At 64.7% G+C, this 57671-nt stretch carries 56 protein-coding genes and 5 pseudogenes (1 of these 61 only partly in view); 46 read left to right on the top strand and 15 right to left on the bottom strand.

Going from position 1 to position 57671, the window contains the following annotated elements; genetic code table 11:
• From OHB12_RS05935 to OHB12_RS05910, 6 genes and pseudogenes are all read left to right on the top strand, one after another.
• Positions 1–441 carry the end of a tyrosine-type recombinase/integrase gene (locus OHB12_RS05935; protein WP_327115784.1) on the top strand. Its footprint begins 624 nt before the window's first position, so 441 of the gene's 1065 nt are visible here — the last part of the coding sequence; its start codon lies off the left edge, out of view; its stop codon occupies positions 439–441.
• Positions 438–2750, top strand: coding sequence for a tyrosine-type recombinase/integrase (locus tag OHB12_RS05930; RefSeq protein ID WP_327116426.1), 2313 nt, complete (start codon positions 438–440; stop codon positions 2748–2750). The genes OHB12_RS05935 and OHB12_RS05930 overlap by 4 nt, the downstream gene beginning before the upstream one ends.
• A 43-nt stretch (positions 2751–2793) precedes the next feature.
• Positions 2794–2964 (top strand): annotated as a pseudogene (locus tag OHB12_RS05925) (DDE-type integrase/transposase/recombinase); the annotation flags it as partial.
• Between the two features lie 68 nt (positions 2965–3032).
• Positions 3033–4409 (top strand): IS30 family transposase, encoded by a 1377-nt coding sequence (locus OHB12_RS05920; RefSeq protein WP_327120928.1) that lies wholly within the window; start codon positions 3033–3035, stop codon positions 4407–4409.
• Complete coding sequence (locus OHB12_RS05915; protein WP_327116883.1) at positions 4390–4740, top strand: integrase core domain-containing protein; 351 nt, start codon at positions 4390–4392, stop codon at positions 4738–4740. Before OHB12_RS05920 ends, OHB12_RS05915 begins: the two co-directional genes overlap by 20 nt.
• Positions 4737–5330, top strand: a complete 594-nt coding sequence (locus OHB12_RS05910; protein ID WP_327116881.1) for an acyltransferase family protein — start codon at positions 4737–4739, stop codon at positions 5328–5330. Before OHB12_RS05915 ends, OHB12_RS05910 begins: the two co-directional genes overlap by 4 nt.
• 420 nt (positions 5331–5750) lie before the next feature.
• Here OHB12_RS05910 and OHB12_RS05905 read toward each other — a convergent pair whose 3' ends face one another.
• Complete coding sequence (locus OHB12_RS05905; RefSeq protein ID WP_327116879.1) at positions 5751–6467, bottom strand: enoyl-CoA hydratase/isomerase family protein; 717 nt, start codon at positions 6465–6467, stop codon at positions 5751–5753.
• A 163-nt stretch (positions 6468–6630) separates the two neighbouring features.
• On the opposite strand from OHB12_RS05905, the gene OHB12_RS05900 reads away from it, so the two are divergent.
• The 6 genes from OHB12_RS05900 (at position 6631) to OHB12_RS05875 (ending at position 12807) form a co-directional block, all read left to right on the top strand.
• Positions 6631–8175, top strand: a complete 1545-nt coding sequence (locus OHB12_RS05900) for an AMP-binding protein (RefSeq protein WP_327116877.1) — start codon at positions 6631–6633, stop codon at positions 8173–8175.
• Between the two features lie 104 nt (positions 8176–8279).
• The gene (locus OHB12_RS05895) at positions 8280–9461 is read left to right on the top strand and encodes an amidohydrolase family protein (RefSeq protein ID WP_327116875.1); all 1182 of its coding nucleotides are present in this window, start codon (positions 8280–8282) and stop codon (positions 9459–9461) included.
• Positions 9458–10906, top strand: coding sequence for a FadD3 family acyl-CoA ligase (locus OHB12_RS05890; protein ID WP_327116873.1), 1449 nt, complete (start codon positions 9458–9460; stop codon positions 10904–10906). Before OHB12_RS05895 ends, OHB12_RS05890 begins: the two co-directional genes overlap by 4 nt.
• Positions 10903–11355 (top strand): MaoC family dehydratase, encoded by a 453-nt coding sequence (locus OHB12_RS05885; protein ID WP_327116871.1) that lies wholly within the window; start codon positions 10903–10905, stop codon positions 11353–11355. The genes OHB12_RS05890 and OHB12_RS05885 overlap by 4 nt, the downstream gene beginning before the upstream one ends.
• A 269-nt stretch (positions 11356–11624) precedes the next feature.
• Complete coding sequence (locus OHB12_RS05880; RefSeq protein ID WP_327120926.1) at positions 11625–12344, top strand: hypothetical protein; 720 nt, start codon at positions 11625–11627, stop codon at positions 12342–12344.
• Positions 12345–12462: 118 nt separating this feature from the next.
• Positions 12463–12807 (top strand): zinc-binding dehydrogenase, encoded by a 345-nt coding sequence (locus OHB12_RS05875; RefSeq protein WP_442799974.1) that lies wholly within the window; start codon positions 12463–12465, stop codon positions 12805–12807.
• A 9-nt stretch (positions 12808–12816) separates the two neighbouring features.
• On the opposite strand, the gene OHB12_RS05870 is transcribed toward OHB12_RS05875, so the two are convergent.
• Together OHB12_RS05870 and OHB12_RS05865 are read right to left on the bottom strand one after the other, a co-directional pair.
• Positions 12817–14022, bottom strand: a complete 1206-nt coding sequence (locus OHB12_RS05870) for a CaiB/BaiF CoA transferase family protein (protein ID WP_327116867.1) — start codon at positions 14020–14022, stop codon at positions 12817–12819.
• The gene (locus tag OHB12_RS05865; protein ID WP_327120924.1) at positions 14019–15467 is read right to left on the bottom strand and encodes an aldehyde dehydrogenase family protein; all 1449 of its coding nucleotides are present in this window, start codon (positions 15465–15467) and stop codon (positions 14019–14021) included. The genes OHB12_RS05870 and OHB12_RS05865 overlap by 4 nt, the downstream gene beginning before the upstream one ends.
• A gap of 292 nt (positions 15468–15759) precedes the next feature.
• Here OHB12_RS05865 and OHB12_RS05860 point away from each other — a divergent pair, with 292 nt between their 5' ends.
• From OHB12_RS05860 to OHB12_RS05825, 8 genes are all read left to right on the top strand, one after another.
• Positions 15760–16566 carry a TauD/TfdA dioxygenase family protein gene (locus OHB12_RS05860; protein ID WP_327116865.1) on the top strand — a complete coding sequence of 269 codons (807 nt, stop codon included), beginning with the start codon at positions 15760–15762 and terminating at the stop codon, positions 16564–16566.
• A complete protein-coding gene (locus OHB12_RS05855) occupies positions 16563–17267 on the top strand; it encodes an SDR family NAD(P)-dependent oxidoreductase (RefSeq protein ID WP_327116863.1) in 705 nt (234 codons plus the stop codon). The genes OHB12_RS05860 and OHB12_RS05855 overlap by 4 nt, the downstream gene beginning before the upstream one ends.
• A gap of 55 nt (positions 17268–17322) precedes the next feature.
• A complete protein-coding gene (locus tag OHB12_RS05850; protein ID WP_327116861.1) occupies positions 17323–17514 on the top strand; it encodes a ferredoxin in 192 nt (63 codons plus the stop codon).
• Between the two features lie 48 nt (positions 17515–17562).
• Positions 17563–18930 carry a cytochrome P450 gene (locus tag OHB12_RS05845; protein WP_327116859.1) on the top strand — a complete coding sequence of 456 codons (1368 nt, stop codon included), beginning with the start codon at positions 17563–17565 and terminating at the stop codon, positions 18928–18930.
• A gap of 96 nt (positions 18931–19026) precedes the next feature.
• The gene (locus tag OHB12_RS05840) at positions 19027–20694 is read left to right on the top strand and encodes a thiolase C-terminal domain-containing protein (RefSeq protein ID WP_327116857.1); all 1668 of its coding nucleotides are present in this window, start codon (positions 19027–19029) and stop codon (positions 20692–20694) included.
• Entirely contained in the window at positions 20691–21599 is a 909-nt protein-coding gene (locus tag OHB12_RS05835) for an alpha/beta hydrolase (RefSeq protein WP_327116855.1), read from the top strand. The genes OHB12_RS05840 and OHB12_RS05835 overlap by 4 nt, the downstream gene beginning before the upstream one ends.
• A gap of 169 nt (positions 21600–21768) precedes the next feature.
• On the top strand, positions 21769–22026 hold the full coding sequence (locus tag OHB12_RS05830; protein WP_327116853.1) for a glycoside hydrolase family 3 C-terminal domain-containing protein: 258 nt from the start codon (positions 21769–21771) through the stop codon (positions 22024–22026).
• Entirely contained in the window at positions 21933–22304 is a 372-nt protein-coding gene (locus OHB12_RS05825; protein WP_327116851.1) for a fibronectin type III-like domain-contianing protein, read from the top strand. The genes OHB12_RS05830 and OHB12_RS05825 overlap by 94 nt, the downstream gene beginning before the upstream one ends.
• A gap of 187 nt (positions 22305–22491) precedes the next feature.
• On the opposite strand, the pseudogene OHB12_RS05820 reads toward OHB12_RS05825, so the two are convergent.
• A pseudogene (locus tag OHB12_RS05820) lies at positions 22492–23089 on the bottom strand (TetR/AcrR family transcriptional regulator).
• 255 nt (positions 23090–23344) lie between these two features.
• Here OHB12_RS05820 and OHB12_RS05815 point away from each other — a divergent pair.
• From OHB12_RS05815 to OHB12_RS36135, 10 genes are all read left to right on the top strand, one after another.
• A complete protein-coding gene (locus OHB12_RS05815; RefSeq protein WP_327116849.1) occupies positions 23345–23761 on the top strand; it encodes a Zn-ribbon domain-containing OB-fold protein in 417 nt (138 codons plus the stop codon).
• A gap of 33 nt (positions 23762–23794) precedes the next feature.
• The gene (locus OHB12_RS05810) at positions 23795–24940 is read left to right on the top strand and encodes a thiolase family protein (RefSeq protein ID WP_327116847.1); all 1146 of its coding nucleotides are present in this window, start codon (positions 23795–23797) and stop codon (positions 24938–24940) included.
• Between the two features lie 166 nt (positions 24941–25106).
• A complete protein-coding gene (locus OHB12_RS05805) occupies positions 25107–25631 on the top strand; it encodes a carboxymuconolactone decarboxylase family protein (RefSeq protein WP_327116845.1) in 525 nt (174 codons plus the stop codon).
• A gap of 12 nt (positions 25632–25643) precedes the next feature.
• A complete protein-coding gene (locus tag OHB12_RS05800) occupies positions 25644–26915 on the top strand; it encodes an aromatic ring-hydroxylating oxygenase subunit alpha (protein ID WP_327116748.1) in 1272 nt (423 codons plus the stop codon).
• The gene (locus OHB12_RS05795) at positions 26896–27222 is read left to right on the top strand and encodes a hypothetical protein (protein ID WP_327116747.1); all 327 of its coding nucleotides are present in this window, start codon (positions 26896–26898) and stop codon (positions 27220–27222) included. The genes OHB12_RS05800 and OHB12_RS05795 overlap by 20 nt, the downstream gene beginning before the upstream one ends.
• 285 nt (positions 27223–27507) lie before the next feature.
• A complete protein-coding gene (locus OHB12_RS05790) occupies positions 27508–29046 on the top strand; it encodes an ABC transporter substrate-binding protein (protein WP_327116843.1) in 1539 nt (512 codons plus the stop codon).
• 11 nt (positions 29047–29057) lie between these two features.
• The gene (locus OHB12_RS05785; RefSeq protein WP_327116841.1) at positions 29058–29999 is read left to right on the top strand and encodes an ABC transporter permease; all 942 of its coding nucleotides are present in this window, start codon (positions 29058–29060) and stop codon (positions 29997–29999) included.
• Positions 29996–31810, top strand: coding sequence for a dipeptide/oligopeptide/nickel ABC transporter permease/ATP-binding protein (locus OHB12_RS05780; RefSeq protein ID WP_327116839.1), 1815 nt, complete (start codon positions 29996–29998; stop codon positions 31808–31810). The genes OHB12_RS05785 and OHB12_RS05780 overlap by 4 nt, the downstream gene beginning before the upstream one ends.
• Complete coding sequence (locus OHB12_RS05775; protein WP_327116837.1) at positions 31807–32643, top strand: ATP-binding cassette domain-containing protein; 837 nt, start codon at positions 31807–31809, stop codon at positions 32641–32643. The genes OHB12_RS05780 and OHB12_RS05775 overlap by 4 nt, the downstream gene beginning before the upstream one ends.
• Before the next feature lie 29 nt (positions 32644–32672).
• Complete coding sequence (locus OHB12_RS36135) at positions 32673–33068, top strand: hypothetical protein (protein WP_442799972.1); 396 nt, start codon at positions 32673–32675, stop codon at positions 33066–33068.
• Here OHB12_RS36135 and OHB12_RS05765 read toward each other — a convergent pair.
• The 6 genes and pseudogenes from OHB12_RS05765 to OHB12_RS05740 form a co-directional block, all read right to left on the bottom strand.
• Positions 33016–33685, bottom strand: a pseudogene (locus OHB12_RS05765) (SDR family NAD(P)-dependent oxidoreductase). The gene OHB12_RS36135 and the pseudogene OHB12_RS05765 sit on opposite strands and share 53 nt — an antisense overlap.
• Positions 33682–34446: an SDR family NAD(P)-dependent oxidoreductase gene (locus tag OHB12_RS05760; RefSeq protein WP_327116835.1), complete on the bottom strand. Its 765-nt coding sequence runs from the start codon at positions 34444–34446 to the stop codon at positions 33682–33684. Before OHB12_RS05760 ends, OHB12_RS05765 begins: the two are co-directional and overlap by 4 nt.
• An 81-nt stretch (positions 34447–34527) precedes the next feature.
• Positions 34528–35295: an enoyl-CoA hydratase/isomerase family protein gene (locus OHB12_RS05755; protein WP_327116833.1), complete on the bottom strand. Its 768-nt coding sequence runs from the start codon at positions 35293–35295 to the stop codon at positions 34528–34530.
• Entirely contained in the window at positions 35270–36385 is a 1116-nt protein-coding gene (locus OHB12_RS05750; RefSeq protein ID WP_327116831.1) for an acyl-CoA dehydrogenase family protein, read from the bottom strand. The genes OHB12_RS05755 and OHB12_RS05750 overlap by 26 nt, the downstream gene beginning before the upstream one ends.
• Complete coding sequence (locus OHB12_RS05745; RefSeq protein WP_327116829.1) at positions 36372–37277, bottom strand: acyl-CoA dehydrogenase family protein; 906 nt, start codon at positions 37275–37277, stop codon at positions 36372–36374. Before OHB12_RS05745 ends, OHB12_RS05750 begins: the two co-directional genes overlap by 14 nt.
• Positions 37255–38700 carry a class I adenylate-forming enzyme family protein gene (locus OHB12_RS05740; protein ID WP_327116827.1) on the bottom strand — a complete coding sequence of 482 codons (1446 nt, stop codon included), beginning with the start codon at positions 38698–38700 and terminating at the stop codon, positions 37255–37257. The genes OHB12_RS05745 and OHB12_RS05740 overlap by 23 nt, the downstream gene beginning before the upstream one ends.
• A 492-nt stretch (positions 38701–39192) precedes the next feature.
• On the opposite strand from OHB12_RS05740, the gene OHB12_RS05735 reads away from it, so the two are divergent.
• From OHB12_RS05735 to OHB12_RS05660, 16 genes and pseudogenes are all read left to right on the top strand, one after another.
• Positions 39193–40023 carry an SDR family oxidoreductase gene (locus OHB12_RS05735; RefSeq protein ID WP_327120922.1) on the top strand — a complete coding sequence of 277 codons (831 nt, stop codon included), beginning with the start codon at positions 39193–39195 and terminating at the stop codon, positions 40021–40023.
• Positions 40024–40085: 62 nt separating this feature from the next.
• Positions 40086–40919 carry an SDR family oxidoreductase gene (locus OHB12_RS05730; protein WP_327116825.1) on the top strand — a complete coding sequence of 278 codons (834 nt, stop codon included), beginning with the start codon at positions 40086–40088 and terminating at the stop codon, positions 40917–40919.
• A 14-nt stretch (positions 40920–40933) separates the two neighbouring features.
• Positions 40934–41470, top strand: a complete 537-nt coding sequence (locus OHB12_RS05725; protein WP_327116824.1) for an alcohol dehydrogenase catalytic domain-containing protein — start codon at positions 40934–40936, stop codon at positions 41468–41470.
• 28 nt (positions 41471–41498) lie between these two features.
• The gene (locus OHB12_RS05720) at positions 41499–42335 is read left to right on the top strand and encodes an SDR family NAD(P)-dependent oxidoreductase (protein WP_327116823.1); all 837 of its coding nucleotides are present in this window, start codon (positions 41499–41501) and stop codon (positions 42333–42335) included.
• Between the two features lie 275 nt (positions 42336–42610).
• Positions 42611–44125, top strand: coding sequence for a nitrate- and nitrite sensing domain-containing protein (locus OHB12_RS05715; protein ID WP_327116821.1), 1515 nt, complete (start codon positions 42611–42613; stop codon positions 44123–44125).
• Complete coding sequence (locus OHB12_RS05710; protein ID WP_327120920.1) at positions 44065–44829, top strand: hypothetical protein; 765 nt, start codon at positions 44065–44067, stop codon at positions 44827–44829. Before OHB12_RS05715 ends, OHB12_RS05710 begins: the two co-directional genes overlap by 61 nt.
• Complete coding sequence (locus OHB12_RS05705) at positions 44807–45229, top strand: roadblock/LC7 domain-containing protein (protein WP_327116819.1); 423 nt, start codon at positions 44807–44809, stop codon at positions 45227–45229. The genes OHB12_RS05710 and OHB12_RS05705 overlap by 23 nt, the downstream gene beginning before the upstream one ends.
• A 47-nt stretch (positions 45230–45276) precedes the next feature.
• A pseudogene (locus tag OHB12_RS05700) lies at positions 45277–45391 on the top strand (ATP-binding protein); the annotation flags it as partial.
• A gap of 267 nt (positions 45392–45658) precedes the next feature.
• On the top strand, positions 45659–46915 hold the full coding sequence (locus OHB12_RS05695) for an amidohydrolase family protein (RefSeq protein WP_327116817.1): 1257 nt from the start codon (positions 45659–45661) through the stop codon (positions 46913–46915).
• Positions 46916–46978: 63 nt separating this feature from the next.
• The gene (locus tag OHB12_RS05690) at positions 46979–47245 is read left to right on the top strand and encodes a hypothetical protein (protein WP_327116815.1); all 267 of its coding nucleotides are present in this window, start codon (positions 46979–46981) and stop codon (positions 47243–47245) included.
• 374 nt (positions 47246–47619) lie between these two features.
• Positions 47620–48480, top strand: a complete 861-nt coding sequence (locus OHB12_RS05685; RefSeq protein ID WP_327116813.1) for a mycofactocin-coupled SDR family oxidoreductase — start codon at positions 47620–47622, stop codon at positions 48478–48480.
• A 14-nt stretch (positions 48481–48494) separates the two neighbouring features.
• The gene (locus OHB12_RS05680; protein WP_327116811.1) at positions 48495–48686 is read left to right on the top strand and encodes a ferredoxin; all 192 of its coding nucleotides are present in this window, start codon (positions 48495–48497) and stop codon (positions 48684–48686) included.
• A 12-nt stretch (positions 48687–48698) separates the two neighbouring features.
• Complete coding sequence (locus OHB12_RS05675) at positions 48699–50063, top strand: cytochrome P450 (RefSeq protein WP_327116809.1); 1365 nt, start codon at positions 48699–48701, stop codon at positions 50061–50063.
• Between the two features lie 92 nt (positions 50064–50155).
• On the top strand, positions 50156–50659 hold the full coding sequence (locus OHB12_RS05670; protein WP_327116808.1) for a DoxX family protein: 504 nt from the start codon (positions 50156–50158) through the stop codon (positions 50657–50659).
• 28 nt (positions 50660–50687) lie between these two features.
• Positions 50688–51500: an NAD(P)-dependent oxidoreductase gene (locus OHB12_RS05665; RefSeq protein ID WP_327116807.1), complete on the top strand. Its 813-nt coding sequence runs from the start codon at positions 50688–50690 to the stop codon at positions 51498–51500.
• A gap of 47 nt (positions 51501–51547) precedes the next feature.
• Positions 51548–52307 (top strand): annotated as a pseudogene (locus tag OHB12_RS05660) (NAD(P)-dependent oxidoreductase).
• A gap of 78 nt (positions 52308–52385) precedes the next feature.
• Here OHB12_RS05660 and OHB12_RS05655 read toward each other — a convergent pair.
• From OHB12_RS05655 to OHB12_RS05635, 5 genes are read right to left on the bottom strand one after another with little or no spacing between them, the layout of a single operon-like run.
• Entirely contained in the window at positions 52386–52757 is a 372-nt protein-coding gene (locus tag OHB12_RS05655) for a hypothetical protein (RefSeq protein WP_327116806.1), read from the bottom strand.
• A complete protein-coding gene (locus OHB12_RS05650) occupies positions 52757–53461 on the bottom strand; it encodes an ABC transporter ATP-binding protein (RefSeq protein WP_327116804.1) in 705 nt (234 codons plus the stop codon). Before OHB12_RS05650 ends, OHB12_RS05655 begins: the two co-directional genes overlap by 1 nt.
• The gene (locus OHB12_RS05645) at positions 53458–54171 is read right to left on the bottom strand and encodes an ABC transporter ATP-binding protein (RefSeq protein WP_327116802.1); all 714 of its coding nucleotides are present in this window, start codon (positions 54169–54171) and stop codon (positions 53458–53460) included. The genes OHB12_RS05650 and OHB12_RS05645 overlap by 4 nt, the downstream gene beginning before the upstream one ends.
• Positions 54149–56269 carry a branched-chain amino acid ABC transporter permease gene (locus OHB12_RS05640; protein WP_327116800.1) on the bottom strand — a complete coding sequence of 707 codons (2121 nt, stop codon included), beginning with the start codon at positions 56267–56269 and terminating at the stop codon, positions 54149–54151. Before OHB12_RS05640 ends, OHB12_RS05645 begins: the two co-directional genes overlap by 23 nt.
• Positions 56269–57654: an ABC transporter substrate-binding protein gene (locus tag OHB12_RS05635; RefSeq protein WP_327116798.1), complete on the bottom strand. Its 1386-nt coding sequence runs from the start codon at positions 57652–57654 to the stop codon at positions 56269–56271. Before OHB12_RS05635 ends, OHB12_RS05640 begins: the two co-directional genes overlap by 1 nt.
• Between the last annotated feature and the right edge of the window lie 17 nt (positions 57655–57671).

The raw sequence follows: 57671 nt of genomic DNA, 5'->3' as shown, positions 1-57671 counted from the left end.
CGCCGGGAGCGTGTGGTTCCCTATTCGGCGTCCACCGGGGTGCTGTTGGCGCAGTATCTGCAGCATCGGGCGACGATGAGCCGAGCTCGGGGTGGGTTATTTCTGTCCGAATCGCGCCGCAATCACTCTGAGCCGCTGACGTTGTGGACATGGTCGAAAGTGGTGCGGCGCATCGCATTAGCTGCCGGAGTGCCGAACTTCTCGACCCATACCACCCGGCACCTGTGCCTGACCGACCTGGCGAGAATGGGCTGGGAGCTGCATACGATCGCCACATTCGCCGGGCATCGCAGCACCGACTCGACTCTGGCCTACATCCACCTGTCAGGCCGGGACCTGTCGGAGAAACTGAATTCCTCCATGGCACAGATCCACGCCTGGCGCCTCGAAATGCTCACCGGCGCTGGGCGCACCGGAGGCGGACAGGACATGCCGGTATGAACGCAGCCCCTCATCGGGCGCGGGTCGGCACCGACGCCGATCGGTGGCCGTCCGGCTCGAAGCGGTGGGATCGCCGGATCTCGTTGAGCGACACCGAGATCGCTGCGCTGGCCGCGCTCGGGCCGCAGCAGCTGCGGCGCAACAAGGCCGTGGGCATTCCGCGGCGGACCGCGGTGCACTGGCGGGCACTGACGCGGCTGGTTGAGCCGCTGGACGCGACCGTGGCCGAGTTGCATCATGACGGCGACGTCCGGTTCCGTCGTGCCGGCAGGCAGGCGGTAGCGATCGTGCTGGCGCGCTGCGCCGAAACCGGCCGAAGTTGGTGGGGCTGGACTCCGTGGGAGTGGGCTGCGCTCTGCGGCGGCAGCGCACGCGAGTTCGCCACCGCGCAGCCGTTGCCGACCGAGTCGACAGTGCGGCCCTTCCTGGTGGCCTTGGCTTATCTGCTCGGCGGGTTCACCGGCTTCCATCGTCTGGGCATGTTCAACCGACTTCACTTGGCCTGTTTGATATTCGGCAAGCCCGCAGTCGCCGAGGCGATGGGTGACGCCGAGCAGGTGCTCGATCGGTGGGGATATCGCATCAGCGGCGGCGCCCGAACCCGGATGCACGGCGTGTTCAGCCAGGCCTTGCTGCTCAACCACAGTCCTGGGCTCGCCGACCTGTCCACGTCGGCGTTCGACGCGCTGCGAGCCCATCCGGCGACCGACGGCCACCAGGGTTCGATGCTCTATGCGCTGCAACGGGCCGTCGCCGAGTTGGGGCACTGCGACCCGCCAGTTCGCACCGGCTACAACCACTCTCCTGGCATCGTTGGCACCGTCCCGGGATGGGCCGACTGGATCGAGCGCTGGCACGCCACCTCGACGCTGACACCCCACGTCCGCAGAATCATCCGCTCCATCATGGCCAAGGCCGGTCGCTGGCTGGCCGTCGAGCACCCCGAGATCACCGAACCCGGGCAGTGGACACGAGCGATCTGCGCGCAGTGGGTCGCCGCGGTCGACCGGATGACCGTCGGCGATTGGGTCCAACGCCGTGACATGCTCGGCAGTCGCACCGGTGAACCTGTCTCCCCTCGCACCAAGGCCCACAATCTGATGGCCACCCGCACCTTTTTCCGCGACTGCCAGGAATGGGAGTGGATCCCACGCCGGTTCGACCCGAACCGGGCGCTGACGCTCCCGCGCAGCGTCGCCGCGCTGATCGGCACCAATCCCCGCGTCATCGCCGACGACGTGTGGGCCAAACTGCTGTGGGCCGGGCTCAACCTGGAACCTGCCGACCTGCCCGGCAACTCCGCCGACACCTTCTACCCGATGGAGCTGATCCGCGCGGTCACCGTGACCTGGCTGTTCTCCGGGCTGCGCAGCGATGAGATCACTCGGCTGCGCGTCGGCTGCATCCGCTGGCAGCACGACGGCGCTCCCATCCCCGGCGACTCCCGCGACATCCTCGCCGAAGATGCGATCTGCTTGCTCGACGTTCCCGTCCACAAGACCGGCACCGCGTTCACCAAACCCGTCGACCCGCTCGTCGGCCAAGCCATCCAGGCTTGGCAGACACTGCGGCCCGACCAGCCGAAACGGTTGGACCGCAAGACCAGCGAGCGCGTCGACATGTTGTTCGCGGTCCGCGCGCAGCCCGTCGCCAAGGCCTATATCAACCACACCATCATCCCCGCGCTCTGCGGCAAGGCCGGCGTCCCCACCACCGATGTCCGCGGCACTATCACCAGCCACCGCGCCCGATCCACCATCGCGAGCCAGCTCTACAACGCCAAGGAACCGATGACCTTGTTCGAGCTGCAGGCATGGCTCGGGCACCGCACCCCGAACACCACCCAGCACTACGCCAAGATCACCCCGAACACCTTGTCCAAGGCCTACTCCGAGGCCGGATACTTCGCCCGCAACGTCCGCACCATCGAAGTCCTCGTCGACCGCGACGCCGTCACCAGCGGAGCCGCCGCGAACGGGCAACCATGGCAGTACTACGACCTCGGTCACGGATGGTGCACCTACAGCTTCTTCGAGCAATGTCCACACCGAATGGCTTGCGCCCGTTGCGATTTCTACACACCGAAGGCATCCAGCAAGGCCCAGATTCTGGAAGCCAAGGACAACCTGCAACGGATGCTTTCATCCATTCCGCTCACCGACGACGAACGCGCCGCGGTCGACGACGGACAATCCGCCCTCGACCGGCTCCTCGAGCGACTGGCCGACGTCACCACGCCGACAGGCCAAACGCCACGCGAAATAGGAATCCCACCCACGGCAACGCTCCTCCCGATCACACCCCTCTAACCAGGACAATTGGGCACATACAGGACAAATCAGATTCCACAGAATCGCGTTCGTGATCGACTGTTTCTCCCGTTCGATCGTGGGCTGGCAGGCGGCCACGATCAAGGACACCGCGATGGTCATCTCCGCGCTGAAGATGGCGTTGTGGCGACGCGACCACGACGGCCACGCCGTCGAGGATGGATTGATTCATCACAGCGACGCTGGATCGCAACTCAGGTTCAACCGGTGGACGCAACACCCGAGGTCACGGAGGGTGTTATTGGAAGACCGTCGGACTGGATGCGGGAGGTCACCGGACGGGCGCCGATGCGGTCGCCGGGCGCTCCTGGGACGCAGCGTTCAGTGGAGCGCCTGTTCTGGGACAAGATCGCCGAGGGCCTGCTGCCGGCGGAAGCCGGTGTCGCAGTGGGGGTATCGCCGGTCAAGGGCAGTCGATGGTTCCGCGATGCTGGCGGGATGTCACCGTATTCCTGGAGCCGGCCGGGCGGCCGTTACCTGTCGTTCGCCGAGCGGGAGGAGATCGCGCTGCTCAGGGTGCAGGGCAAGGGAGTGCGGCAGATCGCGCAGGCGTTGAGCCGCAGCCCGTCGACCATCTCGCGGGAGTTGCGGCGGAACGCGGCGACACGCGGAGGCAAGCTCGACTACCGCGCCTCGGTGGCCCAGTGGAAGGCCGAACTGTTCGCCAGACGGCCGAAAACGGCGAAACTCGTTGATAACCAACAGCTTCGGGAATACGTCCAGCATCGACTGTCGGGGCGGATCGCCGACGCGAACGGCAGGATCGCCGCCGGCCCGGCGACTGGAACATGGACCGGCCGGAACAAGCCGCACCGCTCGGACCGGCAATGGGTGCAGGCGTGGAGCCCAGAACAGATCTCACGGCGGCTGCGGATCGACTTCCCCGACGACACGTCGATGCGGATCAGCCACGAAGCCATCTATCAGGCACTGTATATCGAAGGGCGGGGAGCCCTGGACCGGGAACTGATCTTGAATCTGCGGACCGGCCGGTCGCTGCGGATGCCGCGGGCCCGCGCCAAGCGTGTGGCCTGGGCCCACGTCACCCCCGACGTGCTGATCAGTGAACGCCCGGCCGAGGCCGAGGATCGCGCGAATCCGGGCCACTGGGAAGGTGACCTCATCATCGGCACCGACCGCTCCGCGATCGGCACCCTTGTCGATCGGTCCACCCGGTTCACCGTGCTTGTCCACCTGCCGCGCGAGCGCGGATGGGGGAAGTCGGCGCCGGTCAAGAACGGCCCTGCGCTCAGCGGGTACGGGGCGGAATCGATGAACAAGGCTCTGTCGGTGGCGTTGAAAAGACTCCCGGCCCAGATGCTGAAGTCCCTGACCTGGGATCGGGGAAAAGAGATGTCGGCACACGCGGCGTTGACATCGAGCGCCGGTGTCCCGGTCTTCTTCGCCGACCCGCACAGCCCTTGGCAGCGCGGAACCAACGAGAACACGAATGGGCTTCTGCGACAGTACGTCCCGAAAGGAACTGACCTATCACGTTGGACCGTAAAGGATCTCGCGGCAGTCGCGTACACCCTCAATACGCGACCGCGGAAGGCACTCGGATGGCGCACTCCGGTCGAAGCGGTGGAGCATCACCTACAATCGCTCCAGCAGAGAAATGTTGCGACGACCAGTTGAATCCGCCCAATACACCTCGATCAGATTCGCGGAAACCCTTGTCGCCGAAGGGATCGCAGCCTCGATCGGCAGCATCGGCGATGCCTATGACAACGCCCTGGCCGAATCGACGATCGGGCTGTTCAAGACCGAAGCCCTCGCCCGCGACAGCCCGTTTCTCACCGGGCCGTTGCGGTCGCTCGACGATGTCGAGTACGCGACGATGGAATGGGTCGACTGGTACAACAATCGGCGGTTGCACAGCCTGCTCGGACACGTCTCACCCGCCGAGTACGAGACCGCCTATTACGCTCAACAACAGCCATCCCAGCCGGTGATGACTCAACCATGAAGCCGGCCGGAAAGTGGGGACGGTTCAAACAGCGGGGTTCGGGGTTCAAGTCCCTGATGGCGCACCTTTTCCCTACCTACACACGGGATTCCTGTGTCCCGTGCTCTAACACACTAGAGCACGCTTCGGACATCTCTTCTACCAGCGGTTTTGCCGCATCGCCCAAGGTCGGTGCCGTTCCGTCGATCGCACCCGCCACCGGACCGAATTCGGATGCGGCTTTCGGGCTCCGCGGTGGCCGACTGGAGCCAGTCAACTACAAGATGTCAGTGCTGTTGCTCGCGCCGATGACGGCGGTGGTGGCCACGCTCGCCGCGCGGGATCTGCACGGTCTTCACGGTCTCCACGCGCATCCGTGCATGGTGTGGCTCGGCAACATCTCCTTCGCCTTCTACCTGATCCAGTTTCCGGTGATGGTGTTGATCACCCGAACCCTCATCGGCGGTAGACAATTCGGCATTATCGGCTGGGCTGGATTCGCACTGCTCAGCCTGATCGTCTCGACCGCCATCGCCGCGGTGCTGTACCACTGGGTGGATCTGCCGATCATGCGTCGCTTCGCTCGCCCAAGGCGACCACCCCAACCGTAAGCGCCACTGCTCCACCTGTGGTCATCAGCGGCCTCCGGAAAGAAATTGAACTTCTTGCCGGTGCCCTCGAAGTGACCCGTGACCTTGTGCATGGGGACCGGGCTGGTCAAGTCCTGCTCTCTGTCGATCACGGGTTTGCCGTAGTCCGGATCGCCGCAATCCGCTGTCACCCACATCGGCCCGCCGGCAGTTGCCGGGACACATGGACCCGCCTCGGCGTGGGCGGTGGTACCGGAGATCAGCGACCCTGCCAGCACGAAGAAGGCACCTGCTATCAAGCTCGGCACAAGCCGTCGCTGACGTTTCCGTTTGCATCGGCTTGCGGGGTCCAGCAAGTGAGAACATAGTGCTCATTACAGAGTCAAGCTCTCTGCATAATTCACGATCAATATAGGGCAACTCGGCATTTGGTTGCCAAGGCTACTTGGCTCGATTGAGCACTCGATCTGCCGCGGCCCAGTGCTCTTCTGCAACCCAGAGCCGCGCAAACGCCGTGATCGCATCATCGGCACTCACGCCGGCGACGACGCGCTTGATTTCCGTAGCCGGGGCGTTCGCCAGCGACCGGGCCAGCGATCGCCAGCCAGCCGCGAAGGTGGCCCGTGACAACACCTGATCGACCAGACCAACTCGTTCGGCTGCCACCGCGTCGAGCTTGACCCCCGATCCCGCGAGCATCAGCGCGCGGCCGCGCCCTACCAGTGCCGCGAGACGTTCGGCGCCGCCCCAGGCCGGCATGATTGCCAAGGTCACCTGGTTGAAGCCGATCAGAATGTCGGCGGCTGCCACCCGGATGTCCGCGGCAACGGCGACCTCCGCACCGCCGCCTAGGGCATGACCGTTCAGCGCGGCGATCACTGGCGCCGGAAACGCCGCGAGCTGATCACAGATCGACCGCATCCGCCGTGCCATCGCTGCCGCATCGGCTTCGCTGCGTAGCGCGCTCAGTTCTTTGAGGTCTCCGCCCGAGACAAACGCGCGGTCCCCGGCTCCCGTGACGACCAGCGCCCGCGCTCCGGCGGAGCCATCTATTGCCTTCTCCAACTGGTCCATCGTGGCGGGCGCGATCGCGTTGCGGGCCTCAGGGCGGTTGATGGTGATGACCGCCAGCCCGTCTTCTAGCTCCAACTCAACCATGGATCGGCTCCGTTCTTGTCCTCCATACGGAGAGATTGACATTCTCTCCAACTGAGAAGACTATATCCATCGCCCCTAGACTTGTTGCCATCCGTCCCCCGACAGAACCGCGGCGCACGGCCGACGGTCGGCCGCATCCTGCATCGGGAATTGGAGCTCCACCATGCGAAAGATCCCTGCCGATCTGACACGACGATATGAAGCGGAAGGGTGGTGGACACAAGACACCATCGGAGAATTGCTGACCCGCTCCCTCAATGCGGCTCCGGACACCGAGTTCCGCATCCATTCCGATACCCGTCCGTGGTCCGGAACGTTTCGCGAGGTCGAGCTCGTGGCCCGTCGGCTCGCCGCAGGACTGCGCAGGCGCGGCGTAGGCCCTGGCGACACAGTAGCGTTTCAACTGCCGAACTGGATGGAAGCCGCGGCCGTGTTCTGGGCAGCGTCGTTCCTCGGAGCGGCCGTGGTGCCGATCGTTCACTTCTATGGCCGCAAGGAACTCGCCTACATCCTGGACACGGTGCAACCCAGTGTTTTCGTTGTCGCGGAACGGTTCGGCCGCACCGAATTCCACGCCGACCTATGCGCCAACGTTCCGATCGTCGGCGTGGTCGATCGCGATTTCGATGATCTGCTCGACGCCGAGCCGATGTGGGAGACCCTGGCCGCCGACCCGGCCGGCCCGGCACTGATCGCCTTCACCTCCGGCACCACTCGCGACCCCAAGGGAGTCATCCATAGTCACCAGACGCTCAGCCACGAGACTCGCCAGCTCGCTGGTCTCTACCCGCCCGGCTTCGGCCGCCGTCAGCTCATCGCAGCCCCGGTAGGCCATTTCATCGGAATGGTAAACGCCTTTCTTATCCCGGTCCTGGATGGCAATCCGGTTCATCTCACGGATATCTGGAATCCGGCACAGGCGCTGTCCCTGATGCGCGACGACCGCCTGACCATCGGCGGTGGTGCGACGTACTTCGTCACCAGCCTGCTCGACCATCCCGATTTCACGCCCGACCATCTGCGGTACATGAGATATGCCGGCCTCGGCGGGTCGTCGGTCCCCGCAGCGGTCACCCAGCGGCTCGCGGAATTCGGTATCACGGTCTTCCGTTCCTACGGCAGCACCGAGCATCCGTCCATCACCGGTTCTCGCTATACGGCGCCGGCGGAGAAGCGGCTGTTCACCGATGGAAACGCGATGTTGGGCGTGGAGATTCGGCTCGCACCCGACGGCGAGATCCTCAGCCGAGGGCCGGATCTGTGCGTCGGATACACCGATGCAGAGCTGACGGCGCAGTCCTTCGACGCGGACGGCTGGTACCACACCGGCGATGTCGGCACGCTCGATCCCGACGGCTATCTCACCATCACCGACCGCAAGTCCGACGTCATCATCCGTGGCGGCGAGAATATCAGCGCGCTCGAAGTCGAGTCGGTGCTGATGACCATGCCTGCGATCGCCGAGGCGATCGTGGTGTCCGCGCCGGACCCGCGGCTCGGCGAGCATGCCGCCGCGGTCGTCCGTATCAAGCCCGGCCACGTCATGCCGACGCTCGACGAGACACGCGCCCATTTCGATCAGGCGGGTCTAGCCAAACAGAAGTGGCCCGAGGAACTGCACGAGGTGGCCGACTTCCCTCGAACCGCCAGTGGCAAAGTGCAGAAATTCCAGGTCCGGCAGGACATCGCCGCCGCTGCCGCACGGTGAGCATGACCCTGCGCTGACTCCTGATTCGATCCCGGCCCAGTCAGGAGCATTGCGGCACTCCCGTGAAGAGAATAGGATTCTCATAAACCGACAAGGAGAATTTCATGACACCTCGTATGTTGCCGTACCCGCTGTTCGACTCGGACAACCACCTCTACGAGACCGAGGAATCGCTGACCAAGTTCCTGCCTGCGGAGTACCGGAACGCGATCCAGTACGTTCAGGTCAACGGGCGCACCAAGATCGCCGTCCGCGGCCAGATCAGCGACTACATCCCCAATCCCACCTTCGAACGGGTCGCGCGTCCGGGCGCGATGGAGGATTACTTCAAGAACGGGAATCCCGAGGGGAAGAGCAAGCGGGAGATCTTCGGCGACGCGATGGACTCGATCCCCGCGTTCCGCGAGCCGGGTGCCCGGCTGAAGCTCCTCGATGAGCTGGGCGTGCAGCGCTCGCTCATGTTCCCGACGCTGGCCAGTCTCGTCGAGGAGCGGATGCGCGACGATCCGCAGCTGATCCACGTTGTGGTGCACGCGCTCAACGAGTGGCTGTACGACGTGTGGAAGTTCAACTACGAGGACCGCATCTTCACCACCCCGGTGATCAGCCTGCCGATCTTGGATAAGGCGATCGAAGAACTCGACTGGGTGGTCGAGCGCGGCGCCAAGGCGATTCTGGTACGACCTGCCCCAGTGCCCGGGTATGGCGGCTCCCGCTCCTTCGCGTTGCCGGAGTTCGACCCGTTCTGGCAGCGAGTGGTCGAGCACGACATCCTGGTCGCGATGCACTCCTCCGACAGCGGTTACGCCCGGCACGACGCCGAGTGGGAGGGCAGCCGCTCGGAGATGCTTCCGTTCCAGACCAACACCTTCCGGATGATCAACGAATGGCGTCCCGTCCAGGACACCGTGGCGTCGTGGGTATGCCACGGTGCGCTGTTCCGGTTCCCAGAGCTCAAGATCGCGGTCATCGAAAACGGCTCCAGCTGGCTGGCGCCGCTACTGAGCAACCTGGCCGACGCCTACAAGAAGGCGCCGGAGGGCTTCGGCATGCAGGATCCGGTCGAAGCGATCAAGAAGAGCATCCACGTAGCCCCATTCTACGAGGAAGGCGTGAACGACCTGATCGAGCTCATCGGTGTCGATCGCGTGCTGTTCGGATCGGACTACCCGCATCCGGAAGGCCTCGCGCAGCCCACGCACTTCGCCGACATGCTCGACCATCTCGACGAGAAGGACCAGGCCAAGATTATGGGCGGCAACCTCGCCAGGTTGATGAACGTATGACGTGGGAGACCATCCCCCAGATGGTCTCGAGTTCGGCCGACCGCTTCGGTGATGCCGAAGCGGTCGTCGACGGGCGACAGCGGCTCTCCTTCAACCAGCTTGCCGATAGAATCCGCTGCGCCGCAGGCGCTTTCGCCAACGCCGGGACCCAGAAGGGTGACCGGGTAGCGATCTGGGCGCCCAACTCGATCGAATGGATCATCGCGGCATTCGGGGTGCTCACCGCGGGCGGCGTACTGGTGCCGGTGAACACCCGTTTCAAGACCGAAGAGGCGTGCGACGTCATCGAACGCAGTGGCGCGCGGCTCGTTCTGGTTCAGCAGGGATTCCTCGGTCAGGACTACGTGGGTCCACCCGGCGTCTCGGTGATCGACCTGAAGTCCGATTTCCTGACCAGCGGAACACCTTTCGAGCGCGAGATACACGGCGATGATATCGCCGACATAATCTTCACCTCAGGAACAACTGGAAGACCCAAGGGCGTCATGATGAGTCACGCCCAGACTTTGAGGCTGTACGCCGAGTGGTGCGATCTTGCCGACCTGCGCGAAGGCGATCGGTACCTGATGGTCAATCCGTTCTTCCACACCTTCGGCCTGAAGGCGGGTCTGGTCGCGGCGTTCCTCCGTGGGGCGACCATGTTGCCGGTACCGGTCTTCGAGGTGGATCGGGTGCTCGAACTGGTCGAACGCGAGCGAGTGACTATGCTGCCCGGCCCGCCGACGCTGTATCACGCGCTGCTGGAGACGCGCGGATCACACGATCTGTCGTCGTTGCGGGCCGCGGTCACCGGGGCCGCCGATATTCCGGTCGAGTTGATCCGGCGCATCAGGGCCGAGCTACCGTTCCGCTCGATCATGACCGGCTACGGCCTGACCGAGGCCGGCACGGTCACCGCATCGCGCCCAGGCGACTCGTTCGAACAGATCGCCGGCACCGTCGGCGTCCCCTGTGCCGGGATCGAGGTGCGGATTGCCGTCGACGGCGAAGTGCTGGTGCGCGGTTACAGCGTCATGCAGGGCTATCTCGACGACCCGGCGGCCACCGCAGAAACCATTGACGCCGAAGGCTGGTTGCACACCGGCGACCTCGGCGACCTCGACGAAGGAGGCAGATTGCGGATTGTCGGCCGAAAGAAGGACATGTTCATCGCCGGAGGGTTCAACGTCTATCCGGCCGAGATCGAGGGCTACCTGCTGGAGCACCCGGCGATCGCTCAGGCTGCTGTTATCGGCGTGCCCGACGAACGATTGGGCGAAGTCGGCAAGGCCTTCGTCGTCGCGAAAGGCCCCGTCTCCGAGGACGAACTGATCACCTGGAGCCGCCAGCGGATGGCCGGATACAAGGTGCCACGGTCGGTCCGGTTCCTCGACAGCCTGCCGTTGAACGCCACCGGCAAGGTGATGAAAGATCAATTGCCGCCCGCAGAAAGCGAACACCCATGACCACTTTCCCCGATTTCGACGCCCTACGCGCGGCCGTGGGCACCGAGATCGGTGTCAGCGAGTGGATCACCGTCGATCAGCACAAGATCGACCTGTTCGCGGCAGCCACCGGCGATCACCAGTGGATCCACGTCGATTCCGGACGAGCCGCCGACGGACCGTACGGCCGTACCATCGCGCACGGCTTTCTTACCCTCGCGCTGCTGGCGCCGATCAGCCAGCAAGTCATGACGGTCGACAACGCTCGCATGGCAATCAACTACGGGCTCAACAAGGTTCGCTTCATCAGCCCAGTCCTGGTCGACAGCCGTGTGCACGGCAAAGTCGATCTGACGGCGGTGCACGACATCACCGACGGTGTCGAGGTCAAGCGCACCATAACGATCGCCGCTGAGGGTGCGCGGCGACCGGCGTGCGTCGCAGAGCACCTGGTGCGATATCTGACCTGACGCGGGACCACACTCACTGCGCCGAGCTCGCCGACGCCGCCGAGGTATCGAACTACGTACTCTCGGCGGCCTGGCGTGACGTCGGCACCAGCCGCGCCACGCGCCGGTGCGCCGACAATACCCGTGACGTCCGGCTGACCGCCCTGCACAGCCGGACCGCGGCGTTGATCAACGCGCCGATCAGCACCACATCGCTGAACGATGAATCCGAGCTGTTGAACTGGATCTTGCTCATAGCAATTTCCTGGCCGGTCCTCGCGTCTCAATCAATGAAGATCAAGAAACTCACCACCACCACCACCGTCGTGGTAACTACGCCCCTGGGAGCGACCGCAGGCATCGCTGGCGCGGTACCCACCGGCAGTGCGGACGCCATCAAATTCACGACGTCAATAACGGAACAATCAACCATCATCCAAACCGACTCGGGCGCACTGGTCGTCGAAGACGGCACCTTCAAGATCAAGGCTGCCAATGGGACAACTCTCGCAGGCACTGAACTGAAGTTCCGGGTCGACGACTTCGAATTCCCGATCGCCGCGGAAATCAAGGACCGGACCGCCACGTTGACCCCGCAATTCGGTGTCGAACACGCGGTGTATAAGCCGGTGGCGCTGCCCTACGAAGATCAGGCCCCCTGGCAAAACCAGTACGACCGTGAACAGTCCGCATGGAGCCGTCTGACCAGCACCATCAGTATGGGCGCCGCCATCGGCACCTTCGCCGGCGGTATCAGCGGCGGCGCTATCGGCTGCATCCTCGGCGGGATCGCCGGTGCTACCGTCGCTTCCGCCGCCATCATCGGCCTGTTCGGTGCGTTCCTGCCGGCGGCGGCCATCGGCTGCCTCGGCGGGATACTCGCCATCGGTGCGCTCGGCGCATTGGCCGGGCAGATTTTCATCACCGCGCCGATCGCGATCATGGCTGGAGTCCAGTACTTCACCACCATCAACCAGCCGCCGCCCACCCCACCGCAGCTGGCCAAGTGAGAAGTCAAGTGACATAGGCTGTTTCAGCTGAGCTCCGTTACCAAGCCGCGACGCCTATGTCTTCGGCACCGCCCGTGCGGCGAATCACCACTTCCTCCGCACCTTGGGCGTTGATGAGTTGATCGACTACACCACAGGCGATTTCACGGAGACAGTCGACAAAGTCGACGTCGTACTCGATCTCGTCGGCGGCACCTACGGCTCGCGGTCGCTGCCGGTCCTGCGGGCCGACGGGCGCTACATCGACTTCCAAAGCTCCGATGCCGCAACAGATCCGCGCTACCACCGGGTGGCCGGGCATCCTTCCCCGGCCACCCTCGCGGCGATGGCAACACTCGCCGATCAAGGCAAGCTCCACATCGAAGTCGGGCACCTACTACCACTGTCGGCGGTCACCGAGGCGCACCGGCTCAGCGAATCGGGCCGAGTGCGCGGAAAGATCGTGCTGACTCCGTGGGAATAGCACCGGCCGCTAGGTGACCACACCCGCGGTCTTGAGTTCGATGATGCGGGTCCAGTCCAGTCCGAGTTCGAGCAGGACCTCGTCGGTCTGCGCGGCGAATTCGGGGGCTGGACCCAGCTTCGGTGCGGCAACGTCGAATTGCACCGGGCTGGCGACCAATTCGAGGGTGCCCGCGGGGATTACGTACTCGTTGGCCCGGATCTGGGTATCGTCGCCCACCTGGCGTGAATCCTGCACCGGTGCCCACGGACCGGCCAAGGTCGCGAAGCGTTCGGTCCACTCGGCGAGTGTGCGCGCGGCCAGCGCCTCTTTCAGGATCTCGACGGCCTGATCGGTATTGGTGGCAATCTGCTCAGCGGTCACGAAGCGTGGATCGTCGGCCAACTCCGGACGGTCGATGTGCTGGCAGACATCGGCCCAGAACTTGCCGGGCTGCAGCATGACGAACGCGAGATAGCGACCGTCGGCGGTAGCGTACAACCCCGACAGTGGATTCGTCGGGGAGCCGTGCGCACCCGGTGTCGGCGCCACCATCGGCTTATCGAGATGCAGCGACAGTGCCACCGTATGGCCCATCGCCCACAGCCCGCTGCCGAGTAGTGATACGTCCACGACCGAAGACTCCCCGGTACGCTCGCGTTTCAGCAGCGCCGCCGCGATCCCGCCTGCGAGATTCGTGCCGGAGATGGTGTCGCCGAAGGCAGGCCCAGGCGGACTGATCATCCCCTCCACACCTGGCGGCGTGAGGGTAGCGGCGATGCCGGCCCGCGCCCAAAAGGCGGTCATGTCGTAGCCACCCCGGTCCGCTTCCTGACCACGCGGTCCGAGCGCGCTGCCCCGGGCGTAGATGATGGAGGGATTCAGCGCGCGGATATCGTCGACGTCGATGCCGAACTTCGCTCGCGCTTGCGGCAAGAAGCTCGTCAGGAACACATCTGATCGGCGAGCCAGGTCATAGAGCACTTCCCGGCCCTCCGCTGTCGCCATATCGAGACCGATGCTGCGCTTGCCTCGATTCGCGTGCTCCACATTGGGATTCGGGTCGCCCTCGACTCGGAAGGTACCGGTCTGGCGCAGGCCGCGCTGCGGATCGCCGCTTACCGCATGCTCCACCTTGATCACCTCCGCGCCCCAGTCGGCGAGCACCGCGCCCGCCGACGGCACGAAGCCGTACATCGCGGCCTCCAGAACGCGGATTCCTTCGAGCGGCTTCATGCGACCACCGTCGCGAAGGTCTTGCGCTCCAGGAACTCCTCCAACCCGGGGACACCCATTTCACGGCCGATGCCCGACTGTTTGTAGCCGCCGAACGGGACATCGGCGTGGAAGTAGTTGCCGCCGTTCACACTGAACGTGCCAGTGCGAATACGTCGTGCGATGGCGAGGGCACGATCCTGGTCTTTACCGAACACCGCCCCGGACAACCCGTACTGCGAATTGTTGGCGATGCGCACCGCATCCTCGTCGTCGGCGTACTGGATGACCGCTAGTACCGGCCCGAAGACTTCCTCCTGCGCGATCTCGCTGTCGGGATCGACGCCCGCGAGCAACGTCGGTGTGTAGAAGTACCCCGGATCGACTCGTTCACCGCCGATGACGAGCTCCGCGCCCGCCGCGACGGCACGCTTGACCATGCCGTCCACCTTGTCGCGCTGGCGTTCGCTGATGAGCGGGCCCATATAGGTTTTCGGATCGCCGGGGTCGCCGAGCCGGACCATTCCCATGAACTTGGCGACCTGCTGGACAACTTCATCGTGCTGTTGCCTCGGCACCAGCAGCCGGGTAGTGAGCGCGCATCCCTGACCCGCCTGAGTACAGATGCTGAAGGCCGCGAACTGAGCGCCGAGGGTGAGATCCGCGTCATCGAGCAAGATCGCCGCCGATTTGCCGCCGAGTTCCAGGAAGACCCGTTTGAGACTGTCGCTCGCGGCGGCCATGATGCGGCGCCCGGTTACGGTGGATCCGGTAAAGGTGACCGCGTCCACGTCGGGATGCTTGGTCAGCAGCTCGCCGACCGCTACCTCGGACGAACTCAACACGTTCACCACGCCGGCCGGGATATCGGTGTGCTCGGCGATCAGCTCACCCAGCGCGAGAGTGACCAGCGGGGTGTCGGGTGCGCCCTTGAGCACCACGGTGCAACCGGCGGCCAGTGCGGGAGCCAATTTCGCCAACGCGAGCTGGTGCGGATAGTTGTAGGCGACGATCGCCGCGACAACCCCCGCAGCCTCCTTCTCCACCCAGCGACGATGTTGCTGGCCGCGTGACTCGACCTCGCCGAGTTCCTCGGTCATTGGGTAGGTGCGCAGCAGATTCGCGTAGTAGCTGACAATTCCGAGGGGTGTCTCGAGCTGATTGCCGTGGGTCAGGGTACGGGTCGCGCCCACCTCGGCGATGGTCAGCTCACGCAACTCTTCCTTGTGCTCGGTGAGCGCCTGGTAGAGCTGGTCCAGGCAGCGGATACGCAGCTGCACATCGGTGGACCAGTCGGTGCTGTCGAAGGCTCGGCGCGCGGCCGCGATGGCAGCCTCGGCCTCGACGACCGTGGCGTCCGGTGCGTACCCGAGCACCGCTCCGGTGGCCGGATTCAGGGATTCGAAGGTCCAACCCGTGGTGACGAGCTGACCGTCGATGAGCAACCGCCTCGACGCCTCACCCATCGGCACCCCGTCGTTGTTGTCCTGCACCGCACCCGCATCGGCGGACACCTGGTCCTTGGGTCGCATATTTCGCCTCCTGATCGAGCAGCTGAAAATATGATTCTCCCTGAAGGAGAATCTAAACCTCTCCAAGGCGAACTCTAGCAGCAAATCGAGCCTGCGGAAGCGCCGATCAGCCTGAATCGCCCATCCCGGTAGCAGCTAAAACGACCGAATGGCACCGAATCGATCCGGGCCTTGCCTGTCGCCCAAATGCGAGAGTACGGTTCTCATGAACAGGAAGGAGATTCTCTTGATCACGACGAAGGCGCTCAGCCCAGCCCTGGGTGTGGAGGTCACCGATGTCGAAGACCTGCTCGCCGAGACGACCATCACCCGGTGTCTCGAGGCACTGAAGTGGCGTGGTGTATTGCTGATTCGCGGGGGTCACCTCGACGATGAGGTGCAACTCGCCTTCAGCCGCCGACTCGGTCCGGTGCTGGCGCCAGGCGGCAAGGAGATCTTCAAGGTCTCCCTCGACCCGTCCGTCAACCCGGCGGCCGAGTACCTCAAGGGCACGTTCAACTGGCATATCGACGACACCACGAACGATGTACCTGCCAAAGCGACGATGCTCACCGCCCGGCATGTCGCCATGGTCGGCGGCGGCACCGAATTCGCGAGCACCTACGCGGCTTACGAAGCGCTGCCGCACCAGGAGCGGAAGCGATACGAGGAGCTACGGGTGGTGCACAGCTTCGAGGCCGCGCAGCGGCTCGCCCATCCCGATCCGAGCGAAGAACAGGTCCAGGGGTGGCGCAGGCAGCCCACCCACGAGATCTCGCTGGTGTGGCAGCGCGCCGACGGTCGCAAGTCGCTCGCCATCGGCGCGACCGCCGACCACGTTGTGGGCGTAGATCCCGACGAGAGCCGCGCACTGCTCGACGAAATTCTCGCCTGGACCACCCAGGAACGGTTCCGCTACACCCACGAATGGCAGGAAGGCGACGTGGTGATCTGGGATAACACCGGCATGCTGCACCGCGCCCTGCCCTATGACCCGGCCTCGCGCCGCACCATGCACCGCACCACCATCGCCGGTGAAGAGGCGTGGGCGTGAAGACAGCCGTCGTCACCGGAGGCGGCTCCGGTATCGGTCAGGCGGTCGCACGGCGACTGCGCGCTGACGGCTTCACGGTCGCCACCTTCGACCTGCGGGCCGATGACACGGATTTCGGGTATGCCGCCGACGTCACCGATCCGGAACAGATCGCAACAGCGCTCGCCTCGATCCGTGCAAAGTTCGGCCCCGTCACCGTTCTCGTCAACGCAGCGGGACTCGACGGATTCAAGCGCTTCGCCAATCTCGGCTTCGAGGAATGGCAGCGGGTGATCGACATCAACCTCAACGGCGTCTTCCACTGCGTCCAGGCGGTACTGCCGGACATGGTCGATGCGAAGTGGGGCCGCATCGTGAATATCTCGTCCTCGAGCGCCCAGTCGGGTCAACCGTTCATGGCCCATTACGTCTCCGCCAAATCCGCGGTGAACGGACTGACCAAGGCCCTCGCTCTCGAACTCGGCCCGAACGGTATCACCGTGAACGCGGTGCCACCAGGCTTCATCGATACCCCGATGCTGCGCAATGCCGAGCAGCTCAGGCTCCTCGGCGGAACGATCCAGGAACATATCCAGCGCACCCCGGTACGCCGCGTCGGCCAGCCGGAAGACATCGCCGCCGCGTGCGGCTTCCTGATCTCCGAAGAGGCCGGATACATCACCGGCCAGATATTCGGCGTCAACGGTGGCCGGAACACCTGAGGTCGACTCTGCGCGTCCGGCGTCAACACATCAGTAACAACAGATATGGAAAGTCGTGAAGGTCCAGGTCGATTCGCAACGCTGCCAAGGGCACACCCTCTGCGCGATGATCGCGCCGAACTCGTTCGAACTGAGCGAGCTGGATGGGCATTCCTCGCCCGTCGACGAAGACGTTCCGGTCGAGGAGCAGGATAAAGTGCGCGAGGCCGCGCATTCCTGCCCGGAACAAGCGATTTCAATCCCCTGAACCCAGGGGCGATCTGCCGCCGGAAGCGACAAGAGAGGACAACGCCGCATGAGCGTTGACGGCGTCGTGCCTGACGACGAACGTAAAGCCAACCGCTACCACTTCGACCGCCACACTCCGCAGTATCGGGAGGAATTCGAAGAGGTCACCCATGAGCTGCATGCCAAGTGCCCCATCGCCTGGTCCGACAGCTACGACGGTCATTGGGTGGCCTCGGGCGCGAACGAGGTATTCGCCCTGGCCAGGTGCCCAGAAGTCTCCAACGACCACGATGTCAACGGTGAACGCCGTGGGTACAAGGGTATCAACATCCCCACCGCGACCCGGGCAAAAGGCATTCGAGGCGGCATTCTGGAAATGGATGAGCCCGAGCATCGCGCCTACCGTTCGATACTCAATCCCTATCTGTCACCGGCCGCCGTCAATCGTTGGATTCCCTTTGTCGACGAGGTAGTGCGCGCCTGCCTCGACGAGAAGATCGAAAGCGGCAGTATCGATTTCGTCGACGAGCTCGCAAATATCGTGCCTGCGGTCCTGACCCTCGGCATGCTCGGGATACCGCTGAAGAAGTGGACGATCTACAACGAGCCTGCCCACGCCGGGGTCTACACCCCACCGGATTCGCCGGATATCGTCCGGGTAGGTGAATTGCACCGAGCCATGGGTTTGGATCTGCTCCAGAGCCTGTTCGAGATTCGCGAGAACCCGCGGCCCGGCCTGATCGATGCGGTCGCCCGCGCCGAGGTCAATGGCGAGAAGCCCTCCGACATGGAGAGTCTCGGCATTCTCTCGCTGATCATCGGCGGCGGCTTCGATACCACCACCGCACTCACCGCGCACGCGCTGGAATGGCTGTCACAAAATCCCTCGGAGCGCGAAACCCTCAGCCAGGACCGGGATCTGCTACTGAACTCCGCGACCGAGGAGTTCCTGCGCTACTTCACGCCCGCACCCGGCGACGGACGCACCATCTCCGAGGATTGCGAGTACGTCGGCACCACGTTCAAAGAGGGCGAGCGCCTGTGGTTGTCATGGGCGATGGCCAACCGCGACGCCCAGGTGTTCGAGGATCCCGACACAGTGGTGCTCGATCGACGAGGCAACCGCCACTTCAGCTTCGGCCTCGGCGTCCATCGGTGCATCGGCTCGAATGTGGCGCGCATGGTGTTCAAGCGGATGGTCACCGCGGTGCTCGACCGCATGCCCGACTTCTGGTGTGACCCGGAAGGCGCCGTACATTACGACACTATCGGTGTCATCCAGGGCATGCGACACCTTCGGGCCACCTTCACCCCGGGACCGCGGCTAGGTGCCGGGCTCGACGAGACCCTGGAGAAGTTGCAGCGGATCTGTGACGAGCAGCAACTGGCCGCCCCGGTCACCGCGCGCAAAGAGCAAGCTCTCATCGACGAATAGGCCGCAAGGCTACCAGCAGGCATGGTGCGTGGTCGCTCATCCGGGGCGGCCACGCACCACGTCGTCGGACCACCCACTACCCAGGAATGAGGCGACGTGTCGGACCCGGAAAATGCCGCGGGGCGGCCGCTGCCTCAACTCACGGCGGACAACGAATTCTTCTGGACCGCGGGTGCGGACGCCCTGCTACGCATCCAAGAGTGCCAGTCCTGCGCGGCACTGATCCATCCACCGCAACCGGTATGCCGATACTGCCGTGGCCGCCAATTGGCGCCACGTGCGGTCTCGGGTTTCGCTACCCTCATCGGATTCACCGTCAACCATCGATTCGCCCTGCCCGGCCTTCCCGCGCCATACGTGGTGGCACAGGTCGCCATCGAGGAGGATCCGCGTGTCCGGTTGACCACCACGGTGGTCGATGGTGATCCGACGGACCTGGTCCTCGGCATGCGAATGGAAGTCGTCTTCCAGCAACTCGCGGACGTCTGGTTACCGCTGTTTCGACCTACCGAGGAGCAACCCGAACCCGCCGCGCTACCTGCCGACGACATCGAGCCCGCCCGGTTCCACGAACACGTGCGGCCGATGGTGAGCGCGGACAAATTCGAGGACAAGGTGGCCCTTACCGGCATCGGTATGTCGCGTATCGGCCGCCGCCTGCTGGTGTCGCCGCTCTCGCTCACGCTCGATGCCTGCGAGAGTGCCGTCACCGACGCAGGGCTCACGATGGACGATATCGACGGGCTGGCAACCTATCCCGGCGGCGGAAATGTCGGTGGTTTCGGCGAGGGCGGTGTCACCACCCTCGAGTCCGCCCTCGGTATCCGGCCGACCTGGCACAACGGCGGTATCGAAACCTTCGGTCCTGGTGGATCGGTGATCGCGGCCATGCTCGCCGTCGCCGGCGGGCTCGCCCGCCACGTGCTGTGCTACCGCACGGTCTGGGAATCCACCTACGGCGAGCTGATGAAGCAGGGCCGAATCACGCCGGCGGGTGGCCGGACCGCCAGTTGGATGATCCCGTTCGGCGCCACCTCCGCCGCACACACCTTGGCCCAGAACGCCCAGCGCCACTTTCATCGCTACGGCACCACCCGGGAGACGCTGGGATGGATCGCGCTGAATCAGCGCGCCAATGCCGCCCTCGCGCCGACCGCGATCTATCGCGATGCCCTGACGATGCCGGACTATTTGTCCGCACGGCCGATCACTACCCCCTTCGGGCTCTACGACTGTGATGTGCCGTGTGACGGCGCTGTCGCGGTCATCGTCTCGGCGGTGGACGCGGCCCGCGACCTGGCACAGCCGCCGATCTTGGTGGAGGCGGCGGGAACCCAGATCATCGAGCGGACCGACTGGGATCAGAGCACCCTTACCCACGAACCGCAGGTGCTCGGCCAGGCCGCGCATCTCTGGTCGCGAACTTCCCTGCGTCCCAACGATGTCGACGTCGCCCAACTCTATGACGGGTTCACCTTCAACTGTCTGTCCTGGCTGGAGGCTCTCGGCTTCTGTGGGATCGGCGAGGCCAAGGACTTCCTCGACGGCGGCAAGAACATCGCCCGCGACGGCCAACTGCCGGTGAACACGCACGGCGGACAGCTCTCACACGGTCGCACCCACGGGATGGGGTTGCTGTATGAGGCCATCCTCCAGCTGCGCGGCGCGGCGGGACCGCGCCAAATTCCCGATGCCCACGTGGCAGTCGCGACCAGCGGCGGCCTCACCCCCAGCGGGGTACTACTGCTGAGGACCGAGTCATGACTATTCCCGAAGTCGATACCGAACTGCCAGACGGACCATTCGACAGTATCGCCCCGCCGGTATCACGCACCGTCGAAATCGACGGGATTCCGATGTCAGCGCTGCTCTCGACAGCACCGGAACCACTGGCTGTCATAGTCGCATTGCACGGCGGCGCGACCACCTCGGCATACTTCGACTGTCCCGGCCATCCGAACCTGTCGTTGCTGCGGCTCGCGTCGGCAGCGGGCTTCACCGTGCTCGCCCTCGATCGTCCTGGGTACGGCGCATCCGTCTCTCGCGCTGCGGAATTGACCGACCCTGAGCACATCGTCGACCTGATCTTCGCGGCGATGGACAAGCATCTGGACGGCCTGCCGCGCGGTGCGGGAGTATTCCTGCTCGCGCACTCCGCGGGTTGCCCGCACGCGGTCCGCGTTGCCGCCGACCCCCGGGGTGCGGACCTGCTCGGCCTCGAACTGGCCGGAACAGGTCGAGAGCACCACGCCGCAGCCGCGAAGGTGCTCGGTGCCGGGCGCGCCGATCCCGACGCTGTCCGGGAACTGCTGTGGCAGCCAGCCTGGCTCTACCCGCTGGAACTGCTAGGCGGTGCGCCGATCGCGTCCAGCACACCCGCCTACGAGGCGACCGTGTTGCGCCGATGGTCCGATCGGGACTTTCCCGAACTGGCCGCGCGAGTGCGTATCCCGGTGAATTACAGCGTGGGGGCGTACGAAAATGTCTGGCGCAACGACCCGAAGGCTCTTGCCGAGGTGACCGCCCTGTTCACTGCGGCACCGTTGGCGACTGCCGAACTCCTGCCGGCGCATGGGCACAACCTCAGCCTCGGCTATTCGGCCACGACCTATCACACGCGCGTGGTGTCATTCGTCAAACACTGCATCACCTCGCGCAACCAGGCGTGACCCAGCGGCCACGGCAGCAAGCACGAGACTCCGCGACAGCATCGGTGGCATCGCGGAGTCTTTGCGGACTCTCGCCATCGAACCACGCTTCCAGGTGGTGATCGTGTGCGGTGGCGGCGTGGTGTCGCTGGAGCTATAGCACGACGAGGTCGATGCGATTGTCTCCGGATTGCTCGGGCAGGCCGCCGGTGGCGCCTTCGCCGACATCCTGTTCGGTGAGGTCAACCCATCGGGCAAGCTCGCAGAAGCCATCCCGCTCCGATTGCAGGCCACCCCGGCATACCTCAACTACCCTGGCAAGGCCGGGCGGGTGCGCGCTACGGCGAGGGCGTCATGGTCTACCGCTACTACGAGACCGTCGAACGAGCCGTCCGGTATCGGTTCGGGCACAGGCTGTCCTACACCACCTTCGCCGTCGATGCCCTGACCGCGACGCTAACCGGGATCGACACCGCGACTGTCGAACTGGCGGTCTCCAATACCGGTGTGCGAGAAGGGAAGTACGTGGTGCAGGTCTACGGCGCCACGACGGCGGGAGCAGTCCGTCGCCCGGCACAAGAGTTACGCGCTTTCACCAAGATCAAGCTGGCACCGAGCGAAACCCGCATCGTCACAGTGGAACTCGATCGCAGGCGCTGCCGGACACGCGGGTCCGACGCCAGCAGGTCACTGTCGATCGCCAGGGCCTCCGGAATCGGACCATGAAACTTCGTAGCCAAACCGGCTTCCAGCTCGACCACCCGAACACCGAGTATGTCCAGCGGCCGGGTGTCGACGTGGTCGGCGACCAGCACGGTGACATCCCATCCGGCCAGCACCCGATCGAAGAGCCAGCCGCCCGCATAGCGCATGACCGCAGCAGTACTCGGCGCGAGGGCGACCAGCCGCTGCCTCAGCACCTGCCTTCTGGTGCCAGTTGCCGAGCCAGTGATCGGATGTACTCGCTGAGCACTGGGCGCAGGGGAATCGAAGGGTCGAGTAGCCATGAGGTTTCCATTCCGGTGAGAAAGGCGGCGATCTCCACGGCCTTGACAGCCGGGTCGAGGTCGCCCAGCGCGTTGACCGCGCCGGATTCCCTCGGCGATGGTGTCGACCGAGGATCGGTATCGGCCGTGTAGCCGATCGTGCAGTGGCGCATCCGGCTGCAGATTCTCGATGATCAGCACCGCGAACATGGACACCAGATCCGGTGCGCGTTCGAATCGTTCGGCCACTCGCGCCAGTTCTTCGAGCAGATCCCCAGTGCGGTCAGCGTGCAGTTCGTCATCGACATCACGCGCTTCGAGGACGGCGTGCAGCAATTGATCTTTGGACTCGTAGTGATGCAGCAGGCCGGCCGACGTGACTCCCGCCGCCTTCGCGATCTGCGCGAGTGACGTCGCGCGCCAACCGTTGCGCACGAGCAATTGCCGAGCGGCGGCCAGTATCAGCACTTTTCGTTGCTCCCCTTTGGCGAGCAACGCTTCGTAGGGCCTGTTGGTGGACCGCATGGCCGAGGACCGATGACCGGGCAATGCGGCTCCTTCGCTCGAACCAACCTACTGAACACACCGTAGGTAGGTTTTCGGCCTGTGACCAGGGTCTCAATCAAGATTCTTGTCGCGCTGCGTCACACACCGCCGTCACGGGGCTGTCAACATACGGAATTGCCATATACATTCTGTGAGAATGATATTTCCATAGAGGTCATACGACCACGCTGAAGCGGTGTGTCGTGACTCGAGCAAACAAACGGAGGATGGCTCATGGCACAGGCGCTCGCGCCCGACGTCTCGACGTGGCCGGAAGACAACCCACAGCTCATCGGTAGTCGATGCGCCGACTGCGCGGCCACGACCTGGCCGCGACAAGCTCGGTGCCCGCGGTGCAGCGGACCGAAGATGTTCGATCGCCTGCTACCGCGAAGCGGCACCTTGGTGGCATGGACGACCCAGGGATTCGTCCCGAAGCTGCCCTACGCCGGACGAGAGACGGCGGACACATTCGAACCGTTCGGCATCGGCCTGGTCCAGCTCGATGACGAAGTGCGGGTCGAGACCAGGCTGACCGAAGCCGACCCAGCAAAGCTGCGCGCCGGAATGCAGGTCGAGCTGGTCTTCGTTCCGCTCTACCTGGACGACACCGGGACCGAGATCATGACGTGCGCCTTCGCGCCCGCCTGACGAGACATCTTCGAAAGACAAAGGAGTTACCAGATGAACGACGTTGCCATTGTGGGCGTCGGCCTGCACCGGTTCGGCCGCTTCGGAGCCAAGTCGGCGATCGAGATGGGCGCCGACGCAATCCAGCTTGCGCTGGCCGATGCCGGAGCCGAGTGGAAGGATATCCAGTTCGGTTTCGGTGGTAGTTACGAGGTGAGCAACCCCGATGCCGTGACCCGCCTGGTAGGGCTGACCGGAATACCGTTCACCAATGTTTTCAACGCCTGCGCTACCGCAGCCAGCTGCATCGAACAGACGGCGGAGGCGATCCGTTCGGGCAAGTACGACATCGGCATCGCCGTCGGCATGGACAAGCACCCTCGCGGCGCGTTCACCGACGACCCGTCGAAGCTGGGACTGCCGGGCTGGTACGCGGAGAACGGACAGTTCGTCACCACGAAGTTCTTCGGGATCAAGGCCAACCGCTACCTGCAGGATCATGACATCTCGCAGCGCACCCTCGCCAAGGTCGCGGCCAAGAATTTCCGCAACGGGGCGCTCAACCCGAATGCCTACCGGCGCACGCCGATCGCCGAAGACGACATCCTCGGCTCCACCATGCTGAACTACCCCTTGACGCAGTACATGTTCTGCTCGCCCGACGAGGGCGCGGCCGCCGTGATCATGTGCCGCGGCGAGCTCGCCCATCGCTACACCTCGCGACCGGTCTACCTCCGGTCGAGTGCGATTCGCACCCGACGCTACGGCGCTTACGAGGTACACAGCACCTGGGCCGCGGTCGACGAGGATGTCTCACCGACTGTGTACGCCTCCCGCGCGGCCTTCGAAACAGCCGGCATCGGGCCGGAGGACGTGGACGTCATCCAGTTGCAGGACACCGACGCCGGCGCGGAGGTCATTCACATGGCCGAGAACGGTTTTTGCGCCGACGGTGACCAGGAGAAGCTGCTCGCCGAGGGTGCGACCGAGATCGGCGGAAGGCTGCCGATCAACACCGACGGCGGGCTCATCGCCAACGGCGAGCCGATCGGCGCCTCCGGCATCCGGCAGGTCTACGAGCTCGTGCAGCAGCTGCGGGGGCAGGCGGGCGATCGTCAAGTACCCGGCGAACCGAAGGTCGGATACGCACAGGTCTATGGCGCGCCGGGTACCGCGGCAGCGTCGATCCTCTCCGTCTGAACATCTGCAGCCGACACCGCACCGTCCCGTCTCCGGCCGACCAGCCGGGCGGGACGGTTCTGCGTCGCCCTGCGATGCGCGCAGATCCGTTGACTATCCGAGACCATCATGGAAATGTATTGAGCAGTTCAAGAGAATCGCATTCTCATCAATGAGAGGGGACCATATGCGCTTGCCGCCTTTACCCGAGAAGGAGTGGAAAGCCACCACCCGTTCCGCGCTGGCCGGCATGCTGCCCAAATCCCGGCAGAATCCGCAGAGCGCCGGAAACGCGCTGGCTACGCTCGTTCGTCATCCGGATCTGACGAAGGCGTTCCTCGGCTTCAACATCCATCTGCTCTTCCGGTCGACGCTGCCGCCACGGTTGCGCGAACTCGCCATCTTGCGGGTCGCACACCGGCTCAACTGCGCCTACGAGTGGAGCCATCACGTCCGCGGCGCTATCGAGGCCGGATTGACCCGCGACGAAATCGAGGCCGTCCGGCGCGGTGAGGCTGCCGACGAGTTCGATCGTGTCGTACTCGGTGCGGTCGACGAGCTCGACGAGGAAGCGAGCCTGTCCGACCAGACCTGGGCCGCGCTGGCCACTCGCCTCGATGAACAACAACGCATGGACCTTGTTTTCACGGTCGGCTGCTACGGCATGCTGGCCATGGCGTTCAACACCTTCGGCGTAGAAGTCGAACACTGAAAGGCTGAAACCTTGCCCCACTTCACCAAACCAGCAGCAGGCAGCTGGACCCAGCACTACCCAACCCTGGGCACCGAACCCGTCGACTACACCGACTCCACCGACCCCCAATTCTACGAAGACGAACGCAACGCCATCTTCAAAAAATCCTGGCTCAACGTCGGCCGCGTCGAACGCCTCCCCCGTACCGGCAGCTACTTCACCCGCGAACTCGCCTGCATCGGCACCTCACTCATCATCGTCAAAGACACCGACGACACCATCCGCGCCTTCCACAACATCTGCCGCCACCGCGGCAACAAACTCGTCTGGGACGACTACCCCAACGAAGAAACCGCAGGCACCTGCCGCCAATTCACCTGCAAATACCACGCCTGGCGCTACAGCCTCGCCGGCGAAGTAAAATTCGTCCAACAAGAACAAGAATTCTTCGACCTCGACAAAAACCTCTACGGACTCAAACCCGTCCGCTGCGAAGTCTGGCAAGGCTTCATCTTCATCAACACCGACAACAACGCACCCCCACTCAACGACTACCTCGGCACCATGATCAAAGGCGTCGAAGGCTACCCCTTCCACGAAATGACCGAAACCTACACCTACCGCGCCGACATCGGCAGCAACTGGAAACTCTTCATCGACGCCTTCGCCGAGTTCTACCACGCCCCCATCCTCCACATGAAACAAGCCGTCAAAGACGAAGCCGACAAACTCGCCGGCACCGGCTACGAAGCACTCCACTACGAAATCCAACCCCCCCACTCCATGATCTCCAGCTGGGGCGGCATGGCACCACCCAAAGACCCCAACATGGTCAAACCCATCGAACGCATCCTCCGCAGCGGACTCTTCGGCCCCTGGGACAAACCCGACATCGAAGGACTCGACACCCTCCCCGAAGGCATCAACCCCGCCCGCCACCGTGCCTGGGGCATCGACGAATTCGAAATCTTCCCCAACATGTCCCTGCTCTTCTGGGAACCCGGCTGGTTCCTCACCTACCACTACTGGCCCACCGCCGTCAACCGCCACATCTTCGAAGCAGCCCTCTACTTCGTCCCCGCCAAAAACGCCCGCGAACGCCTCGCCCAAGAACTCGCCGCCGTCACCTTCAAAGAATACGCACTCCAAGACGCCAACACCCTCGAAGCCACCCAAACAATGCTCGCCACCAACATCGTCACCGACTTCCCCCTCAACGACCAAGAAATCCTCCTCCGCCACCTCCACAAAACCGCCAAAGACAAAGTCGAGGAATACCGCAATGCCAACACTGCCCCCTGAATTCAACGACCTCGACCCCTACATCGACTGGGCCCTACCCACCGAACCCGAACGCTACACAAAACGCCTCAACTCAACCATGCCCCAAATGCAACAATTCTACGACGCCGCATTCCCACGCATCCAAGACGCCATCACCCACTGCGACAAACACACCTGGGGCGACCTCCCCGACGACACCCGCACCCTCTTCCACCTCATGCAATCCCTCATCAACATCTCCTTCCCCATCGAAGTATGGAAACAACCCCGCGTCCCCGACAGCGGCGCCGCCATGGTCCAACTCCTCCGCGAACCGGTCGTCTGACCATTAAGACGGGCGGGCGCGACGAGGCCGATCCGGCCTTCGATGTTCACACGGTGAACCGTCTCGACTCGGAGTGCCGACGATCGCGCGGCCAAGCCTCGCATGCGTGCCCGCCCGTCCATAGGCATTGCGGTAAATTCCGGAATCCATACGGACCGTGGCCACCGAGTTTCAATCCGCGTATTCTCTTCTGCTCCCCCATTTTCGGATGAACTTCAGCCGATCGCATTTCGCATTCTGGGCGACGGCAAATTGACGCACGTCACACGACAAGGAAGTCCGACTATGCTTTGTCAACCGCCCAGCTCACGGTTGCTCGTGCGCATGCTCGCCACCGTGGCCGCACTGGTCACCCTCTCGCCACTCGTCGCCTGCGGTACCGAACAATCCGCTGCACCGGGCACCACGACACTGACTGTCGCTATCCAGGCCACACCGAGCTCGCTCGATCCGGCCCAGCTGGATGACACCGAGCAGGGCTACCTCTGGAGTGCTCTGTACGACACGTTGCTGCAAACCGACAACACGGGCAAGCCGCAACCCAATGCCGCCGAGAGTTGGAGCTACTCCGGCGACGCACGCACGCTGACCATGAAGCTGCGCGCCGGGATGACCTTCACCAGCGGAGCGCCGGTCAACGCGGCGGCGGTCGAGGCCACCATCGAGCGCACCAAGGCAACCCCGGGACAGGTTCAGGGGCTGCTGAGCACGGTGAGCACTGTGCAGGCTCCAGATGACACCACGGTAGTCTTGGAGCTCTCGCGCCCGGACGCCGGGCTACTGCCCGCACTCGCCATGGGTGCAGGCGTGATCGCCGACCCTGCGACGGTGAACCAGGAACGCACCGCGTTGAATCCGGTCGCCTCCGGGCCGTACACCCTCGATACCGCACAGACGGTGAACGGATCGGTCTATGTGCTCCATCGACGCGACGACCACTGGAACGCCGCGTACCCGTTCCGTACGGTCAACATCCGCGTCCTCCAGGACTGCACCGCGACGTTCAACGCGCTACAGGCGGGTGAGGTCAATGCGGGCAGCGCCGAGATCGTGCACGTTGATCGCCTGAAGGCCCTCGGCTTCCGGGAGACCACCGTCCAGGCCAATTCGCTCGCCACCCTGGTTCTGGTCGACCGCAAGGGCGAGTTGCTCCCGCCACTCGGCGACTTGCGGGTCCGCACCGCGATCAACAAGGCGTTCGATCGCCAGAAGATCATCGATACGCTACTGCGCGGTTCCGGCAAATCGACAGTACAACCGTTCAACCCGAAGGGACCGGGTTACGATCCCGCACTCGAAAAGACCTACACCTACGACGTGGAAGCCGCGAATAGACTCATGTCCGACGCCGGGTATCCGAACGGCTTCGCGGTGACCATTCCCGAGGTGCCCTACGCCAAACCCTTCACACCGACGGTGACCCAGGCGCTGGCCGCCATCGGGATCAACGTGACCTGGGAACCGATTCCGTCGCAACAGTCCACCTCGGCGTTCGCTTCGAAGAAGTACCCGATGTACCTCAACGTCGAGGCCGTGACGTCCTACCCGCGTGAGCTGTCGCGATTCCAGGTCGACAGTCCCCGCAACGCGTTCCGCACCGAAGACCCGAAGCTCACCGCCTTGGTCAACCGGTACAACAGCGAGCAGGACCCGGCGGCGGCCGCACCCATCGCGAAGCAGATCAGCGCGTTCCTGGTCGCGAACGCTTGGGACGCACTGCTGTTCGACCTCTCCCGGCACTGGATGACGAAGGACGGCATCGTCTACCTCGGCGACGGAACGCAGGCCGTCTCCAACATCCGTTTGTTCGGGCTCACGGGCTGAACGGCACGCCGATGATCCTGTATTCGCTGCGCAGGCTCGGTGCGGGCCTGGTCCTCGCATTCCTGGTCACCATGATCACGTACCTGCTACTGAGCCTCACCATCGACGATGTCGTCGCGAGCCTGCTCGGTCCCGCCGCCAACCCGGAGACGATCGACGCTCGCAAAGCCGCCATGGGACTCGACCGGCCGGTACTCGTGCAGTACGCCGATTGGCTAGCACACGCCGTGCGCGGCGACTTCGGTGTCTCCTATTTCACCAGCGAGCCGGTCGAATCCGCGGTCACCACTCGGTTGAGCGTCACGCTGTCGATCGTAGTCGTTGCGCTTTTTCTCACGGCCGTCATCAGTGTTGTCCTCGGTGTGCTCGCGGCCAGTCGCGGCGGCGCGATCGACCGAGGCGCACAGGCACTGTCGATGGTCGGCTTCCTGGTGCCGAACCTGCTGCTGGCCATCATCCTGGTCTACGTGCTCTCGATCCGGTTGCACTGGCTGCCGGCGACGGGGTTCTCGCACTTCAGCGAGAACCCCGGCCGGTGGGCGGCGACCATCACCATCCCCGTGCTCGCACTGATGGTGGCCGGAATCGCCAGCCTCACCGCGCAGGTGCGTGGCGCGATGATCGACGAATTGCGCAAGGACTACATCCGCACGCTGCGTACCCGCGGCCTGTCCACTCGATCGATCGTGCTTCGTCATGCCCTGCGCAACGCCGCAGGCCCGGCGCTGACCGTGCTGTCCCTGGAGTTCATCACCATGGTCGGCGGCGCGCTCATCATCGAGAACATCTTTGCGCTGCCCGGATACGGCAGCTATGCCTTCAGCGCGTCCCTGCAGGGTGACGTGCCGATCATCATGGGCATCACCGCGTTCGCGGTACTGCTGGTGGTCGGTGTCAACCTCGTCGTCGATCTCCTGAACGGCTGGCTCAACCCGAAGGCGAGAGTCCATTGACCGAGAATTCCGCTCGAGTCACCGCAGTGGAACCCGATACCGCCAAACGTACGTCGACGCTGCGCAAGCTGTCGAGAGACCCGCTGGCGATCGCCACCGTCGGCCTGCTGCTGATCATCGTGGTACTCGGCCTGCTCAGCTCGGTCCTCACCGCGCACGATCCCAATGTCGCCTCACTCGATGCGATCAATGCCGATCCCGGCACGCCCGGCTATCCACTCGGCGGCGACAAAGACGGCCGCGACATCCTGTCGCGCATGCTGCACTCGATCAACACCAGCGTGGTGTCGGCGCTGATCGCCGCCGGCATCGCACTCGTGATCGGGGTCAGCGCCGGTTTGATCGGCGGCTACTTCAGCGACCGCATCCGCGGTGTCACCGAGTGGATTGCCAACCTGCTCATGACCTTTCCCGGCCTGCTGTTGCTGATCGTGCTTATGCCGGTGACCAAGGGCGACTACCGAGCCAGCATGGTGATCCTCGGCGTGCTGCTTGCCCCTGGCGTCTACCGCATCACGCGGAACCAGGTGCTGGGCGTGAAGAACGAGCTCTTCATCGACGCTGCCCGGGTCTCAGGGTTGCCGGATCGGCGAATCCTGGCCCGGCACATCCTGTTCCGGGTCCGAGGCCCGGTCATCATCGTCTCCGCCTTTCTCGCCGCGACCGCGATCAACGTCCAGTCCGGCCTCGCCTTTCTCAGTGTCTGCTCCAGCGCAGTGCCCAGCTTCGGCGCGATGATCGCCGAGGGCTTCGTCAATCTCTATGTCGACCCTCTGCAATTGGTCTGGCCGAGCGTGCTGCTCGGCGTGACGACCTCGGCGCTGGTCCTGTTCGGCAATGCCCTGCGCGACACCCTGGAGGGCGCCACTCGGCGTCCCCAACGGATCACCGCCACTGCGCGACCGGCAGCGGAGCCGACCGGCGCCACCGTCTCCACCGCAGCAGGCCTGCTGACGATCGATGATCTGACCATCGCCTATCCGTCACCGACCGGTGAGCTCAACGAGGTGGTCAGCGGCGTAAGCCTCACCTTGCGCGCGGGCGAAACGCTCGGTCTGGTCGGCGAGTCCGGATCAGGGAAGACACAAACGGCTTTCGCCGCCCTCGGTGTTCTGCCTGCCGAGGCGGTGGTCATCCGTGGCTCCATCGCACTCGATGGACGCGAGCTGCTCGGCCTGAGCGAACGGGAGCTGCGCACCGTGCGTGGTCGATCCATCGCCTACGTGCCGCAGGAGCCAATGTCCAATCTTGACCCGTCCTACACCGTGGGGTCGCAACTGATCGAGGCCGTGCGAGCGGCTCTTTCGATGAAGCGCCGGGATGCCCGGCGGCGAGTGCTGTCGATGCTCGACCAGGTCAGAATACCCGATCCGCAACGCACTTTCGATTCCTATCCGCACCAGATCTCGGGCGGTATGGCACAGCGCGTCCTGATTGCCGGCGCGGTGGCCGGGCGGCCGAAGGTGCTGATCGCCGACGAACCGACGACCGCCCTCGATGTCACCGTGCAGGCCGAGATCCTCGATCTGCTGCACGATCTACGCCAGCGATTGGATATGGCCGTTCTGCTCGTCACGCACAACTTCGGTGTCGTCGCCGATCTGTGCGATCGAGTAGCGGTCATGCGCCAGGGCAAGATCGTCGAAACCGGAACGGTGCTCGATGTTTTCGCCGCGCCGAAGCACGACTACACCCAGACGCTGCTGAATTCGATTCTCGACGAAACCACGGTGCGCTCCGACCCGCCGGCCAACGCGACGGTGACCGAGGAACGCGCCGAAACAGCGTCTATCGAAGAGAAGGCGCGATGAGTCCGCTACTGGAAGTACACGATCTGCGCGTCACATTTCCCGGCCGGGGGTTCCGTGCGCGGCCTCTCGAGGTGCTGCACGGCGTCTCGCTGGCCGTAGACGCCGGCGAAACCCTTGGTCTGGTGGGCGAATCCGGATCAGGCAAGACCACGATCGGGCGGGCGGTACTCGGCCTCGAGACACCGAGCGACGGGCGAATCCTATTTCGCGACAAGGATATAACCCGCACGACCGGGCAGCGCCGCCGCGCACTCGCCCGAGACATCCAGGCGGTTTTCCAAGATCCCTACAGCTCGCTCAACCCGTCCCTCACCATCGGCGACATCCTCAGCGAACCTCTTACGGTGCAGGGGATAGCACCGACGACCGCACGTTCCCGGGTGTCCGCATTACTCGCTCAGGTCGGCCTGCCCAAGAATGCCTCCGCGCGGCTGCCGCGAGAGTTCAGCGGTGGCCAGCGCCAGCGGATCGCCATCGCCCGCGCACTCGCACCCGAACCGAAACTCATTGTGTGCGACGAACCAGTCTCCGCGCTCGATCTCACCACCCAGGCTCGCGTGCTCGATCTGTTCGTCGACATCCAGCGCCGCACCGGCGTGGCCTACCTGTTCATCTCCCATGACCTTGCCGTCATCAGGCACGTGAGTCATCGCGTCACCGTGCTCTACCGCGGCGACATCGTCGAAACCGGTCCCACAGGCGCTGTCACGTCGGAGCCGGAGCATCCGTACACCCAGAAGTTGCTCCTTGCGGCGCCGGTAGCCGATCCGGTCGTGCAGCGGTACCGGCGCGACGACCGCCGTCAGCTGGCCGGACGAGCCGGGGCAGCGTGAGTCGATGACAAGCTGAGAGGACGGCCGCGATGACGATCGCCATCGGCGTGCTCGGTGCCGCTCGCGACCTCGACCCAGATTGGGAACTACGCGACACCGGCTGGCACGTGATCGTCGACGGCGATGCCCCCCTCGATGTCGACCTGCGATTCCCGATTTCGCTCGATCAACTGGGCGCGGTGTCTCCTGGCTACACCGCCAATCGGGCCGTCAACGCGGTCCCCGCGGTGTGCACGGCAGCACCCGGCATTCGAACGACGGCCGAGCTGCCGCTGTTCACGGCCCTGCTTGCCCGATGGCCCCAGGAACCTGAACGCCGGGCGGCCGAGGGCCGGCGCGTACCGCCGACCGGCCCTCGATCGCCGACAAGCGTCAGGATGGTGGCCGCGGAATCAGAATTTCCGACCGTTGGACCGTGCCGGTGATACCGGTGGCGTCCTGCCCGGCGAGAATGACATAGGACTCGCGACGGACTCAGGCAGCCCACTGCGATGTTGTCGGGCTTCAGATCGGTGGCCAGTCCGAGAGAGAGCCGCTCGGCCGCGGCCTTCGACACCCCATAGGCGTTGGCACCGCGGTCGATCGTACCCACCCCGCTCGTGGTGACCGCGACCATCGACCCACCGCCACGCGCCCGCAGGTGCGGGAGTACCGCCTTCGTCACCAGAAAGACGCCCGTGAGGTTGACATCGAGACAGAGTTGCCAGCGCCGCAGCGGGGTTGTCTCCACGGGACCGAGCCAGAGCACTCCGGCGTTGGCGATCAGGATGTCGATGCCACCGAATTCTCGTACCGTCGCACCCACCGCGCCGGCGACCGAGTCCTCGTCGGTGACATCGCATGGCACCGCCAGCGCTCTACCGCCTGCGAGCACGATCCGCCCGGCAACGGAGTGAATTGTGCCCGGCAGCTTGGGTGCTCGTTCCGAGCGGCCGGCGACCGCGACGGCGGCGCCCGCCTGGGCGAGCCGCTCGGCCACCGCCGCGCCGATACCGCGGCTGGCACCGGCGACGAACGCCACTTTTCCTGCGAGCGAGGTCATTTCGGCGGGAACCGCAGCGCGCCGTCGAGTCGGATCACCTCGCCGTTGAGGTAGTCGTTCTCGATGATGGACTGCACCAGCTGCGCGTATTCGGGTGAGCGGCCCATTCGCTTGGGATGCGGAACCTGCCCGCCCCAGTACTCCTCCAGCTGATCGGCGGCCTTGCCGTAGGCGGGGGTGTTGATGGTGCCCGGCGCGATAGTGACCACCCGAATCCCGAGCGGGGACAGGTCGCGGGCCGCGACCAGGGTCATGCCAACCACGCCGCCCTTGGCCGCCGCGTACGGCAACTGGCCGATCTGGCCCTCGTAGGCGGCGATCGAGGCGGTATTGACGATCACGCCGCGGGTGCCCTCGTCGAGTGCTTCCGATCGAGCTATGGCCGCGGCCGAGAGTCGCATGACATTGAACACCGCTGTCAGGTAGAAGTCGATCGTGGTGCGGAAGCCCTCCAGTCCGAGCGGGCTGCCGTCCTTGCCGACCAGCCGGCCACCACTGGCCGGACCGCCGTGGGCATCTACCGAAATCCGAAGCGGCCCAAGGGCTTCTGCTTCGGCAACGGCAGCCTCGACCGACTCCGCACTGGTGGCGTCGGTATGTACGTACCGGATGCCGAGTTCGCTCTGCAGCTCCTTACCCTTGTCGTCGGCCACATCGGCGACGACGACCTCCGCCCCGGCCGCGACCAGACGGCGCACGGTGGCCTCACCGAGGCCGCCCGTACCGCCGACAACGATGGCGGAACACCCACTGATATTCATGACAGCCCTCTCCTGAGATTAGCATTATCGTCTGACGAGAATATCATTCTCATCGCGATGCATTTCGCGTGGATTGCCCGCTCACTTCTTGACTGCGGTCAGTTTGGCGATATTTCGCTGGAAGTCATCGGTCTGGAAGGACAGATCCTCGGCAGCGTTGGCGTAGTCGAGGGTGGCCAGGACGGCGCGTTCGATATGCATGTTCAGCATCCGTTTGGTCGCCTCGACCGCCTGGCGCGGCAGTTCCGCGATGCGCTTGGCGGACGCCAGCGCTTCGGCCAGCGGATCGGCCGCGACATGATTGGCCAAGCCGAGTTCACACGCACGCTGGGCAGTTATGCGCTCGCCGGTGAGCGCATATTCCTTGGCATGCAGCAGGCTCATCTGCAACGGCCAGGTGAGCGGCCCGCCGTCCGCCGCGACCAGCCCCACTCGGACATGCGGATCGGCCAGATAAGCCTCTTCCGCGATATACACCAGATCGCTCAACGCGACCAGACTGCAACCCAGTCCGACCGCAGGGCCATTGACCGCCGCCACGACCGGGATCCGGCAGCGCGCCATGCCGAGGACGATATCGCGTCCGTGAGCGATCGTTTTTGCCCGCAGCACCGGATCGTTGGCCAATTCGGCGAGATAGCTGAAATCGCCGCCCGCCGAGAAGGCCTTTCCGGCCCCGGTGAGCACCGCCGCACGCGCATCTCGGTCCGCGTTGAGCTGCGGCCACAACTCGGCCAGCCCGGAGTGCAGTGCATCATTGACCGCGTTGAGCGCGTCGGGCCGGTTCAAGGTGATGATACGGAGCACCCCGTCGGCTTGGACATCAATTTCCGCTGGCAGGTCGTACATATCTGGCTTCCAATCCGAGAATGCGCGAGGCAATGATGTTCTTCTGAATCTGGGACGTGCCACCCATGACGCTCTGTGCGCGGCTGTACAGGTAGGAACCGAGCAGCTCCGAGTCCCGCGTGCCGCCGACCGCCAAGGCGGCATGTCCGACAGATTGCTCCACCCAGGTCATCAGCAGCTTGTCCAGCGAGCCCTCGGGGCCGTGCGTGACACCGTCGAGCTGTTCGGACAGGCGTCGCCGCACATGCAACCTGAGCATCTCCGATTGCACTGCCGCCCAGGCCAACTCCTGCGGCATCGGGCCCTCGGTCCGCGCCGCCATTTGTCGCACCAGTTTTCCGTAGCGGGCGGAGTACCCGAGCGTCGACGGTTCCCGCTCGTGCCCGACCACGGTCATGGCGAGCTTCCAGCCCACCCCCGGTTCGCCGACCATCTGGCTGGCCGGCACGCGTGCCCCGTCGAAGAGCACTTGCCCGAATTCGGTGGTGACGCCGCTCATCATGCGCAGCGGTCGCTGCTCGACACCGGGCTGCTTCATGGCAATCACGAACGCCGAAATCCCCTTGTGCCGTGGCGCATTCGGTTCGGTACGAGCCAGCAGCAGACACCAGTCGGCCACATCCGAGTAGCTGGTCCAGATCTTGTGGCCGTGCACCACATAGTCGTCACCGTCCCGGACTGCCGTGGTCTTCAGGGACGCGAGATCCGAACCGGCGTCGGGTTCGCTGAAACCCTGGCACCAGCGTTCGGTTCCGTTGATCATCCCGGGCAGGAATCGCTGCTGCAGCTCCGCGCTCCCGTGCCTGCCGAGCCCTTGGAGCAGGTAGCCGAGGCTGGGGCGCGGTGGCGCACTCGCCCGCGCCAATTCCTCGTCCAGAATCACGTCGTACACCGGCGGGCGCTCATGGCCACCGAACTTCTTCGGCCATGACAGACCGAAGAAACCAGCCTGGTAGAGCGCCTGATGCCACTCCCCCTGCCGCGCCCAGTACTCATCACCGGAGGTCGGAAACTTCCCGGCCTGTCCAGCCAACCAGCCGCGTAGCTTTTCCCGGAATGCGGCTTCTTCCGGTGCGTCACGAAAGTCCAAGGTCGATCTCCTCCAGCCTCACAGGGAACAATTCGGTGGATGTCAGCGCCCGCCGCAGATAGACGTGGGCCAGGCATTCCCAGGTGTTGCCGATACCGCCGTGCACCTGGATCGCGGTCTCGCACACGGTGCGGGCCGCGCGGGCGGAGTAGACCTTCGCGATGTCGGCGGCCCGCACGGCTTCGGCCGGGGGCAACTCGTCCACCGCCCACGCGGCGTGGCGCAGGACGCTGATCGAACCCTCGATCAGCGCGAGTCCCTCGGCCAGCAGGTGCGCGACCGCCTGATACCCACCGATCGTATTCCCGTACTGTTCACGGACTTTCGCGTACTGACAGGCGAGCGCATGCGCGCCCCGAGCAGCACCGACCAGATCCGCAGTAGTGGCGACCAGCGCCAGCGCGTACCAGTGCTCGGCCTGCTCCGGCGACAGCTCACCGAGCGATGTGAGCGGACCGACCAACTCGGCGTCCAGTCTGCTCAAATCGACTGTGTCGATGGTTGTTCCGACTGCTCCGGCCATCACTGTGCGCCCGTTCAGCAGCAGAACCCGCTGGCAGCCCCTGCTGTCGATAACCCGGTCACCGACGCCGAGCGTCCAACGCTCGTTGTCCCCGTCGATCCGGCCACGCAGATCGTCGGCAAGCACCGGCCCGAGAAAGGGGACACCGACCAGCCCGCGGCCGAATTCCTCTGCGACAGAAGCTACTTCAACCCCAGAGGCACCGTCAGAACGCAGCGACCGCCAGCCCGTGATGTCGACTGCCTTCTCCAGCCGGGTGAGGCGATTGTCATCCTCGAGATCCTGAACCGAACCCGGTCCGAGTTCATCCGCCAGCTTGGCAGCCGCATCACGCAACTGCCGTTGTTCACTTGTCAGACGTACGTCCATAGCGCTCCTTCAGTACTCGGCGCAGCACCTTGCCGGATGGCAGGCGTGGAATCTCCGCTACGAATTCGACTCGATGCACCCGTTTGTAGGCGGCGAGGCGGTCGGCGACCAATGCGATCAGTTCGGTCCCGGTGACCGAACCGGTCGTGACAACAGCGGCGAGGACCGCTTCACCGTTGGCCGGATCAGGTATGCCGAATACCGCGCAGTCCCGCACGTCGGCATGTCCGTGCAGGACAGCTTCGATTTCGGCAGGCGCGATCTGAAATCCGCGCACCTTGATCATTTCCTTCGATCGGTCGGTGATCCGCAGCCAGCCGGCCGAATCGAGAGTGCCGATGTCCCCGGTGCGATACCACCCGTCGTGCAGGGCCGCTGCCGTCGACTCGGACGGCAGATACCCGGCCATCCGCGACGGCGACCGCACCTCGATCTCACCGGGTTGCCCCGGCGTGACCGGCTCGCCGGATTCCAGCGAGACCACCCGAACGTCAACGCCCGGCACCGCCCGCCCCACGCTGTCGAGCCGTCCGCCGTCGAGGGGATTGCACGCGATGACGGGCACTTCGGTGGCCCCATACGCAGGTACCCACCCGATCCCGGTTCGCCCGGTAACCAGCTCGGCCACGTGGGGCGTCACCGGCGTCGCGCCCCACATGATGTAGCGCAGCGACGACAGGTCATACGCCTCGAGGTCCGCGTGCGCCGCCATGGCCAGCGCGATCGGCGCCACGGCCAGCTCGACGGTGATGCGGTCAGCCTGTATGTGGCGCAGCATCGCGTCCAGATCGAACTTGCGGTGCAGCCGCACCCACGCACCGGTGTCCAAGGCGGTCACGACGTTGAGCAGGCCGAGGATGTGCGATGGTGGCGTGACTACCTGGATGCGGTCGGCGGCCGTCAGCTGCAATGCCGCTCGCCAGTGCGCTACCGCGGCCGCGAGCGAACCATGGGTGTGCCGGACTGCCTTGGGCAATCCTGTAGTACCAGAACTGAATACGAGCAAGGCCTCGGCATCGGGCGATGGTGCCGGATACGTCCCCAGAGCTGTCTGTATCGGATCATCGAGACTGTGCATAGGCATCAGATCGGCCAACACCGACTGATCGCCGATCGCGTGTGCCGGTTCGGTGATGGACAGCGCGTGTGTGACTTCGTCCCGTTTCCACGCCGGACTGATCAGCACGACCGCGGCACCCAACCGCCAGATGGCCTGCACCGCGATCACGAATTCCGGTCGGTTCGACAACATCAGCGCGACCCGTTGGCCTGCGGCGACGCCGCGCTCGGCCAGGATTGCCGCCAACCCGTCGGTCAGCGCGTCCAATTGCCCGCGGCTGTACTCGCGCTCCTCGAATACCAGCGCGATCGTCGCGTCCGCGTCCGTTGCCCGACCGGCGATGGTCGATGATCGCTCGCTCATGACCGCACCTCGCCGGGTGGCCGCCGCGTGCGGCCCGCCCCGCCTTGCCAGCCGCACGCCATCATCGAGAGGATCCCATCTCATACTGGAGAATTTCATTCTCCGACCGATAGAATGTTAATACCAGACCACGGCAGCCATGGCGAGACCTCCCGCCCCTACGACCACCACGTCCCTGATCACCCCTGACGACATCGAGGCAGCGTGCTCATCCCCATCCACGTCGCCGTCGTGGACGTCCTCAACTACTTCGGCACTTGCCCACGCTGCGGCTATCCCGCCGAGGCTGCGAAGACCATCACCCGATACGCAGGCGGCGAGATGGAAACGAAAGTCACTCCGAGCTGCGGCATGCTCTGCGGCTGGCAAGGACCGACGACCGTCACCATGGCGACCGAAACGGACGGCATCGGCCCACCCCCGACGGCCGCTCCCGTCGCCGCCCACCATCCACTTCAATTGCCACCGCAGCAGATAACCCCAGGGAGAAATATGTCCAGCGCACAGAGCACGCTCACCGGCCGCACCATGGTCATCTCCGGCGCCAGTCGCGGGATCGGTCTCGCCATCGCGGTCGCCGCCGCCGAAAAGGGCGCGAATATCGTCCTGCTGGCCAAGACGGCCGAGCCCCACCCGAAACTGCCGGGCACTGTGCACACCGCCGTCGCGGAGATCGAGGCCGCGGGCAGCAAAGCCGTCGCCGTCGTCGGCGATGTGCGCCGGGCGGAAGACGTGCAACGCACCGTCGATACCGCGATGGACCACTTCGGTGGCATCGACATCTGCGTGAACAACGCCAGCGCCATCGCCGTCGAACCAACCGAAGAGCTGTCGGTCAAGAAGTTCGACCTGATGCAGGAGATCAACCTGCGCGGCACCTTCCTACTCACCAAGGCCTGCCTGCCGCAATTGCGCAACTCCGCCAACCCGCACGTGCTGACCATCGCGCCCCCGCTCAACCTGAGCCGGCGCTGGCTGGGCGCACACCCGTCCTACACCCTGTCGAAGTACGGCATGGCGTTGCTGACACTGGGCTGGGCGACGGAATACGCCGAGGCCGGAATCGCGGCCAATTGCCTATGGCCGCAGACCTACATCGCGACCTCCGCGGTGTCGACCATGGCCGACGCCGACGCATTGCTCGGCAGGTCGCGCAGCCCGCGCATCATGGCCGACGCCGCCGTCGAAATCCTCTCGCGCCCAGCGGAAGACACCACCGGAAACTGCTACATCGACGCCGAGGTGCTCCTTGAATCCGGCGTGGCGGACCTCTCGGGCTACGGCGGCGGCAGCGATCCGATCGTGGACCTGTTTCTCGATTGATTGACCATGTGGGGCGCGCGCACTCATGGGCACGTCCGGTCAACCTCACAAAAGGAGCTCGAATGGACAAGGATGTCGCTGTCGTCATCGGCGTGGGAGGGATGGGTCTGGCGATCGCCAGACGGGTGGGCGGCGGCCACCGAGTGCTGCTGGCCGACTTCCACGCCACCACGCTGAACACCGCCACCGAGCAACTGCGCAGTGAGGGTCACCACGTCACCGCCCAACCGGTGGACGTATCGGATCCCGACTCCGTGATATCCCTCGCCGACGCGGCGGCCGGACTGGGACGGGTCACGCATGTCGTCCACACGGCGGGATTGTCACCCGTCCAAGCACCCCCCGAAGCGATTCTGCGCGTCGACCTCGTCGGCGTCGCGGTCGTACTGCAGGAGTTCGCCCGGATCATCGCCCCCGGGGGCGCCGGTGTGGTCATCGCCAGCATGGCCGGACACTTTCTGCCCACTTTGGCCGTAGCGGAGGAGCGGGCGTTGGCCATGACGCCCGCAAAGGAGTTGTTGGACCTACCGTTCCTGGCTCCCGACGTGGTGGACAGCTCGGCTGCGGCCTACGTGCTCGCCAAGCGAGCAAACGCGCTGCGGGTGCAAGCAGCCGCGATTTCCTGGGGCGAGCGCGGCGCACGGGTCAACTCCATCAGCCCCGGTGTCATCTCCACGCCGATGGGTCAGCAGGAACTGGCCGGCGAGAGCGGGGAACAGATGCGGGCGATGGTCGCCATGTCCGCTACCAAACGCCTAGGCACCCCGGACGACATCGCCGCCGCCGCCGCATTTCTGCTCGGCCCGCAGGCGAGCTTCGTGACCGGCACCGACCTGCTCGTGGACGGTGGTGCCGTGGCCGCGGTCCGCGCACTGATACCGGCCGACCATCACTGAACTCGGAGCTGACCATGACAGGCACGAACTCCGCCACCGAAGTGGTCCTGCCGGGTAAGGTCGCGGCCGCCGGGCTCCGGCTGGTCCGCCGGGCGCTGCCGCCGCCCGCCGCCGGTCAGGTCATGGTCCGCGTCGAATCGACTGCCGTGTCGTTTGCGGAGAGCGCGATGCGCCGTGATCGCTACTTCGGCCAGCCCGAGTTCCCGTTCGTGCCTGGTTACGACCTCGTCGGCATCGTCGAAGCCACCGGTCCGGGCGTGGATCCTGCCCTGGTCGGCCGACGGGTCGCCGCCCTGACCAAGACCGGCGCCTGGGCCACCTCGGTCCTGCTGGCGGCGGCCGAGGTGGTGGCGGAGCCGGACGGGATCACAGCCGACGAGGCGGAGACGCTGATCGTCAACGGAGTGACCGCCTACCGGATGCTGCACGGCCGGGCGAAAGTGCGGTCCGGGCAGACGGTGCTCGTGCTCGACGCCGGCGGCGGCGGCAGCAGCATCCTGGTGCAGCTCGCCAGGCAGACGGGCGCCCGGGTGATCGGCACGGCCTGCTGAACCCGGCACGGCAACGGACACCAATAGCGTGGCCACCATCGAGGGTGGCGAGGCAATCGTCCGCACCGCGCTCGACACTTACGGCCAGGTCGACATCCTCGTCAACAACGCGGGCATCCTGCGGGACAAACCGTTGCACGAGATGACCACCGAACTGCTCGATCCGGTCATCGACGTGCACCTCAAAGGCGCGTTCCACGTGACCAGGCCGACGTGGCGGGTGATGCGGGAGCGGGGTTACGGCCGGGTGATCAACACCACCTCGGCGATCGCCGTGCCCGGCACCGCAGGGAAGAGCAACTACGGCGCGGCCAAAGCGGGCCTGCTCGGGCTCACCTGTGTGCTCGCCGCCGAAGGCGCCGAGCACAACATCAAGGTCAATGCTGTTGCGCCGATCGCCGCCACCCGCATGCTCGTCTACTCCATGGGTGGGGCGGAAGAGATCGTCAGCAAGCTCGACCCGGCCTTGGTATCCCCGGTGGTGGCCTTCCTCGCCCATGCGGACTGCTCCATCACCGGCGGGACCTTCACCGTGGGCGCCGGGCAGGTCGCCCGGTTCTTTACCGGCCGGACCAGGGGTTATTACGACTCCGCGCTATCCGCTGAGGACGTGCGGGACCACATGGCCGAGATCTGCGACGAGACCGGATATACCGACACCAGCCGACACCGGCGCCGAGGTCGCCGAATTGCGCCAGGCCATCGCGACACACAGTTAGCCCATTGCCCGAAGACGGAGAAACCAAGAAACCCGACAACACCCCGTCAGTGCCGCCTCGACGACGTGGAACGTCCTTCGGCGCTCTTACACGGCAGCCGCGCCGAGCCTAGAAAGCACGCTAGACCGGGGTATTGTCAGACATAGAACATCCATCTATTATCTCGAGAGTCTAATTCTCGATCGTGAATGTTCAGCTATCCGATTGATGAAATATGATTTCCAATGACTGACTCGGGGCGTGCTGGCGCCTCCTCCGCAGCTTCCGCTCGAATCGCCGCGAGGTGGGGCATCCGGACCCGGATCGTCTTGATCGCACTTATCCCGAGCTTGACGTTGATGTCGATCGGTGGCGGCGCAGCAACGTATTTGGTGCGGGAAGGCCAGCAGGCGCAGACCTTCCCGAACTCCTCGGCAGTTCGATGGCCAACAACCAGGCAATGGTGTCCGCCGTCCAGCAGGAGCGCCTGCTGACTATTTGGCAACTCGGCGGCGCAGGCCCGGATCCGGTCGGCCTCACCACCGCACGGCGGCAGCTCGACGACGCCCTGAGCGCGCTCGGATCCAGCATCTCCGCATTGCGGAGTACCGGTGCCACCGAACTGCAGCAGCAGCTCAGTGACTTCAATGGTTTGCAAGCACAGCTGTTGCGGATCCGGGAGCAGGTGGACGCCGGCTCGATGCCGATCCCCGACGTCTATATGTTCTTCAGCGCGATGCTGTCCGGCTTCGATCGCACCGGCATCGCCCTGATCGAGAACAACGCCCCCGCCGTCGGTGTCGCCGTCGAGATGACCAATAATCTGCACACGCTGCGCGCCGTCGAGGCGATGTCGCGCAGCAGCACCCTTACCGCCGCGACCCTCAACGAATCGGCTCCGCTGCCGACGCCGCTGACCGCCGAATTGCGAAACCTCATCGGCTTCTATCACACCTACTTCGAACAGCTGGCGAGACAGCCCACTGCCGAGGGACGCCAGACCAAATCAATCGTCGAGTCTCCCGCCTGGCAACGCCTCAGCGTCACCGAAGATGCCATCACCCAGCCGGTCAAGACCAGAACCGCGACGACGCCCGCACTGCCGCTCAGCGCGCGTGAATGGCGCGACGCCGCGACCGAAGTGAGCGAGCATCTACTGGAACTATGGGGAACTCATGTCGCGCAATCGCTGGATCTTGCCGCCAAGACCGCCAGCCGGGACGCGAAAAAATCGGCAGTGGCCGGAAGCGCGGTACTCGGCCTCGCCATCGCAGCCTTCCTCGTCGCGCTGTGGCTCGCGAACCGGCTGATCGGGCGACTGTGGCGACTGCGCGTCGAAACGCTGGCACTGGCCGAGGTCGCACTGCCCGAAACCATGGCCCGCCTCGCCGCCGGAGCGAACCTGGACCCGGAAACCGAAGCAGCACAACTGGATTTCGGCAACGACGAACTCGGCTCGGTGGCCACCGCGTTCAATCGCGCTCATACCGCCGCGATCGGCGCTGCCATCACCGCGGCTCGGACCCAGACGGGTGTGCGGGCGGTATTCCTCAACATCGCCCACCGCAGTCAGCTGGTGGTGCACCGCCAGCTGGAGATCCTCGATGCGGCCGAATCGCGGCAAGAGGATCCCACGCTGTTGGACATCTTCTTCCGGCTCGATCACCTGGCCACGCGGGAGCGCCGCAACGCCGAAAAATTGATCGTGCTCGCCGGCGGCCACCCGGTCCGGCAGTGGCGGCGTCCGGTGCCACTGGTAGACGTGATCCGCAGCGCGATCGGCGAACACTCGACTACACCCGGGTACACATCGGCAGGCTGCCGCATATTCTGCTCACCGGCGACGCGGTGTCGGACCTCACCCATCTCCTCGCCGAACTGGTCGACAACGCCACGATGTTCTCGCCGCCGCAATCGCGCGTGCTCATCACCGGTAATCCGGCAGGCAAGGGAGTGATCGTGGAGATCACCGATCAAGGCGTCGGCATGACCGCCGCCGACCTCGAGTTGGCCAACCAGATGCTGCGCACGCCACCGGATTTCAGCGTCGCGTCGCTGTCGGAGAACTCGCGGCTCGGGCTTTTCGTAGTCGCTCAGTTGGGTGCCCGCCACGACATCTCGACCAAACTGTCCGACTCCGACTACGGCGGCATCCGAGCCATCGTGCTCATCCCGCTCGCGCTGGTGGCTCTCGATCCGCCGGCCGCGGATCCTGCGATGGCCGATCCGCCACCCGGCCGATTCCCGAATCTCACCGGCGGAGCCGCAGCCGACCAACTGCCCATCACCGGCGCCGCGGCTACCGTGCCGACGATCAGCCCGATGACTACCCCCCGACCCGGGCCGACGAAGCACCCGCAGCACTACGCGACGGAATCGGTACAGCCCGGCGGCTCCGATTCGAAGCCGGCACTGCCGCGTCGGCGTCGGCAAACCAGCCTCGCCCCCGAGTTGGCCCAGCAGACGGGTGCCGGAACTGAACCTGCGCCGGTCCGCCCTGGTCGGTCCGCCGAAAGCGCACGAGACCTCATGTCCGCCATCGAGATCGGGACCCAGCAAGGCCGTCTGCAGCTGTCGGACCGCAGCCCCGGCGGCACGGACCCGGCCGCCAAGTCCTCGAATGAACAGGACGGCGAAGGTGAGCTCTTCCCACGCAGGTGATCTCAGCTGGCTATTGGACGACCTCGTCGACCGCTTGGCCGGCGTACGTTATGCCGTGGTTCTTTCCACCGACGGATTGCTCCTCGGCCGGTCGACCACCATCAGCCGCGAGGACGCCGAACACTTCGCCGCGGCGTCCGCCACGCTATACGGGCTGGCCCGCAGCGCGGGCAGTCGCTTCGATGGCGGCGGGGTCCGTCAGGCCGTGATCGAGCAAGAGCGAGCGGTCCTCTTCGTCACCGCCGCGGGCACCAATGCCTGTATCGCGCTGCAGGCCGACACCAACGCGAACCTCGGCATGGTCGCCTACGAGATGAACCTGACCGTGCAACGAGTCGGCGGTCACCTGACGACCGATACGCGTGATGGCCGGTCCGGACAATCGCCCCGCCTGCCATGACCAGCTTCGGGCACGCCTTATTCGACGAAGAGGCCGGCCCACTGGATCGGTTCTGGTTTCTGTGGGACGAGCCGGCCCGTGGCGCGCTCGGCGTGGTGGTGATCGCCGACACCCGCAGGCTCCAGAACTCCTTCGCCGCCATCGACTACTTCGAACGCCACGGCCTGTCCATCGCGGTCGCGGTCAACCCTGCCCCGGGCCGCGAGGTGACCGGCTGCACCAAGCCCGGTTCCGCGACTGCGGTTGACAGCGATGACGAACACCGTCCCAGCCCCGGAAATAGGCAGACTTCTGTCGCACCCGCAGACGTTGGGTGTATCGTCGCATCAGGTGTCGAGAGTGTCATTCTCCACAATGGAGACTGACCATCTCACACAGTGGCCCGGGCCGCGCGACCACGCCTTGATCCCCATGACACTGAGGAAACCGATGAACTTCAATGACATGATCCTGGTCAGCATCGACGACCATGTCGTCGAACCGGCCGACATGTTCGACCGGCACACCCCGAAGAAATACGCTGACTACATCCCGAAACTGATCACCAATGACCAGGGCGTCGATCAGTGGGTCTACCGGGACAAGCCAGTCGGCGTGACCGGGTTGAACGCGGTGGTGGGCTGGCCGAAGGAAGAATGGGACAAGAACCCGGCCCAGTACGCGGAGATGCGCCCCGGTGTCTACGACATCCACGACCGGGTCGCCGATATGAACGCCAACGGCATCCTGTCCTCGATGTGTTTTCCGACCTTCGCCGGGTTCAGCGCCGGGCACCTGAGTCAGTTCAAGGACGAGATCACTGTCGCGGTGATTTCGGCCTATAACGACTGGCATATCGACGAGTGGTGTGCGACCTACCCCGGCCGGTTCATCCCGAACGCGATCCTCCCGCTGTGGGAGCCCGCGTTGGCTGTCGCCGAAATCAACCGGGTCGCCGCAAAGGGCTTCCGCGGTGTCACGATGCCCGAACTTCCGCACATCGACGGACTGCCCTCGTACCATGACGGCGATTACTGGGCGCCGGTCTTCACCGCACTGTCGGAGACCGGACTGGTGATGAACCTGCATATCGGACAGGGTTTCGGCGCACTCCGACTGGCCCCGGACGCACCGATCGACAACCTCATGTGCCTGGCACCGACGGTGTCCCAGCTTGCCATCCAGGATCTACTGTGGGGCCCCGCGCTGCGGACCTACCCCGGACTGAAGGTTGCCCTGTCCGAAGGCGGGATCGGCTGGATTCCGTTCTATCTCGACCGCTCCGATCGTCATTACACCAACCAGAAATGGCTCCGCCGCGACTTCGGCGGCCGACTGCCGAGTGACGTATTCCGTGAGCATGTGATCGCCTGCTACGTCACCGACAAGACTTCGCTGAAAATGCGCCACGAAATCGGCATCGATATCATCGCCTGGGAATGCGACTACCCGCACTCCGACTCACTGTTCCCCGACGCCCCGGAGTTCGTCCTCGACGAGCTCCTCGCCGCAGGTGCCGACGACGCAGACATCCACCAGATCACCTGGCAAAATGCCTGCCGAGTTCTCAACTGGGATCCTTTCACGCACGTCCCGCGCGAGGAAGCTACCGTCGCCGCCCTGCGCGAAAAGGCAAAGGATGTCGACCTCACCATCCGCCCGCGAAAGGAATGGGCCGAACGTTTCGCCGCCCAGCATGCCAGCTGATCATTCGACCACCAAAGAGGACATACTGTGCAGTTGATGGTCTTTTCCACCCCTCGCGCGGGCATGGATGAAGAATACAATAAATGGTACAACGAGGTGCACGTCCCTGACCTGCTGGAAATACCGGGAGTGAAGTCGTGCGCGCGCTACCGCGGTCGGCCACTCGGCGGCAGACCCGCACAGTTCGACTATCTCGCGGTGTACGAGATCGATGGAGACTTCGATGCGGTCTTCAAGGAAATACAAGCCCGGTCCGCTGACGGGCGACACCGGATCAGCCCAGCCCTGGACCCGGCCGCCACGAAAGTGACTGCCTGGCAACCTGTCTGACCGACCCTGCCGGGGACAGCCGCTCCAGTGCCACACCGATATCTCCGCCGACGGGAAGGTCTGGGACTTCTCACCGACGGTCGCCAAGCCGCCCGCGGATCACTGCCCTTGATCCGCGGGCGGCTCCCCCTATCCATGCCCGTGCCGGATTGCCGCGCGTCGAATGACTCACCCGCCGGAGTCGAGCTGCCGGGTCTTGCGTACAGACACTTCGCGAGAGTACCGTTCTCAAAAACTAGAATGACAATTCTCGCGGACGCGGGAGCGTGGCCACCGCACATATCGCCGGGCGGATCCGGGCCGACGAAGGCCGTAACAGCTAGATCACTCGCTCACCGTTTCCGGTTGCAAAAACACATCTGAGAGGACCACCAGTGGGACGCGTTGAGGGCAAGGTCGCCTTTATTTCCGGTGCGGCACGGGGCCAGGGCCGGTCTCATGCGGTGCGGCTGGCGTCCGAGGGCGCTGACATCATCGCAGTCGACATCTGCCAGGACATCGACTCGATCGGGTACAAGCTGGCCAGCCGAGAGGACCTCGACGAAACCGCTCGGCTCGTCGAAAAGGCGGGTAGGCGCATCATCGCCATCCAGGCGGACGTGCGCGATGCCGCGCAGATGCGCGATGCCGTGAAGCGTGGCGTCGACGAACTGGGTCGGCTCGACATCGTCGTGGCCCAGGCCGGCATCGCCGGCATGAAGGGCGAGCCCCAGTGGCAGGCCTGGACCGATGTCATCGACACCAACCTGGTCGGCGTCATCAACACGATCCACGCCGCACTGCCGTATCTGACCGACGGTGCGTCCATCATCGCCACCGGCTCGCTCGCCGCGCTGATGGATGTCAGCAAGGTGGATCAGCCGGGCAAGGATCCCGGCGGCGTGGCGTACATGGTTGCCAAGCGCGGCCTGTCGATGTTCATCCACGAACTCGCCACGCACATCGCGGTGAAGAACATCCGTGCGAATGTGGTCCATCCGACCAACTGCAATACTCCGATGTTGCAGAGCGATCCCATGTACCGCTCTTTCCGTCCGGACCTGGAGCACCCGACTCGTGCGGATGCCGAGCCCGCCTTCTATGTCCAGCAGGCCATGCCTATTCCCTTCGTCGAGCCCGAGGAGATCAGCAACGCCGTGCTGTTCCTGGCCTCCGACGAGTCTCGGTACATCACCGGTACGCAGCTGCGCATCGACGCGGGCGGCTATCTGAAGTGGCACGACTACCACATCTGAAAGGACAGAATGCCGTGAAAGTTCGAGTCGATTCCACGCGATGCCAGGGCCATACCCTGTGTGCGATGGCAGCCCCTCGGTCATTCGAGCTGAGCGAAATAGATGGTCATTCCTCGGCGGTCAGCGAGGACGTCCCTCCCGATCAGATGGACGAGGTACGAGAAGCCGTGAACTCTTGCCCTGAACGCGCCATCGCCATTTTGTGAGAGGACACCGCCATGAGCGCCCGTAACGTGGCGACCGACGAGGGACGCAAACAACCGGAATTTTCCTTCGACCGCTTCGCTCCCGAATATCGAGAGCAATTCGTCGCGACCACCATGGAAATGCACGAACAGTGTCCGATCGCCGGGTCCGACACCCATGGCGGCCACTGGGTGGCTGCAGGCAACCGCGAGGTCTTCGAACTGGCCCGGTGCCCGCATGTCTCCAACGACCATGATCCGGCAGGTCAACGGCGCGGGTACCAGGGTATTTCCATTCCGACGCCACCACGGGTGAACGGGGTTCGTGGCGGCATTCTGGAGATGGACGAACCCGAGCATCGTGAAGTCCGCTCGGTACTCAATCCGTATCTCTCGCCCGCCGCCGTCGCCCGGTGGGTGCCCTTTATCGACGAGGTGATCCGCGCCGCCATCGATGAGCGAATCGAATCTGGTTCCATCGATTTCGTCGACGAGCTGGCCAATATCGTACCCGCGGTCCTCACACTGGCCATGTTGGGCATCCCGATCAAAAAATGGGCGATCTACAACGAGCCTGCTCACGCGTCGATCTACACCAGGCCCGATTCTCCGGACTACCCCCGTGTCGCGCAGTTGCATCAGGAAATGGGCCGGGACCTGATGCTCAGCCTGTACGAGATCAAACAGCACCCCCGGCCCGGCATGATCAACGCCATCGCCAATGCCACGTTGAATGGCGAACCACTGGCCGACATCGAAATGCTCGGCATGCTCGGCCTGCTGATCGGCGGCGGTTTCGATACGACAACCGCGCTCACAGCGCACTCGCTGGAATGGCTGTCGGAAAACCAGGAAGAGCGCGAGATACTCAGCCGGGACCTGAACGAGATCCTCGATTCGGCCACCGAGGAATTCCTGCGCTTCTATTGCCCGGCACCAGGTGACGGACGCACGATCGCCGAGGATTGTCATGTCGCAGGCACCGAGTTCAAGGAAGGCGACCGGGTATGGCTGTCCTGGGCGATGGCCAACCGGGATCCGAAGACGTTCGAAGAGCCGAACCAGGTAATCCTCGATCGGCGGCGTAACCGCCACTACAGCTTCGGACTCGGGATCCATCGGTGTATCGGCTCGAATGTGGCCCGCACCGTGTTCAAACGCATGGTGCTCGCCGTACTCGATCGGATGCCGGACTATTGGTGTGATCCAGCGGGCACGGTGCACTACGACACGATCGGCGTCATCCAGGGCATGCGTCATCTACCCGCGACATTCACGCCCGGTCCGCGGCTGGGAGCCGGACTCGACGAGACGCTGACGACACTGCAGCGGATCTGCGACGAACAGGAACTCCCAGCACCCGTCGCAGCCCGTCAACACGAGGCGGAAATCGCCTGATCGGCCCGGGCGTTGCCGAACTCGATGCGCTCATCCCTAGTCCTGCAAGGCAATTCGATGGAGCCGCGAAGCGTGGCAAAGGAGTTCGATCAATGGATGTCACGGATATCGCGTCGGCGCTGATCCGACTGGTCGTTGGCGCGACGATGATCGCGCACGGGCTCAACCACTGGCGCGGTGGCGGCCGGATCGCGGGTACCGCTCGCTGGTTCAGCGGCCTCGGGCTGCGCAACGGACCACTGCAGGCATGGCTGAGCGTGATCACCGAAATCGGCGCCGGAGTGCTGCTGATCCTCGGCCTGCTGACGCCGCTGGCCTGCGCTGCGGTCATCGCGGTGATGCTCGTCGCCGGTCTGCTCGCGCACCGGCCGAACGGATTCTTCGTATTCAAGGAGGGCTACGAATACGTGCTGGTGCTGGCTGTCGTAGCGCTCGCACTGGCGTTGCTCGGGCCCGGCCGGTTGTCGATCGACCACACCGCCGATATCGAAATCGCCGGCTGGGTCGGCGGCGGCGTCGCCGTCGGTGCGGCCGTGGTGTCGACCGCAGGACTGCTCGCGGTGTTCTGGCGGCCGCAACCCCAGGCGGCCGCGTGAGAAATATGGTCGAAGTGGAGGTGCGCTGATGCGCGTCGGATTCATCGGATTGGGTAGTCAGGGCGCGCCGATCGCACAGCGGATCGTCTCAGCGGGCTACCAGACAACACTATGGGCACGGCGGCCCGCATCGCTCGAGCCGTTCGCCGATACCTCTGCGCAGATCGCAGGCTCACCGACCGAGCTGGCACAGGCCAGTGATCTGGTCTGTCTGTGTGTGGGCAACGACGACGATCTGCGGGCCGTGCTCACCGGTGAGCACGGAGTGCTGGCGGGGATGTCTGCGGGCGGTGTGATTGCCGTGCACAGCACAGTTCATCCTGATACCTGTCGTCAGCTCGCCGAGGTTGCCGCGGCACAGGGCGTTTCGCTGATCGATGCGGCGGTGAGCGGCGGGGCGCCGGCTGCGGCCGAAGGGCGCCTGCTGGTCATGGTCGGCGGCCCGGCCGGGATTCTCGAGCGTTGTCGCCCGGTGTTCGAGACCTACGCCGATCCCCTGGTGCATCTGGGCGATGTCGGCGCAGGTCAGGTTACCAAGCTGCTCAACAATCTGCTGTTCACCGCTAATCTCGCGACCGCGGCGAACACCATGGCACTCGGCGAGCAGCTCGGCGTCGACCAGACCCGGCTCGGCGAGGTGATCGCACACGGCTCAGCGAACAGTTTCGCGCTCGGTCGTATTCTCGCCGGAACGCTGGCGCGCATCGCCGAGCACGCTGGACACACGCTGCGTAAAGACATCGAATTGGTCGTCGAGCTCGCGGCGGCAAGCAAGGCCGACACCGGCATCGCACTCACCGCGGCCGATGCCACGCTGGCCCTCCTGGGCCACCCACGATGACGGCGGGGTCGATCGGTTTCATCGGGACGGGACGGATGGGCGCGCCGATGGTGCGCCGCCTCCTCGCGACCGGACATCACGTGCGTGCGCTAGGCCGCTCGGGTCAATCACGCAGAGCGGTCAAACAAATGGGCGCTGAGCCCGTCTCGTTCGCCGCCGCGGCAGGCACCGACGCGGCGGCGGTGGTCGTCTGCGTTTTCACCGACGAGCAGGTCCGTGCGGTCTGTCTCGACACTCCACTGCTCGCCACCATGCCGGTCGGGTCGGTCCTCGTGGTACACACCACCGGCAGCCCGGCCACCATCAAAGCAGTGGCAGATAAAGCCGGTGCACACGGCATCAACGTGCTGGACGCACCCGTGAGCGGCGGTCCGCACGATATCGAGGCAGGCAGATTGGCCGTGTTCGTCGGCGGCGACAAGGCCACCATGATCCGCGCCCGCCCGATGCTGCAGAGCTATGGCAGCCCGGTCCTGCACGTGGGGCCGGGTCGGTGCCGGACAGCGCGTGAAGCTGGTCAACAACGCGTTGTTCGCGGCGCAGGTCGGACTGGTCACCGAAGCCATCGGACTGGCACGACAACTCGGGATCGATGAGCAGACCCTGCTGGACACACTGCCGCACGCCAGCGCATCCTGCCGCGCATTGGCCAGCGTGGCAGCACAGGGGTCGATCTCCTCGTTCAACTCGAAGGTCGGGGAATTCCTCAGCAAGGATGTCGCCGCCGTCCGCATGGTGGCCGACCAGCTAGGCGCTGACTTGGGCGCACTCGACACCGCCATCGAAGTGGCCGCCGAAGCCTGGTGAGCGCGGACCTTTCGCTTCGAGATGCCGTTGCGGCGTGCGACCGACCTGACAGTCGGAGGCACGCCGCAACGGTGTTGCTCAATGGGATACCGGCGCCATGCCGTCGAGGTCGACCTTCCGCTCGGACAGGCGCTCTCCGAGTTCCGCGATGTCGTAGGACTGACGTGCCATCCAGAATCGCAAGACCCCGGTCAGCGAGTACCGCAGAAATAGTGCCGCGCCGACAATACTCACCGCCACCCCGGCGAGCGCGATAGCCAAGGCATCACGCTGCTCGAGCGGATCAGAAGTATTGTGCGCCAGGAAATAGGCCACGATGGCGGCCACCGGACCGAGCACCATCAGCACGCCACCGACGCGCAGCCAGAGGCTCCCCCGGCCCGCCGCCGGGTCCGGGATCTTCAATTCGCCCAGTTCACGGACGAAACGGTCAGCTCGTGGTTCTGTCATCAGTTACTTCCTAAATAGAGGGAGGCCAATTCGCGACGGAGTTCGCCGTCTGGGCGCCCCCGGTATTCGATTCGGCCGCGCACCAGCACGGCCGCGTGGTCGGCGATATCGAGCACGGCCGAGGCGAACTGCTCGACGACCAGTACCGCCACGCCGTCGCGGGCGATCTCGGCGACCTGCTCGTAGAGCCGCTCGACCACCAGCGGCGCCAACCCCATGGACAGCTCATCGAGCATCAGGATCGCGGGATCGGTGGTCAGGCCCCTGGCAAGGGCGAGCATCTGCTGCTCGCCGCCGGACATCGTGCCCGCGGTCTGATCGGCTCGCTTCGCGAGGATAGGAAACCTGCCGAACGCGATCTCCTCGATCTCGGCGCGCGAGCGGCCGGTGAAGGTCATCATCAGCAGATTGTCCCGGACTGACATGTTCGGGAACACGCCACGGCCCTCGGGGATCAAGCAGACACCCGCACGGGCCAGATCACGCGGACGTGCCCCGGTGACGTCCCGGCCACCGAGTGTCAGCCGGCCGGACGCGATCGGGTGCACGCCCGCCGCTACCCGCAGTGTCGTCGTCTTCCCGGCACCGTTCGGTCCGAGTAGCGCCACCAGCTGACCCGGCTCGACATTGAGGTCGACCCCGTGCAGTACCGTGATCGCGTCGTAAGCCGCACGCACGTCGTGCAATTCGAGTAGCGGACTCATCCTTCTCCCAAATACGCGGCCAGTACGGTCTTGTCCTGGCGGACCAGTTCGGACGGTCCAGAGCAGATGATCTTGCCGAGGTCCAAGACGTACAGCTGATCGCACACACTCATCACCAGACCCATGTCGTGCTCGACGAGCAAGACCGCGACGCCGTCCTCGGCGAGCGACTTCAACAACGCGGCGAACCTGTCGGTTTCGGTGTGATCGAGACCGGCCGCGGGCTCGTCGAGCAGGATCAGGCTGGGCCGTGCGGCCATCGCCCTGCCCACTTCCACCAGCCGGGCGGTGCCGGTCGGCAGCGCGTCGGCGTTGGCATCCGCGACCTCGTGCAGTCCGAGCCGCTCGATGAGCTCATCGACGATTCGACGAGCTTCCCTGCGGTGCCTGCCGAGTTCGGCAGCGACCAGCAGGTTGTCGCGGACACTCAACCGGCCGAACAACTCGAGGCGCTGGAAGGTCCTGGCCAGCCCATGTCTGGACCGTCGTGCGGGACCGAGCCGGGTCACATTCCGGTCGTTCATCGTGACCCGGCCCGACACCGGTCTGCGCAGCCCGCAGATCACGTCGAACAACGTGCTCTTGCCTGCGCCGTTGGGGCCGATGAGACCAGTTATCTGGCCCGGCTCGGCGCACAGCCCGGCATTGTCCAATGCTCGGTGACCGCCGAAGGTCACCGTGATCCCCTCAACTTCCAGTTGCGATGGCACGATCGAGCACCTCCTTGTCCTGGCTGTTCCAAGGTCGGCGAATGCCCAGCCACTCGACCGGCACTTCCGGCTCGGTCGGCGGACGCCGCCGCGCGAGTGCCCACCGGGGGATCGCGATCGCGACGACCAACAGGCCGAAGGTCAACACGTACCCGTTGATGACATCCCCAAGACGCAGCGCCCATAGCAGGCCGAGACTGCCGAGCAGCGTCGGCCCGACCACCCGATCCCGCAGTGCCGACGCCCAGCCGTCCCGCATCCCGGCCAGCGCGCCCTGCCCGAGGAAGCCACCGCTCAACGCGATACCACCCAGTGCAGGGATGATGTGGAACAGACTGGCCAGCGACGGGAACAACACCGGAAGGGCTTGCAACGGACCGGTATACGCCGCGCCGGTGAAGAATCCGGCGCCCACCGCCCCGAGCCCACCGATCACGACGATCAGAAAGATCGGTAGCCCGGAAACAAAACTGAACTGCCCGGCGGTGACCGACCGCTGCTGCATCCCGTACAGGGCGCCGCCGAGCCCGGCTATCGCCGCCGAGAGCGAGAACACCAGAACCTTGGCCAGCAACAGATTGCCGCCGAGGGTGGCGTAGGCAGCCTCGCTGTCGCGCAGGGCGATCAGGCGCCTGCCATACCGGCTTCGGCGCAGCATCGCCACCACGAAGCTGGCCAGTCCCAGCAGGACAGCCGCGAAAATGGTTATCTGTGCAGTGCTGTCCAACTGCATGCCGAACAGCTTGGGACCGACGAAGTTCACCGAGCCCTGATCGAACAAGGCAATCTCGAACCCGAGCACATGGAATGACGGCAGAGTGAAGATCCAGCGATCGAGCACTACCGCGAATGCCGCCGTGCCCAACGCGAGATACACCCCGGACAGCCGCAGCGCCGGTAGCGCGATGAGCGCACCGACAACCGCGGCAACCACCATTGCGGCAAGCAGCGCCCACCATTGCCCGTGTACGCCCAGGTGTGAGTAGGCGACCGCACCGATCCCGGCAATGCTCATCTGGCACAACGAGATCTGCCCGGCGAAGCCCGCGAGCGGGACGAAGGACAAGGCGATCACACCGAACGCGAATATCTGGCCAAAGGTGACCAGATCCGGCTCGCTGAGCACGGTGGCCAGTGCCACGCCGACCACGACCACCACGACCGCGAACACGGCCGAACCGCGGACCGTCGGGAGGTGGACGGGACTCAACCGCCGGTCCCGCCCGCGCAACCGGCCGTGCGGGAACAAGAGAAGTGCGACGAACAGCAGCAACGCAGGCGCAGCCAGCCGCAACCCGGGCAGATAGTCGTTCTGCGGTAGATATCCCGTCAGATAACTCTCCAGGCAGCCGACCACAATGGCGCCCAGAAAGGTCATCGGCAAATTTCGCAGCCGTCCGAAAATCGCCGCGCTGTACGCGCTGACGATCAACAGCGACAGCTGTCCCGCGTCGAGTGCCACCGTCGGCGCGATCAGAATGCCGCCGATCGCCGCCAGCTCGATCCCGAGAATCCACGCGATACGGTTGGCCCGCCGCGGATCAGCGCCGGTGAGACCCACCAAAGCGCGGTCGTCCACGGTAGCCCGCATCTCCGCGCCGGTTCGAGTCCGGAAAAGCAAGAGCCGCAGGGCGACCGCCACCACAATGGCGACAATCATCGTCAAGGCCTGATGCCAGGTGATGGTGACCGAACCGAAGTGGAACGGCCGCTGCTCGATGAAAAACCTCGGCAACGTACGCGAGGTCTCCGGACTCCAGATCCATTGGGCGGTAATGATCAGTCCACTGAGCAAGGCCACGGTCATGACCAGCTTTTCCGCGTCGCCCAGCCCTTGGGTCGGTGCGAGCGCCTTGGCGAACGCCAATCCGAACAATGGCGCGAACACCAGCAGGACCAGAGCCACCGCGATCGGTACCGGAACGTCCCAGCCGATGGTGAGTTGCCAGTACACGAACGCCGACATCATGCCCGCCGCACCGTGCGCGAAATTGAAGACACCGGTGGTGGTGAAGGTGAGCACCAGACCGCTGCCGATAATCGCGTAGATCGCCGCCGTACTCAGACCGACGATGCCGAAAGCGATGAACTGATCCATTATTTGACGTCACTCATGCTCTTGCCGACATCGGCGAGTGTCATCGGTTTGCCGTAGTCGCCGCTGAGCACGGTTGCGTCCATATCGCAGCGGTAAGGCCCGTTGTCAGGCTTGAAGTCGGCCACCTCGAACCCATTCGGTGTCGCTTTGACGACGTTGAAGCACTTCGGCGGTATCTTCGAGTCCGACATGTCGGCAGGTGCCTGCAGTCCACCTGCTGTCCAGGCGGTTTCCTTGCGCGCCGCATCGAGCAGACAGGTCCGGGTCAGGTTGTCACCGCAGCTCGCGGCGGACTTGGCGAAGAGCAGCCATTGCACGAGACCACGCATACCGGGATAGGTCAGCTTCTTCCCAGGTGCATACTGGGCAAACATATCCTGGGCCTGCTTGACGACCGGATTGCTATCCGCGAGTTCCAGCGGCAACGTACCGGACAAGTCCGCGTAGTTGTTCTGCGCGCTCAACGAATTCGCCGCGGCCTGGAGGAAAGCGGGGTTGTAGCTGTTGGGGTTGCTGTCGATCCAGTCGAGCTTGTAGTCCATGCTGGTGAGCACGTCCTCGAGCTTCGCGAGGCTGGGGAAATCACCGAGGAATACCAGGCCCTTCACCCCCTTCGACTTGATGGCCTGCGCGTATGGTGTCCAGTCCGACACACCCGCCGCGGGGAACAGGTCGTTGTAGACCAGCGACGCGCCCTGTGCGGGCAGCGCCTCGGTATAGCGCTCGGCCATGGACTTGGTGACCGGGATGTCAGCGACGATGAGGCCGACTGCCTTGGCCGAGTCCGGATATGCCTCCTTGAACAACCACTGATGCATACCGGTGAAGGGGTCGAACGGACGCGCGGAGGATGCACCGCCGCCGACCTGCAGATCGGAGCCGGTGCTCGCGGCCGAGGTCAGCTGCGAAGGAAACTCGGGCAGGGTGCACGACAGCCGATCTTTGACGCCGAGGGCGTCGAGGGCACCGAAGCCACCGACCAGCGCGAAGTCCTGACGGCACGCGTCGAGCATCCGCTGGCGATACTCCATGAGCTTCGCATCGCGCACGTTATAGGCCAGCTTGCGGCCATTGATGCCGCCGTTGTCGTTGCACCACGAAGTGAAGACTTTCGCGGTATCGACCAGCTCGGAGACCTTGGTGAACCCCATATCGGTGAAGGTGCCGACTTGGATCCGATCCGCTGTGACGCCCTGCGTCGGCGAGCTCGTCGACTTGCCGCCTTGACAGACGTCCCTCAAGTCGCCGAAATCACTCGATACCGCCTTCGCGGGTGACTGGCTCGGCGGCGGGCCCTCCTCGGTACCTCTGCCGGTGCGGCCGCTACAGCCGGCTACCAGCAGCACGGCCGCCAGCAAGGCGACCAGTATTCGCTGCGATTTCACCGTTGTCCTCCTAAGGC

This window comes from Nocardia sp. NBC_01730, assembly GCF_035920445.1.
Lineage (GTDB): Bacteria > Actinomycetota > Actinomycetes > Mycobacteriales > Mycobacteriaceae > Nocardia.
This window is presented reverse-complemented; position numbering and strand designations above follow the sequence as displayed.

What these genes read in the sequence shown, in the direction of transcription:
- OHB12_RS05665 (WP_327116807.1), top strand. Translation starts at nt 50,688, where the DNA reads ATGCGCGTCGGATTCATCGGATTGGGTAGTCAGGGCGCGCCGATCGCA.
- OHB12_RS05900 (WP_327116877.1), top strand. Translation starts at nt 6,631, where the DNA reads ATGCGAAAGATCCCTGCCGATCTGACACGACGATATGAAGCGGAAGGG.
- OHB12_RS05760 (WP_327116835.1), bottom strand. Translation starts at nt 34,446, where the DNA reads ATGAATATCAGTGGGTGTTCCGCCATCGTTGTCGGCGGTACGGGCGGC.
- OHB12_RS05915 (WP_327116883.1), top strand. Translation starts at nt 4,390, where the DNA reads ATGTTGCGACGACCAGTTGAATCCGCCCAATACACCTCGATCAGATTC.
- OHB12_RS05930 (WP_327116426.1), top strand. Translation starts at nt 438, where the DNA reads ATGAACGCAGCCCCTCATCGGGCGCGGGTCGGCACCGACGCCGATCGG.
- OHB12_RS05865 (WP_327120924.1), bottom strand. Translation starts at nt 15,467, where the DNA reads ATGGGTGAGGCGTCGAGGCGGTTGCTCATCGACGGTCAGCTCGTCACC.
- OHB12_RS05640 (WP_327116800.1), bottom strand. Translation starts at nt 56,269, where the DNA reads ATGGATCAGTTCATCGCTTTCGGCATCGTCGGTCTGAGTACGGCGGCG.
- OHB12_RS05905 (WP_327116879.1), bottom strand. Translation starts at nt 6,467, where the DNA reads ATGGTTGAGTTGGAGCTAGAAGACGGGCTGGCGGTCATCACCATCAAC.
- OHB12_RS05795 (WP_327116747.1), top strand. Translation starts at nt 26,896, where the DNA reads ATGCCAACACTGCCCCCTGAATTCAACGACCTCGACCCCTACATCGAC.
- OHB12_RS05815 (WP_327116849.1), top strand. Translation starts at nt 23,345, where the DNA reads ATGGCACAGGCGCTCGCGCCCGACGTCTCGACGTGGCCGGAAGACAAC.
- OHB12_RS05910 (WP_327116881.1), top strand. Translation starts at nt 4,737, where the DNA reads ATGAAGCCGGCCGGAAAGTGGGGACGGTTCAAACAGCGGGGTTCGGGG.
- OHB12_RS05890 (WP_327116873.1), top strand. Translation starts at nt 9,458, where the DNA reads ATGACGTGGGAGACCATCCCCCAGATGGTCTCGAGTTCGGCCGACCGC.
- OHB12_RS05880 (WP_327120926.1), top strand. Translation starts at nt 11,625, where the DNA reads ATGAAGATCAAGAAACTCACCACCACCACCACCGTCGTGGTAACTACG.
- OHB12_RS05745 (WP_327116829.1), bottom strand. Translation starts at nt 37,277, where the DNA reads ATGGACGTACGTCTGACAAGTGAACAACGGCAGTTGCGTGATGCGGCT.
- OHB12_RS05785 (WP_327116841.1), top strand. Translation starts at nt 29,058, where the DNA reads ATGATCCTGTATTCGCTGCGCAGGCTCGGTGCGGGCCTGGTCCTCGCA.
- OHB12_RS05735 (WP_327120922.1), top strand. Translation starts at nt 39,193, where the DNA reads ATGTCCAGCGCACAGAGCACGCTCACCGGCCGCACCATGGTCATCTCC.
- OHB12_RS05655 (WP_327116806.1), bottom strand. Translation starts at nt 52,757, where the DNA reads ATGACAGAACCACGAGCTGACCGTTTCGTCCGTGAACTGGGCGAATTG.
- OHB12_RS05825 (WP_327116851.1), top strand. Translation starts at nt 21,933, where the DNA reads ATGGTCTACCGCTACTACGAGACCGTCGAACGAGCCGTCCGGTATCGG.
- OHB12_RS05695 (WP_327116817.1), top strand. Translation starts at nt 45,659, where the DNA reads ATGAACTTCAATGACATGATCCTGGTCAGCATCGACGACCATGTCGTC.
- OHB12_RS05710 (WP_327120920.1), top strand. Translation starts at nt 44,065, where the DNA reads ATGTTCTCGCCGCCGCAATCGCGCGTGCTCATCACCGGTAATCCGGCA.
- OHB12_RS05740 (WP_327116827.1), bottom strand. Translation starts at nt 38,700, where the DNA reads ATGAGCGAGCGATCATCGACCATCGCCGGTCGGGCAACGGACGCGGAC.
- OHB12_RS05805 (WP_327116845.1), top strand. Translation starts at nt 25,107, where the DNA reads ATGCGCTTGCCGCCTTTACCCGAGAAGGAGTGGAAAGCCACCACCCGT.
- OHB12_RS36135 (WP_442799972.1), top strand. Translation starts at nt 32,673, where the DNA reads ATGACGATCGCCATCGGCGTGCTCGGTGCCGCTCGCGACCTCGACCCA.
- OHB12_RS05715 (WP_327116821.1), top strand. Translation starts at nt 42,611, where the DNA reads ATGGCCAACAACCAGGCAATGGTGTCCGCCGTCCAGCAGGAGCGCCTG.
- OHB12_RS05690 (WP_327116815.1), top strand. Translation starts at nt 46,979, where the DNA reads ATGGATGAAGAATACAATAAATGGTACAACGAGGTGCACGTCCCTGAC.
- OHB12_RS05675 (WP_327116809.1), top strand. Translation starts at nt 48,699, where the DNA reads ATGAGCGCCCGTAACGTGGCGACCGACGAGGGACGCAAACAACCGGAA.
- OHB12_RS05775 (WP_327116837.1), top strand. Translation starts at nt 31,807, where the DNA reads ATGAGTCCGCTACTGGAAGTACACGATCTGCGCGTCACATTTCCCGGC.
- OHB12_RS05725 (WP_327116824.1), top strand. Translation starts at nt 40,934, where the DNA reads ATGACAGGCACGAACTCCGCCACCGAAGTGGTCCTGCCGGGTAAGGTC.
- OHB12_RS05670 (WP_327116808.1), top strand. Translation starts at nt 50,156, where the DNA reads ATGGATGTCACGGATATCGCGTCGGCGCTGATCCGACTGGTCGTTGGC.
- OHB12_RS05845 (WP_327116859.1), top strand. Translation starts at nt 17,563, where the DNA reads ATGAGCGTTGACGGCGTCGTGCCTGACGACGAACGTAAAGCCAACCGC.
- OHB12_RS05650 (WP_327116804.1), bottom strand. Translation starts at nt 53,461, where the DNA reads ATGAGTCCGCTACTCGAATTGCACGACGTGCGTGCGGCTTACGACGCG.
- OHB12_RS05920 (WP_327120928.1), top strand. Translation starts at nt 3,033, where the DNA reads ATGCGGGAGGTCACCGGACGGGCGCCGATGCGGTCGCCGGGCGCTCCT.
- OHB12_RS05885 (WP_327116871.1), top strand. Translation starts at nt 10,903, where the DNA reads ATGACCACTTTCCCCGATTTCGACGCCCTACGCGCGGCCGTGGGCACC.
- OHB12_RS05835 (WP_327116855.1), top strand. Translation starts at nt 20,691, where the DNA reads ATGACTATTCCCGAAGTCGATACCGAACTGCCAGACGGACCATTCGAC.
- OHB12_RS05810 (WP_327116847.1), top strand. Translation starts at nt 23,795, where the DNA reads ATGAACGACGTTGCCATTGTGGGCGTCGGCCTGCACCGGTTCGGCCGC.
- OHB12_RS05870 (WP_327116867.1), bottom strand. Translation starts at nt 14,022, where the DNA reads ATGAAGCCGCTCGAAGGAATCCGCGTTCTGGAGGCCGCGATGTACGGC.
- OHB12_RS05755 (WP_327116833.1), bottom strand. Translation starts at nt 35,295, where the DNA reads ATGTACGACCTGCCAGCGGAAATTGATGTCCAAGCCGACGGGGTGCTC.
- OHB12_RS05895 (WP_327116875.1), top strand. Translation starts at nt 8,280, where the DNA reads ATGACACCTCGTATGTTGCCGTACCCGCTGTTCGACTCGGACAACCAC.
- OHB12_RS05790 (WP_327116843.1), top strand. Translation starts at nt 27,508, where the DNA reads ATGCTTTGTCAACCGCCCAGCTCACGGTTGCTCGTGCGCATGCTCGCC.
- OHB12_RS05730 (WP_327116825.1), top strand. Translation starts at nt 40,086, where the DNA reads ATGGACAAGGATGTCGCTGTCGTCATCGGCGTGGGAGGGATGGGTCTG.